At 66.4% G+C, this 55394-nt stretch carries 55 protein-coding genes and 1 pseudogene (1 of these 56 running past the window's edge); 26 read left to right on the forward strand and 30 right to left on the reverse strand.

The window, feature by feature from the left end:
* Positions 1 to 163 precede the first annotated feature (163 nt).
* Positions 164 to 439, forward strand: coding sequence for a hypothetical protein (locus NMI01S_RS31565; RefSeq protein ID WP_063002398.1), 276 nt, complete (start codon positions 164 to 166; stop codon positions 437 to 439).
* Between the two features lie 1798 nt (positions 440 to 2237).
* Here the strand turns inward: NMI01S_RS31565 and NMI01S_RS31570 are convergent.
* Positions 2238 to 2576, reverse strand: a complete 339-nt coding sequence (locus NMI01S_RS31570) for a histone-like nucleoid-structuring protein Lsr2 (RefSeq protein ID WP_063002399.1) — start codon at positions 2574 to 2576, stop codon at positions 2238 to 2240.
* A gap of 447 nt (positions 2577 to 3023) precedes the next feature.
* Here NMI01S_RS31570 and NMI01S_RS36130 point away from each other — a divergent pair.
* Positions 3024 to 3284, forward strand: a pseudogene (locus NMI01S_RS36130) (transposase); the annotation flags it as partial.
* Positions 3285 to 3577: 293 nt separating this feature from the next.
* Here the strand turns inward: NMI01S_RS36130 and NMI01S_RS31575 are convergent.
* Both NMI01S_RS31575 and NMI01S_RS31580 read right to left on the reverse strand, forming a co-directional pair.
* A complete protein-coding gene (locus tag NMI01S_RS31575) occupies positions 3578 to 5449 on the reverse strand; it encodes an ATP-dependent helicase (RefSeq protein WP_063002400.1) in 1872 nt (623 codons plus the stop codon).
* Complete coding sequence (locus tag NMI01S_RS31580) at positions 5436 to 7439, reverse strand: ATP-dependent nuclease (RefSeq protein ID WP_063002401.1); 2004 nt, start codon at positions 7437 to 7439, stop codon at positions 5436 to 5438. The genes NMI01S_RS31575 and NMI01S_RS31580 overlap by 14 nt, the downstream gene beginning before the upstream one ends.
* Positions 7440 to 8189: 750 nt before the next feature.
* On the opposite strand from NMI01S_RS31580, the gene NMI01S_RS31590 reads away from it, so the two are divergent.
* A complete protein-coding gene (locus NMI01S_RS31590) occupies positions 8190 to 8417 on the forward strand; it encodes a hypothetical protein (protein WP_063002403.1) in 228 nt (75 codons plus the stop codon).
* Between the two features lie 34 nt (positions 8418 to 8451).
* Positions 8452 to 9060: a hypothetical protein gene (locus NMI01S_RS31595; protein ID WP_157126466.1), complete on the forward strand. Its 609-nt coding sequence runs from the start codon at positions 8452 to 8454 to the stop codon at positions 9058 to 9060.
* 1838 nt (positions 9061 to 10898) lie between these two features.
* On the opposite strand, the gene NMI01S_RS31600 is transcribed toward NMI01S_RS31595, so the two are convergent.
* Positions 10899 to 11696 carry an SDR family NAD(P)-dependent oxidoreductase gene (locus NMI01S_RS31600; RefSeq protein WP_063002405.1) on the reverse strand — a complete coding sequence of 266 codons (798 nt, stop codon included), beginning with the start codon at positions 11694 to 11696 and terminating at the stop codon, positions 10899 to 10901.
* Between the two features lie 184 nt (positions 11697 to 11880).
* Here NMI01S_RS31600 and NMI01S_RS31605 point away from each other — a divergent pair, with 184 nt between their 5' ends.
* Positions 11881 to 12999, forward strand: a complete 1119-nt coding sequence (locus NMI01S_RS31605; protein WP_063002406.1) for an alpha/beta hydrolase — start codon at positions 11881 to 11883, stop codon at positions 12997 to 12999.
* Between the two features lie 37 nt (positions 13000 to 13036).
* On the opposite strand, the gene NMI01S_RS31610 is transcribed toward NMI01S_RS31605, so the two are convergent.
* Positions 13037 to 13597, reverse strand: coding sequence for a TetR/AcrR family transcriptional regulator (locus tag NMI01S_RS31610; RefSeq protein ID WP_063002407.1), 561 nt, complete (start codon positions 13595 to 13597; stop codon positions 13037 to 13039).
* A gap of 791 nt (positions 13598 to 14388) precedes the next feature.
* Between NMI01S_RS31610 and NMI01S_RS31615 the strand changes: the two genes are divergently transcribed.
* Positions 14389 to 14790 (forward strand): hypothetical protein, encoded by a 402-nt coding sequence (locus NMI01S_RS31615; RefSeq protein ID WP_063002408.1) that lies wholly within the window; start codon positions 14389 to 14391, stop codon positions 14788 to 14790.
* A 154-nt stretch (positions 14791 to 14944) separates the two neighbouring features.
* Here NMI01S_RS31615 and NMI01S_RS31620 read toward each other — a convergent pair whose 3' ends face one another.
* Positions 14945 to 15817: an MBL fold metallo-hydrolase gene (locus NMI01S_RS31620; protein WP_245717114.1), complete on the reverse strand. Its 873-nt coding sequence runs from the start codon at positions 15815 to 15817 to the stop codon at positions 14945 to 14947.
* Positions 15774 to 16292, reverse strand: coding sequence for a helix-turn-helix domain-containing protein (locus NMI01S_RS31625; RefSeq protein WP_063002410.1), 519 nt, complete (start codon positions 16290 to 16292; stop codon positions 15774 to 15776). Before NMI01S_RS31625 ends, NMI01S_RS31620 begins: the two co-directional genes overlap by 44 nt.
* Positions 16293 to 16596: 304 nt before the next feature.
* On the opposite strand from NMI01S_RS31625, the gene NMI01S_RS31630 reads away from it, so the two are divergent.
* Positions 16597 to 17331: an SDR family NAD(P)-dependent oxidoreductase gene (locus tag NMI01S_RS31630; RefSeq protein ID WP_218021177.1), complete on the forward strand. Its 735-nt coding sequence runs from the start codon at positions 16597 to 16599 to the stop codon at positions 17329 to 17331.
* 263 nt (positions 17332 to 17594) lie between these two features.
* On the opposite strand, the gene NMI01S_RS31635 is transcribed toward NMI01S_RS31630, so the two are convergent.
* A complete protein-coding gene (locus NMI01S_RS31635) occupies positions 17595 to 18371 on the reverse strand; it encodes a glycoside hydrolase family 19 protein (protein ID WP_063920927.1) in 777 nt (258 codons plus the stop codon).
* A 674-nt stretch (positions 18372 to 19045) separates the two neighbouring features.
* On the opposite strand from NMI01S_RS31635, the gene NMI01S_RS31640 reads away from it, so the two are divergent.
* Positions 19046 to 19516 carry a hypothetical protein gene (locus NMI01S_RS31640; protein WP_063002413.1) on the forward strand — a complete coding sequence of 157 codons (471 nt, stop codon included), beginning with the start codon at positions 19046 to 19048 and terminating at the stop codon, positions 19514 to 19516.
* A gap of 390 nt (positions 19517 to 19906) precedes the next feature.
* Here NMI01S_RS31640 and NMI01S_RS31645 read toward each other — a convergent pair whose 3' ends face one another.
* Positions 19907 to 20482, reverse strand: a complete 576-nt coding sequence (locus tag NMI01S_RS31645; protein WP_218021178.1) for a TetR/AcrR family transcriptional regulator — start codon at positions 20480 to 20482, stop codon at positions 19907 to 19909.
* A gap of 58 nt (positions 20483 to 20540) precedes the next feature.
* On the opposite strand from NMI01S_RS31645, the gene NMI01S_RS31650 reads away from it, so the two are divergent.
* Positions 20541 to 20891 carry a VOC family protein gene (locus NMI01S_RS31650; protein WP_063002415.1) on the forward strand — a complete coding sequence of 117 codons (351 nt, stop codon included), beginning with the start codon at positions 20541 to 20543 and terminating at the stop codon, positions 20889 to 20891.
* 148 nt (positions 20892 to 21039) lie between these two features.
* Here the strand turns inward: NMI01S_RS31650 and NMI01S_RS31655 are convergent, their stop codons facing one another.
* The 4 genes from NMI01S_RS31655 to NMI01S_RS31670 all read right to left on the reverse strand — a co-directional run bounded on the left by NMI01S_RS31655 (position 21040) and on the right by NMI01S_RS31670 (position 23568).
* Positions 21040 to 21366, reverse strand: coding sequence for a YciI family protein (locus NMI01S_RS31655; RefSeq protein WP_218021179.1), 327 nt, complete (start codon positions 21364 to 21366; stop codon positions 21040 to 21042).
* Positions 21367 to 21433: 67 nt separating this feature from the next.
* Positions 21434 to 22216: a MerR family transcriptional regulator gene (locus NMI01S_RS31660; RefSeq protein ID WP_063002417.1), complete on the reverse strand. Its 783-nt coding sequence runs from the start codon at positions 22214 to 22216 to the stop codon at positions 21434 to 21436.
* Between the two features lie 382 nt (positions 22217 to 22598).
* A complete protein-coding gene (locus tag NMI01S_RS31665; protein ID WP_063002418.1) occupies positions 22599 to 22919 on the reverse strand; it encodes a DMT family transporter in 321 nt (106 codons plus the stop codon).
* A gap of 1 nt (position 22920) precedes the next feature.
* Entirely contained in the window at positions 22921 to 23568 is a 648-nt protein-coding gene (locus NMI01S_RS31670) for an FMN-dependent NADH-azoreductase (RefSeq protein WP_063002419.1), read from the reverse strand.
* A gap of 105 nt (positions 23569 to 23673) precedes the next feature.
* Between NMI01S_RS31670 and NMI01S_RS31675 the strand changes: the two genes are divergently transcribed.
* Both NMI01S_RS31675 and NMI01S_RS31680 read left to right on the forward strand, forming a co-directional pair.
* The gene (locus NMI01S_RS31675; RefSeq protein ID WP_063002420.1) at positions 23674 to 24264 is read left to right on the forward strand and encodes a TetR/AcrR family transcriptional regulator; all 591 of its coding nucleotides are present in this window, start codon (positions 23674 to 23676) and stop codon (positions 24262 to 24264) included.
* Positions 24265 to 24448: 184 nt separating this feature from the next.
* The gene (locus tag NMI01S_RS31680; protein WP_063002421.1) at positions 24449 to 25267 is read left to right on the forward strand and encodes a hypothetical protein; all 819 of its coding nucleotides are present in this window, start codon (positions 24449 to 24451) and stop codon (positions 25265 to 25267) included.
* Positions 25268 to 25282: 15 nt separating this feature from the next.
* Here NMI01S_RS31680 and NMI01S_RS31685 read toward each other — a convergent pair whose 3' ends face one another.
* Entirely contained in the window at positions 25283 to 26554 is a 1272-nt protein-coding gene (locus NMI01S_RS31685; protein ID WP_245717115.1) for a PucR family transcriptional regulator, read from the reverse strand.
* A 594-nt stretch (positions 26555 to 27148) separates the two neighbouring features.
* On the opposite strand from NMI01S_RS31685, the gene NMI01S_RS31690 reads away from it, so the two are divergent.
* The gene (locus tag NMI01S_RS31690) at positions 27149 to 28366 is read left to right on the forward strand and encodes an esterase/lipase family protein (protein ID WP_063002422.1); all 1218 of its coding nucleotides are present in this window, start codon (positions 27149 to 27151) and stop codon (positions 28364 to 28366) included.
* 233 nt (positions 28367 to 28599) lie between these two features.
* The gene (locus tag NMI01S_RS31695; protein ID WP_157126467.1) at positions 28600 to 28938 is read left to right on the forward strand and encodes a hypothetical protein; all 339 of its coding nucleotides are present in this window, start codon (positions 28600 to 28602) and stop codon (positions 28936 to 28938) included.
* Here the strand turns inward: NMI01S_RS31695 and NMI01S_RS31700 are convergent.
* The gene (locus NMI01S_RS31700) at positions 28919 to 30298 is read right to left on the reverse strand and encodes an ABC1 kinase family protein (protein WP_063002424.1); all 1380 of its coding nucleotides are present in this window, start codon (positions 30296 to 30298) and stop codon (positions 28919 to 28921) included. The genes NMI01S_RS31695 and NMI01S_RS31700 overlap by 20 nt on opposite strands.
* Before the next feature lie 254 nt (positions 30299 to 30552).
* Between NMI01S_RS31700 and NMI01S_RS31705 the strand changes: the two genes are divergently transcribed.
* The 3 genes from NMI01S_RS31705 (at position 30553) to NMI01S_RS31715 (ending at position 32422) form a co-directional block, all read left to right on the forward strand.
* Positions 30553 to 30918: an STAS domain-containing protein gene (locus tag NMI01S_RS31705; RefSeq protein WP_063920930.1), complete on the forward strand. Its 366-nt coding sequence runs from the start codon at positions 30553 to 30555 to the stop codon at positions 30916 to 30918.
* 289 nt (positions 30919 to 31207) lie between these two features.
* Positions 31208 to 31642 carry a hypothetical protein gene (locus NMI01S_RS31710; protein ID WP_063002426.1) on the forward strand — a complete coding sequence of 145 codons (435 nt, stop codon included), beginning with the start codon at positions 31208 to 31210 and terminating at the stop codon, positions 31640 to 31642.
* 102 nt (positions 31643 to 31744) lie between these two features.
* Positions 31745 to 32422, forward strand: coding sequence for a PAS and ANTAR domain-containing protein (locus tag NMI01S_RS31715; protein WP_063002510.1), 678 nt, complete (start codon positions 31745 to 31747; stop codon positions 32420 to 32422).
* A gap of 1 nt (position 32423) precedes the next feature.
* Here the strand turns inward: NMI01S_RS31715 and NMI01S_RS31720 are convergent, their stop codons facing one another.
* From NMI01S_RS31720 to NMI01S_RS31730, 3 genes are all read right to left on the reverse strand, one after another.
* Positions 32424 to 33248: a sigma 54 modulation/S30EA ribosomal C-terminal domain-containing protein gene (locus NMI01S_RS31720; protein ID WP_063920928.1), complete on the reverse strand. Its 825-nt coding sequence runs from the start codon at positions 33246 to 33248 to the stop codon at positions 32424 to 32426.
* A gap of 147 nt (positions 33249 to 33395) precedes the next feature.
* Positions 33396 to 34007, reverse strand: a complete 612-nt coding sequence (locus NMI01S_RS31725) for a malonic semialdehyde reductase (RefSeq protein ID WP_063002427.1) — start codon at positions 34005 to 34007, stop codon at positions 33396 to 33398.
* A gap of 32 nt (positions 34008 to 34039) precedes the next feature.
* Positions 34040 to 34459 carry a nuclear transport factor 2 family protein gene (locus NMI01S_RS31730; protein ID WP_063002511.1) on the reverse strand — a complete coding sequence of 140 codons (420 nt, stop codon included), beginning with the start codon at positions 34457 to 34459 and terminating at the stop codon, positions 34040 to 34042.
* Between the two features lie 186 nt (positions 34460 to 34645).
* Between NMI01S_RS31730 and NMI01S_RS31735 the strand changes: the two genes are divergently transcribed.
* Positions 34646 to 35428: an SDR family NAD(P)-dependent oxidoreductase gene (locus tag NMI01S_RS31735; RefSeq protein WP_063002428.1), complete on the forward strand. Its 783-nt coding sequence runs from the start codon at positions 34646 to 34648 to the stop codon at positions 35426 to 35428.
* 15 nt (positions 35429 to 35443) lie between these two features.
* Positions 35444 to 35950, forward strand: a complete 507-nt coding sequence (locus NMI01S_RS31740; RefSeq protein ID WP_157126469.1) for an acetyl-CoA carboxylase biotin carboxyl carrier protein — start codon at positions 35444 to 35446, stop codon at positions 35948 to 35950.
* Here the strand turns inward: NMI01S_RS31740 and NMI01S_RS31745 are convergent, their stop codons facing one another.
* Together NMI01S_RS31745 and NMI01S_RS31750 are read right to left on the reverse strand one after the other, a co-directional pair.
* Positions 35951 to 36337, reverse strand: a complete 387-nt coding sequence (locus tag NMI01S_RS31745; protein WP_084513428.1) for a lipocalin-like domain-containing protein — start codon at positions 36335 to 36337, stop codon at positions 35951 to 35953.
* A gap of 29 nt (positions 36338 to 36366) precedes the next feature.
* A complete protein-coding gene (locus tag NMI01S_RS31750) occupies positions 36367 to 36861 on the reverse strand; it encodes a luciferase domain-containing protein (protein WP_063002430.1) in 495 nt (164 codons plus the stop codon).
* Between the two features lie 93 nt (positions 36862 to 36954).
* On the opposite strand from NMI01S_RS31750, the gene NMI01S_RS31755 reads away from it, so the two are divergent.
* Positions 36955 to 37326, forward strand: coding sequence for a winged helix-turn-helix transcriptional regulator (locus tag NMI01S_RS31755; RefSeq protein WP_062967103.1), 372 nt, complete (start codon positions 36955 to 36957; stop codon positions 37324 to 37326).
* Here the strand turns inward: NMI01S_RS31755 and NMI01S_RS31760 are convergent.
* Genes NMI01S_RS31760 through NMI01S_RS31790 form a run of 7 tightly spaced genes read right to left on the reverse strand, consistent with a single transcriptional unit; the run spans position 37305 to position 44033 of the window.
* Positions 37305 to 38066 carry an alpha/beta fold hydrolase gene (locus NMI01S_RS31760; protein ID WP_063002431.1) on the reverse strand — a complete coding sequence of 254 codons (762 nt, stop codon included), beginning with the start codon at positions 38064 to 38066 and terminating at the stop codon, positions 37305 to 37307. The genes NMI01S_RS31755 and NMI01S_RS31760 overlap by 22 nt on opposite strands.
* Positions 38067 to 38090: 24 nt before the next feature.
* Positions 38091 to 39374: an FAD-dependent oxidoreductase gene (locus NMI01S_RS31765; RefSeq protein WP_084513429.1), complete on the reverse strand. Its 1284-nt coding sequence runs from the start codon at positions 39372 to 39374 to the stop codon at positions 38091 to 38093.
* Positions 39371 to 40303: an MBL fold metallo-hydrolase gene (locus NMI01S_RS31770; RefSeq protein ID WP_063002432.1), complete on the reverse strand. Its 933-nt coding sequence runs from the start codon at positions 40301 to 40303 to the stop codon at positions 39371 to 39373. The genes NMI01S_RS31765 and NMI01S_RS31770 overlap by 4 nt, the downstream gene beginning before the upstream one ends.
* Positions 40300 to 41250 carry an aromatase/cyclase gene (locus NMI01S_RS31775; protein ID WP_063002433.1) on the reverse strand — a complete coding sequence of 317 codons (951 nt, stop codon included), beginning with the start codon at positions 41248 to 41250 and terminating at the stop codon, positions 40300 to 40302. Before NMI01S_RS31775 ends, NMI01S_RS31770 begins: the two co-directional genes overlap by 4 nt.
* Positions 41247 to 41504 carry an acyl carrier protein gene (locus tag NMI01S_RS31780; protein WP_030515841.1) on the reverse strand — a complete coding sequence of 86 codons (258 nt, stop codon included), beginning with the start codon at positions 41502 to 41504 and terminating at the stop codon, positions 41247 to 41249. The genes NMI01S_RS31775 and NMI01S_RS31780 overlap by 4 nt, the downstream gene beginning before the upstream one ends.
* Positions 41505 to 41553: 49 nt before the next feature.
* Positions 41554 to 42768 (reverse strand): ketosynthase chain-length factor, encoded by a 1215-nt coding sequence (locus NMI01S_RS31785; protein WP_063002434.1) that lies wholly within the window; start codon positions 42766 to 42768, stop codon positions 41554 to 41556.
* Positions 42765 to 44033: a beta-ketoacyl-[acyl-carrier-protein] synthase family protein gene (locus NMI01S_RS31790; protein WP_063002435.1), complete on the reverse strand. Its 1269-nt coding sequence runs from the start codon at positions 44031 to 44033 to the stop codon at positions 42765 to 42767. The genes NMI01S_RS31785 and NMI01S_RS31790 overlap by 4 nt, the downstream gene beginning before the upstream one ends.
* Positions 44034 to 44245: 212 nt before the next feature.
* Here NMI01S_RS31790 and accD point away from each other — a divergent pair, with 212 nt between their 5' ends.
* Together accD and NMI01S_RS31800 are read left to right on the forward strand one after the other, a co-directional pair.
* Entirely contained in the window at positions 44246 to 45916 is a 1671-nt protein-coding gene (accD, locus tag NMI01S_RS31795; RefSeq protein ID WP_063002514.1) for an acetyl-CoA carboxylase, carboxyltransferase subunit beta, read from the forward strand.
* Positions 45917 to 45926: 10 nt separating this feature from the next.
* On the forward strand, positions 45927 to 47285 hold the full coding sequence (locus tag NMI01S_RS31800; protein WP_063002436.1) for an acetyl-CoA carboxylase biotin carboxylase subunit: 1359 nt from the start codon (positions 45927 to 45929) through the stop codon (positions 47283 to 47285).
* Positions 47286 to 47295: 10 nt separating this feature from the next.
* Here the strand turns inward: NMI01S_RS31800 and NMI01S_RS31805 are convergent, their stop codons facing one another.
* A complete protein-coding gene (locus NMI01S_RS31805; RefSeq protein WP_084513431.1) occupies positions 47296 to 48159 on the reverse strand; it encodes an AfsR/SARP family transcriptional regulator in 864 nt (287 codons plus the stop codon).
* A gap of 974 nt (positions 48160 to 49133) precedes the next feature.
* On the opposite strand from NMI01S_RS31805, the gene NMI01S_RS31815 reads away from it, so the two are divergent.
* A complete protein-coding gene (locus NMI01S_RS31815; protein WP_063002439.1) occupies positions 49134 to 49931 on the forward strand; it encodes a DUF2382 domain-containing protein in 798 nt (265 codons plus the stop codon).
* 38 nt (positions 49932 to 49969) lie between these two features.
* Here NMI01S_RS31815 and NMI01S_RS31820 read toward each other — a convergent pair whose 3' ends face one another.
* A complete protein-coding gene (locus tag NMI01S_RS31820) occupies positions 49970 to 50995 on the reverse strand; it encodes a LacI family DNA-binding transcriptional regulator (protein WP_245717117.1) in 1026 nt (341 codons plus the stop codon).
* Positions 50996 to 51150: 155 nt separating this feature from the next.
* On the opposite strand from NMI01S_RS31820, the gene NMI01S_RS31825 reads away from it, so the two are divergent.
* Genes NMI01S_RS31825 through NMI01S_RS31840 form a run of 4 tightly spaced genes read left to right on the forward strand, consistent with a single transcriptional unit; the run spans position 51151 to position 55173 of the window.
* A complete protein-coding gene (locus tag NMI01S_RS31825; protein WP_063002516.1) occupies positions 51151 to 52482 on the forward strand; it encodes an aryl-sulfate sulfotransferase in 1332 nt (443 codons plus the stop codon).
* 53 nt (positions 52483 to 52535) lie between these two features.
* Entirely contained in the window at positions 52536 to 53387 is an 852-nt protein-coding gene (locus NMI01S_RS31830; RefSeq protein WP_063002440.1) for an ABC transporter permease, read from the forward strand.
* A gap of 1 nt (position 53388) precedes the next feature.
* Entirely contained in the window at positions 53389 to 54147 is a 759-nt protein-coding gene (locus tag NMI01S_RS31835; protein ID WP_063002441.1) for an ABC transporter ATP-binding protein, read from the forward strand.
* A 60-nt stretch (positions 54148 to 54207) separates the two neighbouring features.
* On the forward strand, positions 54208 to 55173 hold the full coding sequence (locus tag NMI01S_RS31840) for an ABC transporter substrate-binding protein (RefSeq protein WP_063002442.1): 966 nt from the start codon (positions 54208 to 54210) through the stop codon (positions 55171 to 55173).
* 14 nt (positions 55174 to 55187) lie between these two features.
* Here NMI01S_RS31840 and NMI01S_RS31845 read toward each other — a convergent pair whose 3' ends face one another.
* A protein-coding gene (locus NMI01S_RS31845) for a class I SAM-dependent methyltransferase (protein WP_063002443.1) crosses the window boundary here: on the reverse strand, positions 55188 to 55394 show its 3' end. The gene runs 489 nt beyond the window's last position; the window shows 207 of its 696 coding nt (coding positions 490–696); the start codon falls outside the window, past its right edge; its stop codon occupies positions 55188 to 55190.

The following is a 55394-nucleotide window of genomic DNA, read 5'->3' on the forward strand; positions in this document are numbered from 1 at the left end:
AAATGGAGACCGCCCACTACTCTCAACAACCAGCCCAGCAACCCGCCGGGCTGTCATACCGATAAGTCTCCGGACTCACCGGGGCGGTTCAGTGCGAGAGTATTGGTTAGCATGGCAGGCGATTTCAACGATCGAACAACGTCGCGACCGCCGCGTCCGAGCGTTGCGCGACAAGATCCGCCACCTCGAAGAGATCGCCACAACCGAAATCGCGGTACACCGAAAGAGCCAGGCTGCGGCCGTGGCGCGCATGAACGAGCAAGGTTATAGCACCGACGACATCGCCGAACTACTCGAAATCGGTCTCAAGGTCGCGCGCCAACTACTTGCCGCCGGACGGGCAGAGCCTGACCCCGGCGCGCAGACGGCACATGGTGAGGGTGAGCCGAGGCTCGACGAGCCCCAGCGGTCTGCAGAATCGGCGGAACAATCGCCGTAACTGGCATCCAGGAACAGAATGCCGAGGGGTCGCCGAACAGACGGTCCGGAAGCGAGCTCCGCCCGGTCTACGGTGGTGAAAGCCTAAGACCGTCTATCGAGGGCGGTTACGCGTCGTTGAAGTAACCCCCGGCGTTCCAGACGATCCCCTGGAAACCGCCTGGGGGAACCGGACGCCGTACCGGGACCCCGGCGGCAGGAGCGAAGGGCCAAAAACACGTGCCACATCGATGGCAGTACACCCCAGTCCGCCACACCGCATACGCCGCAGGAGCGCCGCGGCGAATCCGGGCCGACCGTCGCAGCCTCCGGAACGCGAACCACAGAATCAGCAAAGACGGAAGCGCAAGGAAAAGTGCAGGACCGAACATTCCGACCACGATCCCGGCAGGCGAGATGTCAGGATGCGGTCTGAGCAACACCACCACCGCGATGAGGAGATTCACTCCGGCGGGCACTGCTAGGACAAAGGCGAGGGCCGTGAGGCGCCCGGCACCGCGAAAGGCGGGTTCGGGCGCGAGTGATTGTGCGAGAAAGGTGGATTGGGTGCGCTCGACGAGGGATGAGCCCATGACCGGCATTAGGCCCGATGAACTGACACCGACACCGGAGTGATAGTCGGTGCCATAGACCGTCGAGGTCCCCGAAGCGCGGATTGCAGGAACGCTCTGCACGCAATCGTCGTAACCACAAGAGGGACAAGATATATCGACGCTCATTCGGTTCCGATTCCCTCCGACCGCCGCTGCGCCGGGAAGATCCCAGGTGCGCAACGACATCTCTGCTCGTAGCCGGTGTCGAGATGATTGCGTCCATCGAACACCGGCACCCGGAGCCTGTCGATAGGGAAAACACACGGTGGTGTCACGCATCGGGCAGGTACCTCCTCGTTTACGATAGAAATGTGGCGCACATCATGTGAATCCAGTAGGGACGCCTGCTCGTGACTTGCGCAAATCCGTGAAATACGCGTCGCGCCTCGGCGTGCTTGAGTGCGGCGCCGCCTACTCGGACCTGTCACGTGTGGGCGATTGGTCTACTGACGCCGTCCGGTGCACCAATGGGATGTTCACGGCGGCAATTGGGGGCATGGTTTGCCCCGGAAAATCGCGCGAGTTCTTTTGAGTTCCGCGGTGGCAGCCACAGAGGGCATGATCGCTGGACGACGCACGTGTTGACCCAGGCAGTTGAGCCGGAGCGGACCCTCGTACTGCCTGGAATCAGGTGCGGCGACTGCGGAAAGCGATGGTGCCCGGTCTGAATACCGGAGTGGCTGCGTGCAGCACCTCCTGGTGCGCGGCGGGTGGGAGCTCGACCCGTTGTGGCGGTTGATCGATGCCTCCGGGAAGGACCGCAACCCTGCAGGTCCTCACCGTCCAGTCTTTCGGGGATTCCCGATTCCGTGGATCACGCCGGTCTCTTCTGACTCCACCGGCGAGTTGCAGGCGCATTGGCGAATGGTCCATTGAGGACGACTTGCCACCGCCCAGCAGCAGTGGCTATGTCAACACTGCGGTCTGGGCGCGGACGTGAACGCCGCGGTCGTGGCCGTTTACGACAGCGGGCATTGCCCCACGCCGGCACCGCTGCCTCCCGGCTGTGCGGACGAAATCCGTCTTAGGGTGCCCACACCTCGTCCGAAATCCGGCCAGCACAGTCACGATCGCTCGTGCGCAGGTGCACCGAGAAGGTGTCCGGTCCCGGAAATCGGGCTCACCCAAGACTGGCGAATGCCGCCTGGCCTGTACTGATCAGGCTCAAGCAGGATCGACCTCCTACGCCGACATTGCTGAGGCAGCTTAGTGGGCCTTGTTGTAGGCCTCGACGATGTCCTTGTGAATCCGTCCCCGTCGCGATACTTCATATCCGTTGTCGCGAGCCCAATCCCGAATCGCCGCAGTCTGCTGCTTGTCTGCGTTGGTCCGGGTTTCGATCGTCTTGCTCTTGCCCCGCGGGATCCGACCAACCCGCCGAGCAGGCTCGGTCCACGGTTCGAACGCTGCGCGCAGCTTCCCGGCATTCTTCAGTGACAGGTCGATCTCGTACTCCGCGCCGTCGATGCCGAAGCGCACCGTCTCATCGGCTTTGGACTTCCCGTCGTAGTCGTCCACCAGTTCGACGATGACCTTCTTCGCCATGAAGCACCTTTCAACAGCCGACATGTGACGTGGCGAAATGCTAGTACGCCGTAAGTCTTGCAACAAATCAGGCACAACCAGGTCGGGGGGGTACCTCCGGGAATATGAGTACGTCGGTGATTCCTCGGTAGACCAGGGCGATACTGCCCCCGAGTTCCCGGCGACGCTGGCCGGTTCGGATTGAATCCGGATGATTAAGGCGACACGGTCGGCCGTTCTATCGAATCTGTCGGTGTAATACTCGTTTTATGGTGCGGCGTTGAGGATGTTTTGTCCGACGGAGGGGCGGGGTGGGCAGAGTATTTGACGCTGGTGCCGGCGACGATTTCCACGGTGTGGAAGCCGTCAGAGCGGGTGGAGGGGGTGCTGCTCCACTGTCTCCGGCGCCTCTTCGGGGGTTGGGCCACCCGAGACTCACTCAGAGCAGCGGCCGGCAGCCTTTTGAGGCTGAAGGCCGCTTGTCATCTTAGTCCTGCGACCGCAGGGAAAGTCCTTGAGGCCGACCGGCTGCTGGGCGAGGGCAAGGACATCGCCGAGGGGTGCCGGACATTGCAGATCACCGAGCCACCTACTACCGGTGGCGAAACCAGTTCGTGGATCGAAGGCCGACGACGCCAAGCGGTTGAAAGACCTCGAACGCGAAAACTCGACGCTGAAACGGCTTCTCGCAGAGGCGGGCTGGAGAAGGCGGCGTCGAAGGAGATCGCCTCCGTCAGAGGGGCTGCTGCATGATCGGGTGACAGTGTCACCTCTCCGTGTAGCAGTCGATCCTTGCGGAGAACTTCGGCCGGAGTGCGCCAGCTCAGAATTTTGCGGTGAAGCTTTGAGCGCGTGGGCAACACCGCCCGAGTCCGCATTGGAGCATCTGCCCATGTCGGCGTGTCGGAATGTATTGCTGCAGAAGGCAGTTGGCGTTCTGTTAGATGCTGCGCCGCCGCAGGCCGTGCGAGCTCGCGAGGAACGCCGCAGATCGAGTCGTTTGCTGCTCGATGCGGGCAGTCTCAGGTTCCGCCGGTGAGAGGAACGTGTCGGGCCATTGTTAGTACGAAGTCCGATGGCCCCTTGCTTATCCAGTATCCGTTCCTGGTGTGGTAGCCAGGGCCGGTGATGAGATGCAGCGTCGTTTCGGCGCGGGTCATGGCCACGTAGAAGGTGCGTTGCTGCTCTGCGAACTCTTTCGGCGTGGGACCGCGCCAACGCCCCTTGTCATGGATGTCGCGTGGAATTATGCCCTTGAGCAGCCCTGGCAGTATTACCGTGTCGAACTCTCGGCCTTTGGCGGCGTGGTAGGTGGTGAGAAGGATCTTGCCGACCACGTCTTCTCCCCGTGCTAGGTCCTGCAGTCTGAGGCCTTTGGACCGGCACAGGTGCGTCAGCTCGTCCAGACAGGTGGTGTTGTCCTGTTCAGGGTGTAGTGCGGCGATAGCGTCGAGGGCCAGGTTGGCGCGCAATTGCTGCAGCCAATCAAGGGCAGGCGCTTCGGCGGGGTAGGGCAGTCGAGGGTCAAGGAGGGTCTGTAGCGCTCGCGGCTGGAACAGTCGGGATGCGGGTGGCGGGAGATGGGATTCGATGCGGAGGATGGTTAGGGTGCGAGCCAGAGAGGCGAGCGTCGGTGCCGCCACTCTTCGTAGCATGTCGGGCTGTTCGGCGGGGGGAGCGGTGTGGATCTCGTAGTTGCTGATAGCGCGGCTGGCGCAACGTTGAATGAAGCGAGAGAGTGTGCCAGTGGGAAGCTCATCATCGCGTTCGTGCAGGAAGTCCAGCTGGCGGGCGGTTAACTGTTTGCAGACGGCATCGAGCAGGGGGCCCCGTGCGGGGTAGAGGATAGCGATCTGTTCAGGCTTGATTTGTCGCTGTTGTGCTTTTTGGACGAGGTCGCAGGTCAATTGTGCGTGGTCATCGAGTCCGCCCTCGACCCGCTCAAGGTTGACGCTTCCGGGATGTGCTCCGTCGCGTGCACGGCGTCCTCGCAGTGTTCCAAGGGCTGCCTCCGCGGCGGTGATGATGTCCTGACCGCTCCGGTAGTTGATGTCAAGCGTTAGGTCCCCTGTGAAGCCTTCTCGGGCAGCGAGGTCGGTCAAGTATTTGGGGTCGGCGCCACTGAAACCGTAGACAGACTGGTCGATGTCGCCAACAGCGAACACCGTGATGCCAGCCAGCTCATGCAGGGTGACGACTAGTTCGTGTAAGACTCCGCCGAGGTCCTGGTACTCATCCACGATGAGATGGGGGAAGCGGGCGTGCAGGAGGTCTCGGACGGGTTCGTGCTCGCGGACGATTCGCAAAGCTCGGGTCACCATTGCTTCGAAGTCCAGCTCGTCTCGGACTCTTAGTTGTTCCTCGTAGAGGCGGGCGGCTTGAACTTCCCGTGGGTTTAAAAGATCGAGCGGTTCGTCACAAGCGATGGCGCGGCGTATCCGTGTGTTTTCGCTTGTTCGGTACTGGGCTCGGGTACCTACGATGCCGACCTGATCGAAGCAGTCTTGTAGCAGCGCTTCGCGGGCCGTTGCGTTCAGTATCTGCCCTGCTTGCGGCGCTTGCTCGCCTGTTATAGGAGCGAAGTTGCGGAGAATTTGGTTCAAGCAGAAGGAATGCACCGTGGAGCAGGCGATCCGTCCCTCAGCGCTTACTCCGCTGTTGAGAACTCGTCGGCGGATCTCGTCGGCCGCGCTGTTGGTGTAGGTGATGCAGGCTATCCCGCGGAAGACGGAGATCTGGGTCTGTAGGAGATAAGCGATGCGGGCGACGAGGGTGCGCGTTTTGCCGCTGCCCGGCCCGGCACGCAAGACGACATTGCCTGGGTGCAGGACAGCGGCGCGCTGACTCGGGTGTAGATCGCGGTATTCCCTCAGCAGAGTGTCAGTGATTTGCATCGTCAGTCTGGTTGTTGTCGTCGGAAGGGGAAGGCGCTAAGGCGGCGGGGAACAGGGGAGTGCCGCGCAGTATGCGAGAAATGTTGTCGAGGGCGAGGAAAAGGTAGGAGGCAGCGCCCAGTCGATGTAGAGCCTGAGTATCCACCGGAGCAGCGTTGCAGACTTGGGTAGCCTCGCGGATTAGAGCGGGCAGGTTGACCTGACCGATGTGCCCAGCGAGCCGCTGCGCGAAACGCCCCTTTCCCAACTCCGAGATCCGCTCAATCATGTCCTGACGGAGTTCGAGGTCGGGAGTCTCAGTAGCTTCGTTAGCTACACCCAGACTGACCTCAGCAATAGCTGCTGCATTGCTGCTCAGCTCCTGGAATGCTTGGGTGATCTCATCGCCGAACAGAGTGCATAGGTCGATCTCCATCGTCTGAATGCCGACGTAAACGCCGACGCTCGCCAGGTCAGCGATCAAAGGGTTACGTTCAGCGTGATAGCCGACGGAGCCAGACTCAGGCAGATCTGTGATTCGTTTGAGAAGCTCCTTGACGCGCTCACCATCAGGGTGAAGGTGCACGCCTCGTTTCAGGCCTGCTTCGCGCCGGCCCCGTTTGTCTGGCGCGGCGTCGCCGTCTGTAATTACCACATGGGGCGTATCCAGGCCTGTTGGGCCGAGAAGGGTGCGGTACGGCTTGAAGTCGGTTCCATGGACGCTGGCGATGACTGCTCCATAGGCGTCGAGATCGAACCCAGCCGCGGCGGCGAGTGCTGGCAGGATATACAGCTCGGCGAGGCCCTCGACCAGGATGACGGCCGAGGCGAACAGTACCTCCGCGCGACTGACATCTATGTAGCGTTCCAGATCTGCGACTTCCTGGTTGTTGAGAGAAAGGTTGGCCGTGCTCGCCCCTGCGGTCCCATCTGCGGTGCCACGCAGCACGACGAAGGAGCGCACCGGAGCGACCGCAGCGATGTGCGGGCTGTGCGTGGTGAGGATGAGGGACTGGCCGCTGCGCAGCAAGTACCCGAATAGGTGGCGTTGGAGGCTAACGTGGAGGTGGGCTTCGGGTTCTTCCACAGCGATCAGCGTGGAAACGAACTGTTCGTCCAAACGTTGCTGGCTGAGGGCCTCTAGCAGCAAGCCAAGGTAAATGACGTTGGCGCTGCCGAGACTGGTTTCAGAGATGCCTTGTCGTCGAGCCTTGTCGAGGAAAAGGCGGACGGCGCGAATCAGCTCGTCGGGCGCTGAGGAAGCGAAGCCAAGAGTAGGTTCTACTGCCAGACGTGGGCCGAACATTGCAGACAACCTGTCCTTCAGGTGCTGTTCCAACTTGGCGATATTGCCGTCCTCGGTGAGTTTTTCGACGGCGACGCCGATGGCTGACGCAGTGGCCTTGAGAGTGTCAGGATTTAGTGGTAACCGTTCGAGAAGGTCCCGTAAAGGGCTGCGACGCCAGTTGCGCAGGTCATTCTCGGCATCTCGCAGAGCCGGCAGGACACGCACAGCCAACTCGCGGCGAATGGGCCGAACGTCGTTGAGTTCGTTGGTACCTGCGAAGGCGACGAAATCGTAGTCCTGCGCGGTCAGCGTCTTCGCGACCTGCTGCAGCCCCCCGTCCGCGCCGGTCTCGACGGTCGTGCGGGGCGCGAAGCGGTAGGTCAGCCTGGCAATGTAAGGAGTGACGGCCACAGTTGCGCCAGCGCCGGACAAGATGCTCTTGGCGTCGTCATCGGAGTCGAACCCCTGGAGTTCGACCACGATAGTCACTTCGACGCCGCCGGTCAGGCCGCCGGAATGTCCTTCCCAGATGTCTTCCGCGCACAGCATGCGGCGAGAATCAGGCAAGGAGGGATCGAGTACCAATCGGATTGCCTCGAGTAGATTCGACTTCCCGACTCCGTTCTCCCCGACAATCACCGCATGGGCTGGAAAGTTGTCGATGACCAGGTGCTGAAAGTTGCGGAAGTTGCGTACCTCAACCCGCGAGATGTGCAGACCCATTCGTCCCCTTGCCGAATTAGGTGTGAAGTTCTGTCGTGAGCCAGCATCCCAGAACCCCTGTGTACGAGCGAGTAACAAGGTCTCCTCCTCGAGACAGCAATGCCGGAGGTATTTTCGGCACTTCGGCGTCCACATGACCAGGCGGCGTTGTGGTTCTGGCCGAGCAGTGGGAACCGCTCGCGGTCCTGCGACGGCACCGGTATGCGGCCGGTCCCTGGATGAGCCGAAACCATCTTGGCTGCAAAGGCTTTCAGCGGGGCGCTGGTGTCGCAAACACCGCACGATAAGAGCAGCTACCCCACCAATCCGCGGTGTCGTCGATCTTGATGCAAACCTGGCGTGCGATCTCGATCCTGTCTGTGGTTGCCGTCTACAGCTATGTGCGGCAGCGCCTCGGGTGGCCGCCGAACGTTCCGGCCGATGTCTTGTCGTGCTTGTACCTGTATTTGATCTGGTCGCATCACCGGTTGCGGCCGTCGTGCACGGACTGCCGCGACTGGGCGATGACGGTGACATGAGCCTCCCCTGATCCCGTCGAGAATGCCACGCGTTAGTCGAAACGTTCTGCGCCGCAGCGGGTATATGCATCGAGCAGCGCAGGGGCGGTCTATCAGAAAGGACTGTTGATCATGGGTGTCCGCATTGGTGAGGTATCGGACCGGTCAGCTGGTCGATGCCGATACGTGCACCGCGAGGAACTGGCAAGGATATCGGTCAGCTGATCACCTTTTCCCCGACGATATTTGGTGAATGCTGTACGCGATCTTCCTGTTCTACAAGAACCTCGCCATCGGCATCGTTTGGGTTGTGCGGCAAGGTATCCGGTTGTGGCAGGAGCGACAAGCCGAGCGGCAAGCGGTCCGGCAATGTGCGGATGCCCAGCGTGCCGCGTATCTCGCCGGTGATCCGTCATGGATCTATGCACAGCATCCGCCGGCCAATCCAGTGAGCAGCGATAACGGCTCGCCCCGGTCCTGACTAGATTGACACGATGAGAGTTGAGGATTGAGCATTGGAAGCAGATACCGTCGTGGCCGTCGTGGCCGTCGTGAGCGCAGTGATCGCCGCCGTTAGTGCCGTCATCGCGGGGCGGCAAACGGTGATCGCGCACAGGGCGTTGGCGGCGGCAGACAAGTCGGCTGAGGCGGCGAAACAATCAGCGGACACCAGCGCGGCCCTTGCTGCCATAGAGAAGGATCGCTTTCACAGAGAGCGCCGACCACGTTGGTGGCCTATCGTCGAGAGGACTCAGAATCACAGTGTTCTCCGGCTTCGTATGAAGCTGGAGGCAGGGGATGTAGACCGGGTCGTCGTGGACTTGTTGGGCGATACCTTGCCGATGCGGTTCGCTCTTGAGCAGCCGGAACTTCCTGGTAGGAAGGTGGACTCGAATTCGCATGCCGAGTTCGGCGTTGTCCGAGAGTCCGATAGCGCGTTTTGGAAGATTGAATATCCGTCTGAGATGCAGTGGGTTAAGGAACAGATTGTTGTCACCTCGCACTTGGGTGACGACTGCTGGGATGATGTCCTCCGCCTCAATCAACAGTCGATCGGCCAGAGCTCGTTCGAGGAGGACCTCCCCGCGCGGCGGCGGCTGGGCCGGACGTCGGATCCCACATGACTTGACTGGCCTTTCTGAGGTTGTCTCATCGCCAGTGATCCGGCGACGTCCTATAGGTCCGAGCGAATCGGCGACAACGACGGGGGCCGGTAGTCAGCGGCGCTCGGCTGACGAGCTCAGGGATTACTGAAGATTCGCTATCGGCCTGAATTCGGTGGCCTTTCGGGCGTGTCGACACCCGGAATCGGCTCATGTGTGGTTGTTGCGGTGCCCATGCCTCTGCTGAGAACTGACGGGCCGTTGCAATCGCGCGCTGTTGCGGTGATCTGAGGTGCCCCACAGAAATCTCACGTTTTTGATGGGAAACGTTGGGGTTCGTCGGGGTTCAACGCGCCGCTCCGAGGCTACTGTAATAGGGATTGATCAGGCATTATGAGAACTGCTGCGAACCGGTCGGAGCGCTTGAACGTGTGTCAAGTGGTCGCAGGTTCAAATCCTGTCAGCCCGACCAAGAAAATCCCCTCCGACCAGCATCGGAGGGGATTTTTGCTTCCGGCGCCCAGTCGCTGCTGACCGCCGGTGTGCCTAGAGTGTGCCAACGCGCAGAATGCCGCCTGCTAACCCCGCAAGGGTTAACCATCCCACGACTCCCGCGCGAGAGCTCGCTGGTCGAAAGCAGCCGGGTGCTGGTCAACAGCGTGTGATGGCGAGGCTCCGTCGCTGGATGATTGCCGGAAGTGCGCTACGTGGTCTGGGGCGCGTGCCGGCGTCGATGCTGGCGACCGCGGGTCGCCCGCCCGACAACTCGGATCTGTGGGCGTTCGAGATGAAGTGGGACGGAAGCGGGTGGGTTCGCAGATTCCGGTAACGCTGAACTGAGGAACCAGTTCGGCTCTGGCACTTGAACTCCCACGGGTTCGGGGTGTTCTTACCGCAGCAGATTCCGGCCGGTAACACTTGGCACTGGCTGCGTAGCGGCTACCGAGCGGCAAGCCCAGCTGTGATGTCGTTTGCCATCGTCGAGGGATCATCATGGTGCCAGTCGTGGGACCACCGCGAGTGGACGATCAGACGGGAGAACGTGTTGCAGATTTGCGGGCGCGGGCCGGTCGCGGCGTTGGCGGCGGATGTCCGGTAATGCCGATGACCGGAAGGCACACGACCGGCTCTTCGCAGTTGAAGGTGTAGAGCTGGTGGGCGCGTCGGTGGCGGGGTAGGGGTCGAGGTCCTCCGAGGATCGGAAGTTCTCTCGCTGTCGAGCCTCGCAAGGCGGGCTGCCTGGCCGCGTGAATTACGGGCAGTATCCCGGGCTATTCGTCGGGCTCGAAGCATTGGCTGAGTAGGGGCGCCACATCGAAGTCGATCCCCCCGCATACACCCTCCGTCGGGAAGATCCCCACAACCCTGCCCGGGACGGGTTACCGGCACCGTTGAGGCCGTGTTGCCTTGTCGGCCAGTCGTTTTAGGATGCCGCCGTGAGTTCCATCATGACCGTGCACCCGGTCGATCGCGCTCCCGTCGATGCCACCATCGGTTGGACGAGGCACTGTTCGAGTCGGTCACAGAGCATTGGGATGATCCCGAGGAGGGCGGCGAGCGTATGTGGGGGTGTGGAGATGTCGCGCTCGATGCCAAGGGCGCGTTGCGTGCCGTCATCAACGGCGGCCCTACGCCGAGGACTGCGGATGGGCAGCGAAGGCCGCCGAGAAAGACGTCATGGTGTTCTGGGCAGGATCGTTCTCGACGTCAGCAAGCTCTCATCCCGCTTATCGAGCGCTCTTGCTTCTGGTCACGATCAGTAACCAGGACCTTGCTGGTCACATGGTTGATGCCGCGGAGAGATCACCTGAAGGCGCTCGGGTGAGGAGCCGACGTACGCGTGCCATCGCGAGGCGGGTTCAGCTGTTCTTGAAAGGGTTGAGGGTCTTTCCGGCCAGATAGCTCAGGTGGGTGGGGAGGGGTTTCATGGCGGCGGCGGAGATCTTGTTGAGGGTGCCGGGCACGCACACGGGCTTGCCCTTCATCACCGCGGCCCAGCCTTCGGTGACGACGGCTTCTGGCTGCTGCCAGAGGATTCGGGGCAGATGGTCGGCTTTGTCGCGAGTGCCCATGACATCGTGGAATTCGGTGTGAGTGAAGCCGGGGCACAGGGCGGTGACGTGGATGCCGTGGGGTTTGAGTTCCATGTCGAGGGCCTGTGAGGTGTTGAGCACGAACGACTTGATGCCGGTGTAGAGCAGGCTGGCCGCCGGCGGGGCGAACGCGGCGACCGAGGACAGATTGACGATACGGCCCCAGTTACGTTTCTTCATGCCGGGGGCGACCAGGTGGATGAGTTCGGTCGGGGCGGTCACCATCAGCTGGATTTCCCCGGCCAGGGCGTCCCACGGTGTGTCGGCGAACGCGGTTTTACCCGACAGGCCCGCGTTGTTGATCAGGACATCGATGTCGAGGCCCTGCTGGTCGGCGTGGTTCACAATCGCGGCGGGTGCGGCGGAGTCGGTGAGGTCGGCGGCGAGCACCTCGCAGCGCACGTCGTGCCGTTCGGTCACCTGCGCGGCGAGTTCCTGGAGGCGGTCGCCGCGGCGGGCGACCAAGAGCAGTTGGTAGCCGCGCGCGGCGAGGTGGCGGGCGAACGTCGCGCCGATGCCGGCCGAAGCGCCGGTGATCAACGCGGTGCGGGGGGATGTGGTCATGGTTCCTTCGTTCGGGTGGGCCGCGGATGTCAAGGGAGCCCGCCTCATCTTTCGCTTTCTTGAATGATCATCAAGAAGGGTAGCGGCTTCTTGACTGGCGTTCAAGAAATCCCTACCGTTGCCGCATGATCTTCTTGGATGACGTCCAAGAAGAACTGCGACGAGGCGGAAAAGGGCACACGGTATGACAAGCGGCGGGCCGGATCGGCACGAGGGAACAGCGGTACAGCGACGTGAGGTCGCCTTCGCGTCCGGGACGGACATGTGCGCAGCATGGCTGTACACCCCGCCCGACTCGCGGGGCCCGTGGCCCATGGTGATCATGGGCCACGGGTTGGGAGCGGTTCGTCAGATGCGCCTGGATGCTTATGCTGAGCGGTTCGCTGCAGCGGGCTGGTCGGTGCTGGTGTTCGACTACCGCCACCTCGGCGCGAGCGACGGATACCCACGCCAACTACTCGATATCGGCAAGCAACGCGCGGATTGGCATGCCGCCCTGGCCTTTGTGCGCACCCTGCCGGAGGTCGATGTCGACCGGATTGCGTTGTGGGGCAGCTCTTTCGGTGGCGGACATGTCGTTCAGGTCGCTTCCGAAGACAGCCGCATCGCGGCGGTCGTGGCCCAGTGCCCCTTCACCGACGGACCGGCGTCGTTGCGCTCGCGGCTACGAACCGGCCCGCTGAGCGCGATCGCGCTGACGGTGGCCGGCATCCTCGACACGGTCGGTTCCCGGTTCGGCGCGAAGCCGATCCTGATGCCGATGGCGGGGACGTCTTGGATGCCCGCGTTCGTGGCCTCACCCGACGCCCTCGCCGGTGCCTCCGCACTTCTGCCCGCGGGGACCCGGCTCTCGCGGCGCACCAGCGCGTTGTTGAAACGGCTGCCCTCGGTGCGGGCTCAGGTGTCGACGAACATCGAGCTGACCGAGATCGACGGTGGGGGAGAACCCGTGACCGTTGTCGGCCGCGACAGCATATGGGGTGTATTACGCGGTCCGGCCGGTGAATTCGATGCCGCCAACGCCCTGGCCGCACGGCTGGTGCTGCACCTTCCGCTCTATCGGCCCGGTCGCGCGCTCGCTCGCTTCAGCACTCCGACGCTGCTGTGTGTCTGCGACAACGACGCGGCCGCGCCCGCGAAGACCACGAAGCGACGCGCGCAGGGCCTGGCACACGTGCACGTCCAGAACTACCCCTGCGACCATTTCGACATCTACGTGGGCGAACACTTCGAACGCGCCGTGCGTGACCAAATCTGTTTCCTGGCAACACAATTCGGCTACACCGCACGCAACACGCAGTAGGTCGCCCAGGGCTCGTGGACGTGCGCAGACCCAGCAATCAGCCGGCGGCTGCGGCAAGACCGCGAGCGCCGTTCAACAACGTCTCGATCACCGCGCGCCGCTGCGCCTGATCCGTCGGATGCGTCAGCAAGCCCTCGACAACGAAAACGCCGATCGCCACCAGCGGATCCACTTCGTCACTGGGCACGCCGAGCTCGATCAGCTCTGCCCGGAACAATCCCTCGGCCAGCGCGTGGAACTGCTCGTGCCATTCCTGAATGGACGCGGACTCCTCGGCGCGTGTGTGGACCGTGCTCACCAACCGGCCCAGCTGTTCCAATTCCCCGACCAGCCACAACAGTCGATCAGCCAGGCCCGAGCCCAGCAGTTGGCTGTAGGAGGCCATCGAGTCGCCCAGGACCGCGTCCAGGACCGCGATCAATACCGCGTCCTTGTCCTGGAAGTACCAGTACAACGTGTTCGACACCACCCCGGCGTCGCGGGCGATCCGCGTCATCGACGCCGCGTCGTAGCCTTCGTCGACGAACAACCGCCGTGCAGCGGCCACAATTTCCGCACGCTTCTCTTCTCGATCACGTGGCCGTCTGTTCCGAGGCATCTCCAGTCCTGACTCATCATCTGGCGTTGACCCAACCCTATCTTGGACAGCCCCCAAGGCCTCGTCACACCCGATGCCTCGAAACGTCCTGTACTGCCGCATTCCGGTCCGTTCGAGCAGGTTCGGTCGACGGCGAACGACGCGAGAACCAGTTCTCCTTCCGCGCTCTCCATGGTGGTCCCACGACTGGCACCATGATGGTCCCTCGACGATGGCAAACGACAGCGGTCAGATGGGGTCTCCTGGAAACTGCTCGGGGTGGGCGGCGTGGATGTAGCGGATGGCGGTGGTTACGCCACTACCTCGCAGATGAAGCAGGAGCTGGACCGAACTCGCCGCGCATAGGCTTCGACATCGAACGGAATACGTTGCATACCAAACGATCCTGCCGACTCGGCCGCGGTGCAGCCACCGCCGGTTGGGTGCTCCACCGGCAACCAGGCTGCCGAACATTCGCGGGTCGAACCCGGCCTCGTGGCCACGGTGTTCTACCGGGAATTCACCACCACGTTGCGCCATCCCGGTTGGTCCGGATTGCGCGCAGACCGGAATGCCCGCGATGTCGGAGTGCCCGACTGATCGACTTCACCTGGTTCACCCGGCGGTGTTTGGTTGTCCTGCGGGACAGGATCAGGGGACCGCAAGGCGGACCGATCCCGTGTCAGTGACCGCATCAGGTCGCCATCAGCGTGCTGTCAGCCAGGCCGGACACAGTAGGTCCATCGAACAAGACGGCCCCGGCCAACGAATCGGCCGGGGAACTGCCACAACAGATTTCGAAGGAGACCACCATGTCCGCCACCCTCGCCCTGACCGCCCAGGACCAGCTCACCGTGCGCACCGCCGCCTACGGCGCGGTCTGTCTGCTGGCCGCCGGGTCGCACAAGCCGCACAGGGCCGCCACCGCGGGATCGACGGCACTGCTGTCGGCGACCGGCATGGTCGGACACGTCCTCGCGGCGAAGTCGAAGGACATCGAACTGGCGGGCAAGTCCGTCGCCGCACTCGCCGATCAGGTTCTGCCCGCTCTGACGGCCGCGGTCACCCTGCTCGAACAGTCCGACCCCGCCGAGGCCGACAACTTCCGCACCACCGTGCAGGTCGCGATCGAGGCCGCCACCGCCGAGGTCCACCCTGGCCCCGTCACCACCGAGATGATCCGCAAGATCACCGCCGCCTTGCACGCTGCGTAACCCGCTTACGAACGCTCGCCGACACAAACGCCGCCAGGTAGCACCTGGCGGCGTTTCGGCTTGTCCTCGCAGGACGGGATCAGAAGACCGCGGCGTCGAGGGGAAACGACAGGCTGGTAAGCAGGCGGCCTGCCGAGTGTGTGGGGCAGCTGTCCTATCCGTCGCCTCGCCATGTGAGCAGGGGGGCGCCCGCGAGCACGTCACCGTGGCCGACACAGACGACGTCGACGTCGAGTTCGGCCAGCCGGCGGGCGGCTGCGTCGACGGCGCCGCTGTCGAGGTTGAACACACCCGGCATGGTGACACCACGCACATTGGCGAGCGTGTCGCCGGTGAACAGCAGACGGTGTTGCGGCAAATGGAGCGCCAGACTGCCCTCGGTATGGCCGGGAACTGCCAGAACCTCTGCGCCGCCGCCGAAATCGAGCACTTCGCCGTCGCGTAGCTCGCGGTGTACCGGAGCCGGGCGCGGGGGTGCGCCCAGTTCGAGAGCCTCGGCGATCGGGCGTTCCCAGTCGCGCAGGACCGGAGTCGGCTGTGGACGTTCGCCCCGCACGATGTCGGCGTCCGCATGGTGCACCCAGATTTCGGCTCCCCACTCCGCGAGGTCGGCCGCCGAACCGATGTGGTCGTCGTGGGCATGGGTGAGAATTACCCGCCGCACCTGGTCGCGGGTGAATCCCCAAGCGTGAAGGGCCTTTTCGATCTCACTGGCTGCCCCTGGCAGACCAGTGTCGATCAGTGTCACGCCTTCGGGATCGCTCCACACGTAAACATTCAGGTCGTTGGGCGGGGAGAACCGCAACGCCGTCAGCTGCGGTAGCACGGAAACGATCTCCATGCACGGCACCCTATCGAGAGCCGGCGGCCCGTTCCCGCCTGATCTGCTCTGAGCAGAGATACCGAATATCTCGAGGGCCGTGCCGCAATGGCGCGCCATAATGGCGCTTTCGATGGAGCGCACACCGCCGCGCCGGCGCCTCTCATCGTGGATATCGGACGAGCAGTAAGGCTTCGACATCTTCATCGAGCGCTTGATACACATGCGGGACATCGGCGGCCCAACTCCCGTGCGCGCCAGGGCCGATCGAGATCGGGGACGCGAGGGTGCCTACCCGCGCGGTGCCGGCGAAGATGATGATGTGTTCGGTCGTGCCCGGTGGGTGTGCCGGCGATTCCTGCCGCTGTCGGGCACGGATCCGGATCCGATAGGTCTCGGTGACCGACAGGGGCGCCTCGAATCGTTCGGTGAGGATCGCGTCCACCGCCTTTCCGGAGATCCTCGCCCCCGCCCCGATGGATTGGAAGGCTGTGCTGAGCGGCACCTCGAGCGCGGTGGTGAGAGCGTAAAGCGTCTCCAGGGTCGGATTGCGCTGCCCACTCTCCAATTCCGACAACGTTCCCTTGCCGACCTTGGATATGCGGGCCAGTTCGGATAACGAGATACCCCGTGCCTCGCGCAAGTGCCGCACTCGCTCGCCGACGCTCGCCGCCAGATCCATGATGTTCCCCTCGACTGTCGACGCGGATCGATGACATCTTCATTGTTCTGCATACAGAACGATTCGGCATGCAGTCGACCCGCGAGGAGGGTGCACGCAGTGTCCGGGCCCACCTTTCCTGTCCTGGTGGTAACCGGGTTGAGCCGGGGCCGGCGCGGCAGTACTGTTCCGTTCAGGGCGTTCTGTTTACAGAACAACAGAGCGGGATTCGTATCCGAGGGAAGCGATCATGATCCGGAAACTCACTTCACCGCAGGCTGTCGCCGGACCGGCAGTCGCACCGTGGGCTGATTTGACTGGGCAGGTGGCGCTGGTCACTGGCGGCTCGTCCGGACTAGGGCGTGCCATCGCAACGGGGCTGGCAGCCGCCGGCTCGACGGTGATCGTCGCCGGGCGGCGACGCGAGGCAAGCGAACGAGCCGCAACCGAGATATCTACTCGCACCGGCCAAATCGCCGAGGGCGCGTCCTGTGACGTGACCAGCGAGGATTCCGTGCACCACGTCGTTCGGACCATACTCGACAGTCACGGGCGCCTGGACGTGCTTGTCACCAGCGCGGGTATCCAGGCCCGCGGCGGTCTCGACACGCTCGACGCCGGTACATTGCGCGACTGTCTCGACGTCAATGTCGTCGGCACATTTCTGGCCTGCCAGGCGGTCGTGCCGACGATGCAACAAGCTGGATACGGTCGCATAGTCACTCTCGCCAGCGCCTTGGGGCTGGTCGGAGCCGCGGGCCGTGCGGGCTACGCAGCGAGCAAGGGTGCGGTGGTCCAGCTCACCCGTAGCCTCGCCGCTGAACTGGCGGGTACCGGAATCTGCGTCAATGCGCTGGCACCGGGCCCGTTCCGCACAGCGTTGAACGACAACATCGACGGCGATCCCTACGTCCGGGAATTTCTCGACCACCGAGTTCCGATGCGCAGGTGGGCTGACCCGGAGGAACTCGTCGGCGCGGCGGTCTTGCTCGCCAGTCCGGCAGCTTCCTACCTCACCGGCGCTGTACTACCGGTCGACGGTGGATGGACCGCGCACTGAGCACGCCACCCACCGATGAAGCCGCACAGCGCAGACCGCGAGACCGTTCGCGGGCAGGCCGGCAGGCCACCGTATGGCCCGGCGCGGAACTGCTCATCTGCGACCGGTCCGATCACCGCGCAATGCGGCAGCTCAATACGTCGACAGTCGTCGGCCCGAGACCAACCCGGTCGCCCTCGTTCGACTCCCGGCGCATATCCGCCAGGTCGGACCGGTTGATCGATTTCAACCTCCGCAGGAGCCCAGCCCCGAGCCTGCGCGGCTTACGGGCATTTCAGAATTTGGCATGCCTGGATGAAGTGGTCACGCCGGACGTCTCTCCCGTTGGAACCGCCGTTGATGATCTGCGAGACGGGATCGATGCTCGCGGGGTCCTGGGGGTGCGCGTTGTCGGCGGCGGCGTTGAGATTGTGGGTGTTCCAGTACCACGCGGCCGTGGCGAACGCGTACTTCGGATCCGCCACAAGCTCAGGGTGATTGACGAAGTCGACACCGAGCGCCTGGCTTGCGCGTTCGTAGTTGTGGCGTCCGGTGAGTTGGAGGCCACCGCGCCCTTTGTACCTGGGGCCGTCGCCCGGTTGGGTGTTGCCGAGATCTGCCCGTCCGTTGTAGTCATCGCCGTCGCTGTACTCGGTCAACGTGGCGAAACCGGCGGTCTCCTGTCCGACCTGGGCGAGGAAAGCGGCGGCACGCTGTGGTGTGTCGATACCGGCCGATCGCATCGCGCTGTTGATCTCCGGTAGCCAGGCGGTGACATGCGCCTGATCGGCGCCGGGCAGCGCCGCCGGGGCCGCGACGGGCTGAGGAGCCGGGGCTGCGACGGGCTGAGGAGCCGGGCCGGGTGCCTGAGCCGCTCCGGGCGCGCCGGTCGCGGCGACGGTAGCCGAGAGCGCCTTCATATCGATCGCCGGTGGTGTGGACGACGCGCCACCGCCGGCCGTGGCGATGATGGTCGCTGCCGCGGTGGCGGCCAGCGACACGGTACCGGCGGTGCGGACGATCGAGGTCATCGATCTGCGACGTGCGGATGTTGCGGACATGCGATCTGATTCCTGTTCTCGACTGTTCGGGCACACAGCGAGCAGCGGGCAGCCGGGCGGGATCGAATGAACTCGCCTCTGCACGGAGTGCTGTGGGGGATGACCTGACCCCGGAACGGCCGAACCGTCGCGATGCTTCGGGCGCTGTGCTGTGCCGCGCCTCGACCGGAGTCGGGCGCGCGTCCTACCGCGATCAGTCCGCCGACCGGTTTCTCACGCCGAAGGCGCGGCCGATTTCGGCGACGGTTTCAATTGGGAGACGCGAATTACGATTCGCAAGGCACATTCGGACCAGGTAGCCGAACATATCTCCATACGATAACGCTCCGGCATCACGGCGGCAACGACGAGACGGCCGAGGCGGAGCTGCGCGACGGTTGTTGCCGCCCTTTCATGCGCCGGACCAGCAGATTTCTTCTAAACTATGTTGCCGCTCACAATTGGTGGTTTTGTATTCCAGATCACGTTCGCATCACGAAGGCCGTTACGTGTTCGAGCTTCAAGGGGCCGGGTGGGAGCGAATTCCGCCGGCCTGACCGGCCGTCCGGTGAACGCGCCGGCGAGGAATACGCCGACAGCGACCGCCTCAGTGTTCGTCGTATGTGTGCCGGACCAGCTGTACTTGTCGTGGACCGCGCACGGTCGGTGCGCGCGGCAAGGAAAGGGAGTGGGTTGTGAAAGACCCGCATGGCCAACCGGAGTTGCCGAAGCCCGATCTGCGGGCCACCGCGGTCGCCGCAGCCTTCATCGCGCTGATGGTCGGTCTGCTGACCGGACTGGCCGGAATCGCATGGACCCTCTATGTGGTGGTCGGCATCGAAGAGCAGGTGACCGGCCTCGAAGAACATGCCCGCGATTCGTCAGTCGAGATCGGCCACACCAATCTGAGCATTGGGGTCGTGGTCGCGGCCATCGGCCTGCTCTGGTTCGTGGGCGCATTCTTGCTGCTGGTGGAAAAGGCTGCGGGCCGAGTCCTGTTGATCCTTGCGTCCGGGGTGGGGCTGATTGCGAGCGCCGCGCAACTGTTCACCAGCGGTTGCGCCTACTTGGTCATCCCGATCATGGTGAGCCTGCTGATTCTCGTCTTGTGCGTGGTCCCGGCAACACCCGAATCACCACCGAGGCCAGGTGGGGGCCGGTCATAGAGCGCGCATTTGTTCCGGATGGGAAGGGTTGTGGCGCAGGTGCCTCCGTAAGTCCGGCGTCGTCGTTGTTGATGCCGGTGTGTGACAGTATGACGTGTGGAATGTGGAATTCACTGCCGCGCAACGAGATTGCCGCCGAGGCGGTCGAGCCGTGTCGCTCATTTCGACCCGTGGTGGAGACGGCACTCGTCGCTCGCGGCGTCCTCGCCGCGATGCGGTCCACGCGGGCTGCCGGTGACCTAGCGGCGAACGCGGCCGAACTTCAGCCCGCTGGTCAGGTTTGACGAGAAACGGGTGGCGGTCGAGCCGACGTCTCGTCGCTTCATGGCGGTCTCGAATTGTGGATGGGGTGCCGTGCTGAAGCCGGGCGGTCGATGGTCGCGGGCTGGATTACGTTGTGGCGCTTCGAAGGATCGCGTCCAGTTCTCCGCGTATGGAAGTCGGTGTGTTCGGCTGCACTTGCTGTTGTACGACGGTGCCCAGCAGCCAGGACAGCACCGTGCGGGCGGTCGCGGCGGAATCCTCGACGGGGAGTTCGGCGAGGACCTCGCTCAGCAGTGTGCGCATATCGGCGAGGGTCGCGCCGACGGCTCCGGAGGAGTGCCGACGGCCGGTGTCGATCCAGTACTCGAACCACAAGAACGCCGCATTGGGCTGCTCGGCGAACATCCGCAGGTACGTGTCGACCACTGCCCAGACCTTCTCGGCCGCATCGGTTTCGGCGTCGGCGGCCCGGCGCAGCGCCGCTACCATCGCGGCCACGTGTTCACGCATGGCTTGATCGACGAGTTGGTGGATGTCGTCGAAGTAGTAGTGCACCGCGCTCTTGCTCAGCGGGCTCGCCTCCGCGACCGAACGCGCTGTACACGCGGCCAAACCGTCACGTGCGAGAACCTGTTTGGCCGCGTCCACGATCTGCTCGCGCTTGCCACGCCGGTTGGCCTCGATGACCGGTCTCGTCGTCACGGCCCCAATCTACCTGCCCGTTGCCAAACTTGGGACATGCGACCTAAAATCAGGACGCATGTCCCAAGTTTTCGCTTTCCATGACGTCCGGACCACTGACCTCGATGCGTCGCGGCGCTTCTACTCCGAGCTGTTCGGATGGCCGATCACCGAATCGCCCGCGGGCCCGATGTTCGGCACGAGCGACGGTCTGTGGGGTGGATTCACCCCGCTCGCGGCCGGCGACTCGCGTCGCCCGCAGTGGATTCCGTACGTGCCGGTGCCCGATGTGGATACCGCAGCCGAGCAGGCTGTCGCGCTCGGCGCGCGAATCATCAAGCCCCGCGTCGACTTGCCGCCGGGTTCGGTAGTGGTGATCGACGAGCCCGGCGGTGCGACGTTGGCGCTGTGGCAGGCCGCGAAGCGGTAGCAGTCCTGCGGTTCACCCGACCGCGTATCGCACGGCGATGCCTGGCGCGGACGGGTTCGCCCCCTGCTCAGCTGTTGAGATCGCGGAGATGGCGGTACGGAGCCGCTCGACTGAAAGCGGCCGGGTTCCGCCGCGGCGAACCGGTCATTCAGCCGGGAAGGGTGTCCCCGGGGAACCCGTGGCACGGGTGTACCTCGTAGTGCATCATCCGGGCTTGCACGCATGGGTCCCCGGCGAGGATCGCGGTGGCCTCTTCGGCGGGGACGGTCATGATCGCGACGCCCGCGATGGTGTCGGAGGCGACCGGGCACAGGACCGCGATCACGCCATCGGATCGCAATGAGACCATGCGGCGCTGGTGCTCGAGTTCAATTGCATTCGCGCCGTCCATGTCTCGATCCGGGCCCCAGTGCAGCACGGCCAGGCTGAAGGGTTTCGCTGTCGCGGCCAGCGCTTGAATCTGTTCGTCGGTCACTGTCGTGCTCAAAGTTGTCGCCTCCGGTTCTGCTTACTCGCTCTCCGCGACGATAACCGCTTCGGGGTCATCGGCCAGCGGATCGGGTGCCGCGGCGGCAGTTGGCCAGGATCGCGTCGTGGATGTACTGCGACAGCCCCGGGGCCATATCGTCATAGTTGAGGCCGAGTCGGCGGTTGGCGCGGTATTCCTCGGCCAGGCGTCGATGGGTGTCGAAGTCGCAGTCGTGGAACCAGTGTTCGAGATGACGACGGTGCCGTTCGGCGATCTCCATGATCGCTGGATCGTCGGCCGGGGTGCCCGCACGCATCGCATCGGCGAGGGCTTGGTGGATTTCTCGTTGTTCGGCGCGCAGTTCGAGCCACTGCTGCTTGGTGTATCGGCTGGTCCGTTCTCGCAGCTGAGTGAACTCCGGCTGATCGCGCCAGCGCCGCTCGGCCTCGTCGGCCAACTCGACGAGACGGTCGCCGCCGAACACCTCGAACCGCTCGGCGGGCGTGAGGCTGATGCCCGCCTTGCGGGCGGCCACCTCCCGATCGATCAGCGCGATCATCGCCTGATGTCGGGAGATCCGCTCGCTCAGAAGTTCGTGCTGGCGACGCAGGTGGTCCTCGTCGGAGAGGCCGGAACCGTTCAGCACGCCCGAGATGTCCTCGAGGCCGAAACCCAGTTCGCGGTAGAACAGAATCCGCTGCAGCGTCGCAACATCGTCCTCACTGTAGAGCCGGTATCCCGACGAGGTGCGGCCGCTGGGCCGAAGCAGGCCAACCTCGTCGTAGTGGTGCAGGGTCCGAACCGATATACCGGTCGACTGCGCAACCGCGCCGACGGTGTGTTCGATGGCTTCCATAGCTGCCACTGTGCCGCCTCACGCCACGAGAGGGTCAAGCATCGGTGCACAGGACGGCGGGACGTCGGCGGTATGTGCGCACGCCCGCTGAGAGCGCGGACGGTGGCGATTCGATCAGGCGAGGTCGTCATCGACGCTGAGCACTCGTAGGCCCTCAGGAGAATCGATGACGGTTTCCCATTCGTCCCAGCGCCGCGGTGGTCTCGTTGGTGTCGACTGTGAGAGTGGCTGGGCCGTAGGCGATTCCGGTCAAGACGGTGACGAAGCCGGGGCCGGTCCAGATCAGGGTTCCTTCTGCGGTGACCTCGGTGGTGTCGGTGCCGCCGCCGGCGAGCAGGAATTGATGGTCGCTGACCTGGACGGTCCCGGTCCCGGCTGGTCCTCACTCCGGATTGGTGACCCGAGCCAGGATGATGCCGCCGATGATCATGGACAGCGCCAGCATCCGGCCCGCGCTCACCGGATCCTTCTGCACGACGATGCCGAGGGTGATCGCGCCCGCCGCGCCGATGCCGGTGAAGATGGCGTACGCGGTGCCCACCGGCAGTGACTGCATGGCGTGAGACAGCAGGTACACCGCGAGCGCCGCGAGCGCGAAGCACAGCAGGGTGGGCAGCGGCTTGGTGAAACTCTGGGTCGGCTTGATGGACTGGGACCACGCGATCTCCACCACACCGGCCAGACTCAGGACGAGCCAGTTCATTTCAGTACTCCTTGCCCAGGGTGCGGGCGGTGGCGAGCGCGGCGGCGTAGGAGGCGTCGTGCTCGTCGCGTAAGTGGGCAAGGGCCGGGTCCTGGCGCGAGTTCACCAGCTCGGAATTGACGAAAACTGTGTCCTCGACGGCGAAATGGCCTGCGAAGAAGTCGCGGAGATAGCGCTCCTGATAGTCGTAGATCGCCTTCGGCGTGCCCGGCGAGTACGCGCCGCCGCGCGCGGTGACGACCACGAATCGGGTGGGGGCCAGTGACATTCGCGGGAAGGTGATCTGATCCAGCCACGCTTTGAGGCTGGCCGGGATCGAGTAGTTGTACATCGGCGTGCCGATCAGTACGACATCGGCCGCGCGCAGCTCGGCCAGCAGCGGCTCGACGATCTCCCAGGCCCGCTGCTGGGCAGGGGAATCCACCAGCTCGCCCAGCCGGTCGAGGTCGGTGGCGCCCTGAGTCAGCACGCGGTCGCACAGTTCGGTCCAGCCCTCGCCGATGAACGGGATCGGATCGGCGGCCAGGTCGCGGTGGGTGTAGGTGGCGTCGGGATGTTCGGCACGCCAGGCCGCGGCGAAGGCGGCGCTCAGTTCGCGGCTGATCGAGGTGCGGCGGGCGCTGGCGTCGAGGTGCAACAGGGTGGTCATTGTCGAGTCTCCAATCAACTGGACAGTTTGTCCGCTTACCGGTCCGATGCTAGAACCTAACCGGACAGATTGTCCAGTTGAATCTGCAGGGCTACAGTGAGCTGCATGGACAGCTCCGGCCTCCCACTGCTCAACGACCCGTCCGCCCCCACCGAGCGCGCCGACGCCGCTCGTAATCGGGCCAAGGTGCTGGCCGCCGCAGCCGCGCTGTTCGCCGGGCGCGACCCGCGCACGATCACCATGGACGACATCGCCAAGGCTGCCGGGGTCGGGCGGGGGACGCTGTACCGGCGCTATCCGGACGTGAGATCCATTGCCGTCGCCCTGCTCGACGAGCATGAGCGGGCACTGCAGGAGCAGTTGCTGCGTGGCGAACCGCCGCTCGGGCCGGGCGCCCCGCCCGGTGATCGGCTGGCCGCGTTCTACGCTGCGATGGTCGAATTGCTCGACACCCATGCCCATCTGGTCCTCGGCGCGGAAACCGGGGGCGCGCGGTTCCGCACCGGGGCTTATCAATTCTGGGTGATGCACGTACGCGCGCTGCTCACCGAAGCCGATGTGGCCGAGCCCGATTCACTCGTGGACGCGCTGCTCGCACCGCTCGCCGCCGAGGTGTACCGGCATCAGCGTGAGCGGGGGCTCGGCTCCGAGCAGATCGCCGAGGGCCTGGCGAAACTCGCACACGGCATCCTGTAGGTGCGGCATTGACGACCGGGCGGCCGACGTGTGTTGCGGGACTTCGGAAGTCGTCACGAACGGTACCGTTCGGCCTTGTGACGAACCGTAGTTGCTTCATCGAAAGGCGTTGCCTGCCATAGTATTTACTGCATCGGGCGGCGATGGCGCGTCCGTCGTGTCTGCACTGTTGGAGGGTCGCCCCGTGAGCGCCGCCATTGATGCCGCCGGTTCCCGCGCCTCGGAAAACCCGCCCCCGTTCGCACTACGTGAACTGTCCATCCTCGCCGGCGGCCTGTTCGTGCTGTCGACCGCGCGGTTGGGGCGGTATCCGTTGTGGGGGGACGAGTTGTACATGGTGCCGGCGGGGCGGCGGTTGTCGTGGAGTTATGCGGATCAGGGGCCGTTGGTGCCGTTGCAGGCTCATCTGTCGGACCTCTTCTTCGCCACGGCCGCGGTTCATCTCGTCGGAGACGGGCCACAGGGCCGGGCCGGCAAGGCGCTCGCGGCCTACTGCGCCGCCGGCACCGTGGCCGTGGTGGCGGCGGTGTGCGTGCTTCCGCTGCCGCAGTCCAGGCTGCACGGGCCCGCGATCCGCAACGGCGACATGGCGATTCGCGCGCAATTCTTCGGATTACGGGGATGGCCGCAACTCGTCGGCGCCGTACCGGAGGAGGAGCGGGCCCGCCTGGTGATCATGACCCAGAACTACTGGCAGGCCAGTGCTCTGGCCGTGCTCGGGTCCGCGGATCTTCCGCCGGTGTACAGCGCGAGCCGGGGCTACGGTTACTTCGGGCCGCCTCCGGATTCCGCGACCCGGGTGCTGTACGTCGGCGGTGCCGATCTGCAGCGGGAGTTGTCGTCGCGCTTCGCGACCGTCGTCCCGGTGGCTCGTCTCGACGACCCGAGCGGTTTCCAAGGGGTGAACTACGGCATCCGGGTGTCGTTGTGCGCCGGTCCGATTCGTCCCTGGTCGCAGATCTGGCCCGAACTGATGACGCTTCGCATCGACCACGGCGCCTGAGCCGCGCGTCGCGGCTCAGGCGGAGCGACGTGACTGTCCCGCCCGATCCGGGAACGGGGACGGGGCCGTCGACGAGGTGGCGCCGCGAGCGATGAGCGCGGAGCGCAGATACCACAGACCTTGGCTTCGGGAAGGGTCGAAGCCGGTCAATTGCCCGATGCGCCGAAGCCGGTAATCGATGGTATTCGGATGGATATTCAATTGCCGTGCGGTACGCCGGCGATTCATATCGGTGTGGAAGAAGATATGCAGAGTTCGCAGAAGTTCGGGGTGATCGTCGAGCGGAGCGATACGCGTTTCCAATATTCGGCGCCCGATTCCCGGGCGGGTCAATTGATATTGCAGTGCGAGGTCGTCGAATTTGTGCAGTCCTGGGCCGATTCCGATCGATTCGGTGGTGTCGAGAAGTTCGTGAGTACGTCGGGCGGCCGCGGGGACGGCGTCGGTGGCGCATCGGGTCATGACCGCGGTGACCGGCGCCGCGGCGTAGTCGGCCACCACCTCGACGGCGCGGTCTAGTTCGGACTCGCCGCAGACGTCGCAGGGCAGCAGGATCGTTCCGCCGTCGACCGACAGCATCGCCAGTGCGCGGTCCTGGAATTGGCGGGTCAGCGCCGATTGGATGCGGCGCAACTTGCGGCCGGCGACCACATGCCGATCGAGACCGGGTCGGTTCTCGTCCGGATGTGCGGCCACGTGGACGGCGAGCACGTAGTACTCGTCGGCGATCGGAATGCCGCATTCCCGTGCCACTTTCGAGCTCGCCTGCCCGGCGAGCAGCGCCGAGGTGAGGGTGTGGACGGCGGTGTGGTGGTCGCCGGAGGTGGCTTTCAACTCCCGCACGTACGCCCTGCTGATGGCCCCGGTGCACAGGTCCGACAGCTCTACCGCGGCGCTCGTCCACGCGATGAGGCGGTCGCAACTCGGCTCGCCCGAGCGCGCGACGACGACCTCGAGGGCTTCGCCGAATCCGACGTGCATCGCGTGCAGCACCTTCTCGATGGGCAGGTCGGCGCGAGCCCATCGAGCGGCGGCGCCCCGCAGGAACGCCGCGGGATCGGCGGTGGCGGCCGCGGTGCCGCGCTCGCTCGCCCACCGCATGCACACGCGGATCATGGCTTTCACGTCGCCGTCGAGCAGTGGGCGCGGCAGTGCGGTGAAGGGGTGGATTTTCGTGCGCAGATGCGACAGGAGGAGCTCGGCCAGGCGGTCGGCGTCGCCGGCGGCCAGGGGGCCGGTGCTCGGGGCGTGCGCGATCGGGGCGTGCGGCGCTGATCGGGTCGTCACAGGTGACCTCCTCGTCACGGCTGCGGGGTGGTGTCCGGCCGCCGGCATGCTGCCGCCGTCCAGGAATCGAAGATAATGCGAGTTCTCGCTCACCTTCTACTCGGATTCGCAGACTGCTCTGCTGGTATCTACTACTGCTCTGAACTGGGTGAACAAGCGCAACGGGCGCTGAATCCAGAGCGCTGAACACGTATAACTGTCCTAGTGCTCACTTTTGTGGGCGATGCGATGAACACTCGCGAGCGGTGTCCGGGCGACGCGGTTACTCAGGGCCTGGTGTCGACCGTGCGCCGCGCCGGGATCAGCCGCCCGGGCGTGATCGAACCCCGTGCCCGATTTCGGATCGACAGGCGGAAGAATCGCATCGCCCCCGTAAGTGATGAATTGTCTGCCTGGCATCGCGCGATATCCGCGCCAGCGAAAGAACCGACTGTGCGGAGTCATGGCGCTCCCCGAATCGTTTCGTGAACCCGTGAAGACATCGCCGCAACGGTCGCCGCGTGCTCGATTGTCTCCGTAGCGTTTGCTCGCGAATTCCGGAAACGTCGATCGACGACTTTCCGGGCAGCGAATTCGACGATGTCAGGGAACACCATGAAAAAAAGTCTTCGCCGCAGTTGTACGAGTGCGGCCATTGTCGCGGCGGCCGCCGCACTCACGGTAGGGCTCACGGGCGTCGGCGCCGGCGCCGATCCCGTCGGCGATCAGCAGCAGGAGCAGCAGCTCGCGGAGATGATCACGCACGGGCTGAAGAATCCCTCCGCGCACGCGATCGCCGACAGCGGGAGCTCCGGCACCGGTTCGGCCTGCACCTCCGGCAGTGGTGCGGGCTCCGGCAACGGGTCCGGTGACTGCTACGGCGGTTCCGGGTCGAGTTCGGGTTCCTCGGGTGGAACCTCCAGCGACACAGTCGGTTACGGCCCGGCGCAGAGCTCGTTCCTGGCCGCTTTCGGGTACGGCCTGCTGAACCCGGATGTCGCGCCTCCGGGAACCAACGACTGGAATTGCAAACCCACTGCGGCGCATCCGGAGCCGGTGGTGCTGGTGCACGGCACCTGGGAGAACGCCTACGACAACTTCTCCTACGTCAGCCAGCCCATCCACGACGCCGGCTACTGCGTGTTCACCTTCAACTACGGCAAATCGAATCTGATTCAGGGCGGCGGCCTGGGATCGGTGCTGCCGGGTACCAACGGCACCGGGTACATCCAGGACTCGTCGAAACAGTTGGCGCAGTTCGTCGATCGTGTGCTGGCGGCGACCGGGTCGCAGAAGGTGAATCTGGTCGGCCATTCCCAGGGTGGCGCGATGTCGCGGTGGTATCTGAAGTTCGACGGTGGTGCGGCGAAGGTGCATCACATGATGACCTTCGGCGCCACCAACCACGGCACCTCACTGGACGGTATCGGCGCGCTGGGACGGATGATCAACAATCTTGGCATCGACGTGCTGGGGTTGGTGGAGATCTTCGTCGGCCACGCGGGCATTCAGCAGACGATCGGCTCGGATTTCGTGAATCAGCTCAACGCCGGTGGTGACACGATGCCGGGCGTGGACTACACGGTGGTCGGCAGCCGCTACGACGAGATCACCAACCCCTACGATCTGACGTTCCTGAAGCCCGGCCCGGGTGCGACGGTCGACAACATCACCCTGCAGGACGGCTGTGAGCAGGACGTGTCGGATCACCTGACGATGATGTATTCGCCGCGGGTGCTCTCGATCATCCTGCATGCTCTCGACCCGGCGCAGACTCCGGCGCTGACCTGCAGCTTCAACCCGTGGCTGGTGGGCGGCGGCGGCAAGCTCTGACCCATTGATGCTTGCTCGCCGGTGCGCGGGAGGAGTCGTGGACCTCCCGGTGCACCGGCGGGCATCCTCCGCCGCGGGATCGCGGTGGGTGTTACCGACACTCCCCACCGCAGCCGTCCCATCGCGGCGGCCGTGCCCACCGGGTGGATCGACCACCACCCGGTGGGCATCTCGGCTCTCGATGCCCGGCACCGCGCGCGCGTGCAGTGTCGACGACGAATCCGGAGGTGCCCATGCGCGACTTGCATTGCTACGCCATCGATCCCACGGTCGGCCGGTTGTTCGGCCGCCACTTCTACGGCGTCCGGCTGCAACCGCTCGAGGACGGATACGGCTGGGTCGTCTACGGGCATCCTCCGGCCAGGAGGATCGTCGCCGCACTCGTATGCGCGGCGCGCCAACGCGGTTCGTTCGCGGAGTTGCGCGACTGCTGCACCTATATGGATCTGTGTGACGGGATGGAACGCTGGTGGGTGACCGACCTGTCGGCCGACAGCGACGGTTTCCTGTGCTGGTATGCGCGTGACCGCGGCTATCCCGGCGCGGTGCCGATCACGACGATCGTGCCGTGAGCCGCCAGCGTGCGATGTCGGCGCCGATATCGGTGGCCGGGGGTTCGTGGTAGAGCCATTCGCGGGCGAGGCGGTGCCAGTTGTTGGTGGTGTGCAGTTGTCCGAGGACGGCGTAGGTGAACAGATCGGCGCGGCGGGAGAACACGTGCTCGGGTGGCAGTCGCTGGTGGCGCATACCGCTGAATTCGGCGGCGCGGGGGTCGACGGCGAGTACCACTGCGCTGGTGGCCAATTCGGGTGTGACGGTGATGTCCTCGTCGATCAGATGCCAGCCGGTCGCGGCCCAGATGTAACCGAGGCATTCGTCGGGTGTTACCTCGGCGTCGGGATCGACGATGCCCTGTGCCACCCAGGAGTGGTAGATGTCCTCGGCGCGGTATTCGGCGGCGGCGCAGATGATGTCGCGTTCGAGTTCGACGTCGGCGGGACTCATCGCGGTGTAGAGCCCGAAGTCGACGAAGGCGAGTCGCCCGTCGGAGGCGAGCATGATGTTGCCAGGATGTGGGTCGCCGCAGAACTCGTGGTCGGTGAACAGGGAGGTGATGTAGAAGCGGTAGATCAGCTCCCCGATGCGGGTGCGGTCGGCGTCGGGAAGGGTTCGCAGGTGCCCGAACGGCTCGCCGTCGACCAATTCGGTGACCAGAACATTGGGGCCGCAGCAGGATTCGATGCTGTCGGGCACGCTGATATGGGGGTGGCCGCGATAGCGGGTCGCCACATGGTGCTGGGTACGGGCCTCGCGCGGATAGTCGAGTTCGCTGCCGATGTTGCGGGCGACCTCGGCGAGCACCTCTTCGTCGGCGGCGCTGGGCAGGATCGCCTTCCAGAGGCGGCTGATCATCATCAGATTGCGCATATCGGCTTCGACCGCGCGGTCGACGCCGGGATATTTGACCTTGACCGCGACCGCTCGACCGTCGCGCAGCCGGGCGCGATAGACCTGTCCGATGGAGGCGGCGGCGATCGGGGTCTCGTCGAAGTCGGCGAAGATGCGTGCCAGCGGGCCGAGATCGTTCTCGATCACCGTGCGCATGGCGGCGAACGGGAACGCCGGCGCCTGGTCACGCAGTTGCGCGAGTTTGGTGCGGAACATCTCGCGTTGTTCTTCCGGCAGCAGGTCGAGGTCGAGTACCGACAGCATCTGCCCGAGCTTCATCGCGGCGCCCTTCATGCCGCCGAGCACGGTGACCAGTTGCTGGGCGGCCTGCATCGCGGAGCGTTCACTCAGGCGCCGGCGCGCCTCTTCGGTGCGGCCCACCATCGACAGCCGGGTGCCGACCCCGCGCAGCGCCTGTCCCGCGGCGAGCCGGCCCATCTTGCTGCCGCGCGAGATGCGGCCGTGGGGGACACGGTTGCTCACTGCTAAACCTCCATCGGTTCGGACCTGGCGCGTGCCGCTTCACCGCGCCGGACCGAGTGGGGGCGAGGCGAGGCCAAGCTACCGGCCCGTGCGCGAGTGTTCGGCCGTCCGGCTCCACTCGCGTGAATATCACGAAAATGCGCCGCCGAAGTCGGAACAGCACACAGACAGCGGACGAGTGCTACGAAAAAAAGAGGTTTGGGCCCGCGCGACGGGGGTTGTATACGAGTGTGATGTACGGCGGTGACGAGGAGATGAGTGTCTTGGTGGAGGACAGCGGCTTGAGCGTCGAGGTCGACCGGACCGGCGGCGCGCTCGTCATATCGGCGCACGGCGATGTCGACGCGATGACGGCCGACCAGCTGCAGAGTGTGCTGGACCGGATGAGCGAGGCATTCGAGGACGCCGATCAGGCCGCGCCGGTGATCGATCTGTCCGGTGTGGGTTTCCTGGGATCGGCGGGGTTGAGCGTGCTGCACGCGGCGGCCACCACGGTGACTCCCCGCCGGTTGCGCGTGGTCGCATCGGGGGCGGCCAAACGCGTCATCCAGGTCACCGGCCTGGATCGGATGGTCTCGGTGTACGACGATCTGCCCAGCGCCGGTGTGGTTGCTCGGTGAGTCGACACCGATCCTGACAGCAGAACGCCGCCGGGTGGTGTTCCCGGCGGCGTCCGTATCAGGTCGACGTCCCACAAGCGCCTCTCGGCGAGTGGTCGCTCGTAGCGACTGAAGGGTGCGGCCCGGGGCTGTTCGGACGCCGACAGCGGTTTCAACCGCGACACCCGGCGCACTATTTCCGTCCTGACCTGTGACGTAACCCACGGATCAGCACCACGCACTATGCCTGCGTGGCGACCTTGTACCGGCAACGTTGCGCGGGTATGCGGGGAGGACGATTCTGGATGCCATGCGCGCCCGTGACGTGGAGATCGGGCATACGTATGTAGTGCTGGTCCCGCATCGATTGCCGGTCGCCCGCTATCCCGATCGCGAGCGGCTGGGTACCTCGATGTGGGTGGCGAGCCTGCTGATGGGGGCGCGTTTCCGGCTCACGGCGTCCAAGGTCGACTACGACACCGATCCGGTGACGGTCGAGGGACTACGGCTCATCGAACGCTCGCACACCGAGGTCACGCTCACCGACGACCAGGCCACCGCGCTGGGCTTGGCCCCGAAACAGGGATATCGCGTCGTGGGCTCGCTCGTGGACCGCACCGGCCGCGTGGCGTGCCTGCCGGCGATCGAACCGATCCGGGTGCCGGTGCGGTGGTTGCGTCCCGCCGACGACCCCCGCTTGGCGCGGTGCAGTCACCGCGACGCGGACCTGTGGCCCTTCATGTGAGCCGCACCCGCGCGACGACGCGCGGTTTTCGGCACTGCCGTCCCCGACTTCGCGACCCGCACCGCCTCCACCGGCCATAATCGTGTCGTGCGGCGCAACGGCATGGACAACGAACACGGTCACACGGCAGCAGAAGCCGCATCGGCTGACCCGAGCAGTGTGCCGCGGGTCGGATCCTTCCGGTTCTGGTTCGCGACGCGGCGCTGGGAGTGGTCGGAAGAGGTGTACCGGATGCACGGCTACAGCCCCGGCAGTGTGGTGCCGACCACCGAGCTGCTGCTGTCGCACAAACATCCCGACGACCGCGACGATGTGGCCGCGCGCATCGCCCGTGCGGTCGACCTGGGTGAATCGTTCTCCAGCCGGCATCGGTTCATCGACACCGCGGGCGATGTGCACAACGTGATGGTGGTCGCCGACCGTCTCCACGACGAGGCCGGAGCCGTCACGGGCACCGCCGGTTTCTACATCGACCTGACCGAGACCCTCGCGGAGAGCGAACGCGAGACGCTGTCTGCGGCCCTGCCCGACGTGATCGAGCATCGCGCGGTGATCGAACAGGCCAAGGGGGTGCTGATGCGGATGTATCGGGTCAATGCCGAGCAGGCGTTCAAGATCCTGTCCTGGCGCTCCCAGGAGACCAACACCAAACTTCGCGACCTGGCCGCTCAGCTGATCGCCGAGCTGCCGACCCTTCCGAACGCGGAGCCGCAGACGCTCACCGCCTTCGACCATCTGCTGCTCACCGTCCACACCCGCATACCGGGCCGTCCCCGCTGAATCAGGCGCGGGCGCGCTCGCGGGCCGGTGATCGGTCGCGGTGTTCCTCGGCGGAAGTCGGGTATGCCGGCGCCGGGCATCCGACCTCGGCGCACGGTGTGACGAGGGTGAGGTCCGCGTCGTAGCGGCGATACAGCAGATGTCCGCGCCCGGTGAAGGCGTCGAGGTAGAACAGGAACGGCAGGCCGTGCTCGCACAGCCGCTCCACCGCGGCGGATTCGGTGAGGGTGGGCGTCGGGCGCGAATGCACTGTGAAGACCCGGCCCCCGGTATCGGACGGCGGATGCATCCGCGACCGGCGCGCCAGCCGCAGCCCCGATGGGCCGGCCCGGTAGACGACGGCATCCTCACCGGTTTCGGCGTCGACGAACAGATGGACGTCGTAGTCGAGCGCGTCCATCACCGCCACGGCCGACTTCGGGCGGAGGGTGTCGAGCGCGAATACCTTGCGGCGCACGATCTTTCCGGCTCCGGGGTCGGCCAGTGCCGGTCGTGCCGGATCCGGCCACTCCCGGACGGTTCCGCCGGTGAGTTGCCGTTCCAGCCGGACCACCACCGACAGCACCTCGTTGGGCCCGCGGGTGCGCACCTGCATCCGGACCGGGCGATCGGATCGGGCGAGATTCACTTGCACCAGAAGAGGTTCGGTATCGCCGGGAGCGGCGGTGATCCGCACCCGGGCACCGCCGGTGACGAAGTGGCGCGCCAGCAGCCGGCCCACCGCCCCGGCCACACGGTCGGCCTCGAGTGCGGGTACCGGCCCGCGGGCGAAGAGGACGATGTCCGGGAACGCTGTCGACGACCATCTCTGAGATTCCCGCACCACCCGATCGACCTCTCTCGCTCACCCGGCCCGTTTCGACGCACGACAACTGTGCCGACCCGCAGGGCGGTGCCCAAGAGGCGAAAGTCCCTTCGATCAAGCACGAAATGCCCGATCGGACATTCCGATCGGGCTTCGGGCGGGCGCAGGTCAGACGGTCGTGACGACCTCGTCGTATTCCAGCCGCGGTGAGCGCGGGTACCAGGCGTCGGGGCCCGGCTTGCCGATGTTGACCACCACCAGCGCGCTGTGTGTGCCCTCGGGGAAGAACTCCTTGTCGACACCGGCGGCGTCGAACCCGTTCATCGGGCCGGCGGCCAGGCCCGCGGCGCGGATGCCGAGGATGAAGTAGCCGATCTGGATCAGAGCGTTGAACCGCGCCGATTCGGCCCGGTAGTCGTCGTCGGCGAAGTAGTCCTTGGCGTCGGGGAGGTGCGGGAAGATCTTCGGCAGGTGATCGTGGAAATTGAGGTCGGCGGCCAGAATCGCGGTCAGTGGCGCCTTCTCGGTCTTGGGCTTGTTGTTGTCGAGCATATGCTCGACGAGTGCGGCGCGGGCCTCGGCGCCGCGCACCAGCACGATCCGCAGCGGCTGCTGATTCATCGAGGTCGGCGCGTATTTGACCAGCTCGTAGATGTCGCGGATCTGCTCGTCGCTCACCGGTTCGTCGGTGAAGGTGTTGGCGGTGCGGGCCGTGCGGAACAGCAGGTCCTGGGCTTCGGCCGCGAGGGTCAGGCGCGTGCCGGTTTGAGCGGTGCTCACTGTGTAACTCCTTGTCGGGGTTGTGGTTTCGGTCAGTCGTGGGTGACTCGGCGGGAGTGGGTGCGCAGTTCACCGTCGATGCGGACGAGCACGTCGTGGACCACACAGCTCGGCGCGATCTCCGGCGCCGCGCCGGGCCGGATCTTGACCACCAGGCAGTACATCGTGGCGCCGATGCTGCCGTCGTCGCGCGGGGAGAGGTTGATCATGTTGAACCAGTGCCGGCGCTGCATAGGATCGCTGTCGAACCGCTTGTGGAACTCCACCAGATCCGACACGATTCCGGCGCGGGTGCGCGCGGGCGGGCGGCCCGGCGTGTGCTCGAATTCCGCATCCTCGGTGAAGGTTTCGGCGTAACCGGTGATGTCGCGGTTGTCCAGGCGTTGCATCTGATCGGCGTAGAACTGCTGGACCTCGGCGTACAGCTCGGCACGGCTGGCGACAGTGGTCATGGACGGCTCCTCGGAAGACGGTGTGGCCGCCGGGGTTTCGGGCGGACCTCGATCGCGCTCCACGGTCGCCGACGGCGCTCGAGATTCGGTCGAGCCCGCACCGGTTTGACCGGTCTTATAGGGCCTTTCGCGACGCTGGTGGCCGGACGGGCCGGCGTAACCGGATCCAGCACCGATGGAGGAGATATGGCGGACAGTCAGCGCGTGGCGCTGGTCAGCGGAGCGACCAGCGGAATGGGCTTGCAGATCACGAAAAACCTGGCGGCACAGGGTGTTGCGGTGTTCATCTGTGCCCGTGACGAGCAGCGGGTGGCCGATACGGCCAAGCAGTTGCAGGACGACGGGTTCGCGGTGGACGGGGTGGGCTGCGATGTCCGCGACGCCGCCCAGGTCCGGGAGTACGTCGATGCCGGGGTGCGGCGGTTCGGCCCGGTCGACATCCTGGTCAACAATGCCGGTCGCAGCGGCGGCGGCGTGACCGCGCAGATCGAGGACCAGCTGTGGCTCGACGTCGTCGAGACGAACCTGCACAGCGTCTTCTACGCCACCAAGGCCGCGCTCACCGCCGGCGGCATGCTCGAGCGGGGGAACGGCCGGATCGTCAACATCGCGTCGACCGGCGGTAAGCAGGGTGTACTCCACGGCGCGCCGTATTCGGCCTCCAAGCACGGGGTCGTCGGCTTCACCAAGGCGCTGGGGCTGGAGCTGGCCAAGACCGGGATCACGGTCAACGCGGTATGCCCCGGATTCGTGGAAACGCCCATGGCCGAACGGGTTCGGGAGGTGTATTCGGGTCTGTGGGGTGTCGATACCGACGAGGTGCACGCGCGCGTGAGCGCCCGGGTGCCGATCGGCCGTTACGTCCAGGTCGACGAGGTGGCCGCGATGGTCGACTACCTGATCTCCCCGGCCGCCGCCGCCGTGACCGCACAGGCATTGAATGTCTGTGGCGGCCTCGGCAACTACTGACCGCGGAGCACCGTCATGACGACTATGGACGAAAACGCCACGCCCACACCGGAACTCGATGCCTCCCAGCACGACTACCTGCAGATACTCGACGCCATCCAGTCGGGTGCGCTGCGGCTGCTGGCAGGCTTTCCCGCACAGCCCAGCGGCCTGCGGATCCAGGTCGGTGAGGTGACCGTGGAGGCGCAGTGGCCGCAGGGCCCGGGGGCGGCGGCGGTGAGTGCCGGCGCCGCACCGGCACCGGCACTCGCAACCGATACCGCGACCGAGGTGCCGGTGACCGATCCGGTGATCCGCGCACCCAGTGTGGGTGTGTTCTATCGGAGCCCGCAGCCCGGTGCCGAGCCGTTCGTGGCGGTCGGCGATCGGGTGTCGCCGGGGCGTCAGGTCGGCATCGTCGAGGCGATGAAGCTGATGATCCCGGTGACGGCCGCGGCGGGCGGGGTCGTCACCGCGATCCTCAAACAGGACGGTGAATCCGTGCAATTCGACGAACCTCTGTTCTCGTACTCGCCGGAGTGATCATGGACGGGCGGACCTGCGCCAGGTGAGAATGCGGCGCTGGGTCCGCCCGTCCACCTGTGCGGCGCCGATCAGCGTCAGCACGTCGCCGTCGAGGGACATCTGGCGTACCTGCTCGGTGCCGGCCCAGGCCGGATTCGAGCACACGCTGATCGCGTGCACCACCGCCATTCCCGCCGTGCGCCAGGTTCCGGCGTAGCCCATGAACGGGGGCGCCGCGGTGGTGTCGCCGGTGCGCATCATGCTCACCGAGACCGAGCCCTGTGCGGTGTAGATCAGCAGACCGCGCGGCGCCGGGCCGAGCGGCCCTTCGCTGCGCACGTCCGCGTCGTCGATGTCGTAGTAGGACAACAGTTCCCAGGTGCCGACGAGATCAGTCGCAGTCATGGCCCCCACGATGCGTGCCGACGCTCGAATCATGCTCGAGCGTTCCCGCGGGCGTAGTCGTAGGCGGCGCGCACCAGCTGCCAGACCTGTTCCAGTTCGTCGGCGTCGCGGGGGCCGTAGACCATCAGCAGCGTCGCCGGCAGGACGCCGGCGCGGGCCATCGGATGCTGTTCGGCCCAGCCGGCCGAAACAGCTTCGGCGGCAGCGGATTCCGGAAGGCGCAGATGCAGGCTGCCGTCGGCGTGCCCGTGCAGATGCGCGAATTCGGTGCCGGCCAGGAAGGCGTCCTCGGGTCCGTGCGCGAACTCGGGGCGCAGATGCAGGGCGCGGGTGTCGGGCAGCGAGACCGCGCTGCGGGCGGCCACCACGCCGTCGAGTGCGGCCATGCGCGTCCACAGCGCTTCCTGGAGCCGGACGTCCGGATTCTGGGTGAGCTGCTGATGCGGATTGTGTGGCCGGGTGCGCGGGCGTTCGCCCCGCCGCCGGGGCAGGCGCAGATCTCCGTGGGGTGCGGTCGCAGTCATCACTGTGCTCCTCTCGCGCCGGTGAAGGCTTCTGGTCACACAGTAGTTTCCAAAGTATAGTAGTTACCAAATGGAAAGTGCCCAGGAGTGATCATGACGCCCGTCACGCCGCCCCCCGTCGCGGATCCGTGCCCGATCTCACCGGTGGTCGACCTGTTCTTCGGCCGCTGGTCCACCCAGGTGCTGTGGGTGCTGATCCACGACGGCCGGATGCGTTTCAACGAAGTGCAGCAACGTATTCCGGGCGTCACACCCAAGGTGCTGACCCAGCGGCTGCGTCAGCTCGAACGCGACGGTCTGGTGCAGCGCACCTACCACCCCGAGGTCCCCCCTCGCGTCGAGTACGCGGCCACCGCGCTGGCCGGCACCCTGACTCCGTTGTTCGACGGTCTCGCGCGGTGGTCGAACGAGCACCTGGCGCAGGTACTGGCGGCCCGGGCCGCCTACGACGCGGGCGAACGCTGAGCCGCTGACTCCAGGAGCAGCTCGGCGAATTCACGCGGCATGGTGATCATGCAGTCGTGCCCGGTCGGCAGGACCTTGAGCCGTTCGGCAGGCAGGTCCGCGGGAGGAAGAGTCCGCGGCATCGCCGCGCGCATCGCCTTGAACGCCTCGCCGCCCTCGCTGCAGTGGATGTGGGTGACGGGAACGAGCGCCAGTTCGTCCGGATTGCGCAGAATCAGCGGCTGGTGAAAAGTCTTCAGCGACTGGGCCGTCAGCATCGAGGCCACCCAGCTCAGGTCGGGTTCCTCGGTGACGCCGTTGATGCCGCTGTCGCCCATCGGCTCGGTGGGCGGGGGCACCCGCCAGCCGTCCCCGACGGCCGCGGCCGCGGTGGTGAACGCCTCGACCATCTCCGGCATGATGTCGGCGACGGCTTCGCCGTCTCGTGGCACGAAGGTATCCACGTAGATCAGCTCGGCGACGCGGTCCGGGAACCGGTCCGCGAGCGCGGTGACGACGATTCCGGCGTAGCTGTGGCCCACCAGGATCAGCTCCCGCAGATCCTCGGCGACGATCAGCTCGGCGAGATCGTCGACGTGGGTGTCGAGTCCCACGTCGGGGGTGAGTTCGCCGGCGCGTTCGCCCATGCCGGCGAGGGAGGGCGCGAAGACACGGTGGCCGGCCGCGGTGAGCAGCGGGGTCACCCGCTGCCAGGCCCAGCCGCCGTGAAACGCGCCGTGAACGAGGAGATAGGTCGACACGATCGGTCCTCTCGGGTACGGAAATCAGGTACTGGAAACGATGAGATGGCCGCCGTGTGCCGGCGGGACGTGCTCGGGCCGGATCCCGAGACCGATGACCCGTGCCACCACGTGCGAGAGTCCGGGGAAGCGGCGCAGCAGCCGGGCCAGCAACGGCTTGTCGGTGTTGGGTCGCCCCGCATTCGGATACAGGTCGGCGAGCAGTCGCAACTGCGCGAATTGCACTATCCGCATGGGGAATTCGCGGCGGCGCTGCACCGCGCGCAACTGCGCCGGGCTCGGCACGCCGCCGGCGGCCAGGGTCGGCGCCAGCAGCCGCGCGGCGGCGACCGCGTCCTGGACGGCCAGGTTGATACCCACGCCGCCCGCCGGCGACATCGCGTGCGCGGCATCGCCGATCGCCAGCAGGCCCGGCCGGTACCAGTGCCGCAGCCGGTCCACCCGCACGTCGAGCGGTTTCACATCGTCCCAATCGCGGATCGCGGTCTCGAGCCCCGGCGCCAGTGCCGGATAGATCGCCGCGAGCTGCGCCCGGAACTCGGGCAGGCCGGCGGCGCGGATCGTCTCGAAACCACCCTTGGGGATCATGTAGGCGACCTGCAGGTAGTCGCCGCGATCGATGCAGACGATGAAGAAACCTTTGCCGCTGCGCACGGTCGGCAGGCTCTCGCCGTCGGGTTTGCCCACCCGGAACCACAACACGTCCATCGGCGCCCGGCTCGCCGCCACCGTGAGCGCACCGCTGCTGCGCACCAGGGAATTCCGTCCGTCGGCGGCGATCACGAGACGGGCCCGCACCTCCACCGGACCGTCCGGGGTGCCAGCGCGCACGCCGCCGACGACGCCGCCGGACCCGAGCAGTTCGGTGACCTCCGCTCGCTGCAGCAGACGGAAGCCCGGATACCGGCGACCGGTTTCGGCGAGGAAGTTCAGCACGTCCCACTGCGGCATGAACGCCACGAACGGGAACCGGCCGGGCAGCCGGCCGAAGTCGGCGAACACGACCGGCCCCAGCGCGGTCGCCATCGGCAGCCGCGGCGCCCGCACATGCGGCAGCCGGAGAAATTCCTCGGCGAGCCCGAGTTCGTCCATCACCGTCAGCGTCGACGGGTGGACCGTGTCGCCGCGGAAGTCGCGCAGGAAGTCCGGATGTTTCTCCAGCACGAGAACTTTCGCCCCGGACCGGGCCAGCAGTACACCGGCGACCAGCCCTGCCGGTCCGCCGCCGACCACACACACATCGACGGTCTCGGCTGCGCCCGTTTCTCGCTCGCTGCGCTCGGCTGTGCCCGTTTCTCGCTCGCTCATGCCAGGCACGTCGGTACCCGGCCGTCGTTGTATCCGACCATCTCGTCGAAGATGGTGAGCACATCCAGCGGGGCGCCCGGTGCCGCGCCGTCCGCTTCGGCATAGGCGCGATGGAGATTGCCGACCACCCGCTCGGAATCCACCAGATCCGCGAACTCGCCGGGATCGGCCTCGAGCGCGATGCCGAGCGGCGTCAGGCCCAACGCCCGGCCGTCGAGCGCCAACCTGCCGATCCACTCCAGATAGCGGGTGGTGTGATCGAAGATCTCCGGGCCGGTGACTGGACCGTGGCCCGCTACAACGGTTTCCGCGCCCAGCTCGGACAGTGTCCGGATCGCGGCGAGGGTTCCCGCGACCGAACCGAACAAGCAGAACGGCGCCGCGCCCGACATCACCAGATCGCCGGCGAACAGCACCTTCTCCGCGGGCAGCCACGCCACCACGTCGTTGGTGGTGTGTGCTGCCGGACCCAGATGGATCAGCTCCACGCGCCGCTCGCCGACGTGGAGGGTCAGCCGGTCCGAGAAGGTGACGGTGGGCGGCGTGACTCGCACGTCGCCCCACCGGACCTGCGGCCACAGCTGTGTCAGCGCCAGCCCGGTCTCGATCATCTCGGCGCGGATCCGATCGTGTCCGACGAGTACCGCGGCCGGCCCGAACAGATGGTTGCCGAAATTGTGGTCGCCGTGGTGATGGGTATTGACCACGGTGCGCGCCGGCCCACCCGCGACCCGATCGACGTGCTCGATCAGGCCGCGGGTGCGGTCTTCGGTGGCGAGCGTATCGATCACCAGCGCACCGTCGGGCCCGGCGACGACGCCGGCGTTGCTGACGCACCAGCCGCCGTGGCCGTGGGTGTAGGCGAAGACCCCGTCGGCGACTTCCCGCACCACCGGCTCGGCCAGTCGCGGACTTCCGGTCGCGGTCATGACGGTGATTTCGCGGTTTCGGCGCGGCGGGCCGCGATGTACTGCGCCGCGCACAGCAAAGTGTTGCGGCTGTTGGTGCCCAGGGCCTCACCGAGATAGGCGCGGGCCTCGGCGAGTCCGGTGCCGGGGCCGAGGATTTCGCGCGCCGCGGCGGGGTTGATCGCCACCGTGTGCCGGGCGATGACCACCACCCCGGCGGGATCGTCGGCGAATTCCCATGCGCCACTGTGCCCGAACAGCATCGCGGGCGGCAGCTGCTGTTTGTAGTCGATGCGTTCGGCCGGGACACAGACCCGGATCGACCGGGTGGTGTGCGGGATACCGCCCTCGGTGACGGTGTCCATCTCCATCAGCTGCACCCCGTCCGCATCCTCGGTGAGATCCACCCGGCCGACGTGCGGAACGTGGTCGGGCCAGCGGTCGCTGTGGTAGATGAAGTCGTAGAGTTCGGCTGCCGTCGCATCCAGCGTCACGTTGTCCTCGAACGTGACGATGATGTCGTCGACCGGATGTCCCAGCTCGGCGATCCGTGCCAGCGCCGCCAGCTCGGTGACGCTGTTGCGGTCGACCGCGCCGGTGACCACTTCCGGATCCACACCGTCGGCCACGGTGAAGTGGTGATCGAGTGTGACAGTCGTTGTGCGCGGACCGGTTTCGTCGAAACTCCACTGTCCGCCCATGGAGGCGATCGGCGCCCGGCTGCGTTCCTGCTCGAAGGTGATGCGCCGGCCGGCCGGGTCCAGGGTCCGGCGCGAGGTCCAGTCGGTGACCTGACCGTTCACCGTCGCCCACAGCCGGAACCGCTCCTCGTCGGCGCCGCGGTGCAGATGCCGCACCAGCACGGACGGTTCGAAGATCACCGGCCAGCGGCCGACGTCGGCGACCAGCCCGTAGACCTCGTCCGCGGGCGCCTCGACGACCCGGGTGTGCGTCGTGCGGATCGTCATGCCACACCCGCCAGCTGCTGGTTGACGATGTCGATCAGCTCCTGCGGGGTCTTGACGTCGATGAGCTGTTCCTCGGGGACCGTCACCCCGAACTCGCGCTGGATGCGCGAGGCGGTTTCGATCAGGGCCAGCGAGTCGTAGCCGAGTTCCTCGAACTCGACCTCGGCGATGTCACCGGCGAGTTCGGGGGCGTCCTCGTCGCCGCCGGCGCAGGCCACGAGAATTCGGCGCAGGGTGTCGATGGTGATGGTCATGATGTGCTCCTGAGTGCGTTCGGAGGGATACTGCGATTGCTGTGCGGGGTCAGCGCGGGTGCGCGCGGACGACCACCGCGGAGTTGAAACCCCATCGGCCGCGCGCGAGCACCAGCCCGGCGCCGAGGTCGGCCGAGCGTGGTTCGCCGCGGACCAGGTCGATCCGGCATCCTTCGGCGAGTTCGGTGGTGGCCACGGTCGGCGGGATCACCGCGTCGCGCATGGCCAGCAGGCAGGTGACGATGTCGAGCGGGCCCGCACCGGAGAACAGCCGCCCGGTGAGCGGTTTGGTGGCGGTCACCGGGACCCCGCCGGGACCGAAGACGGCGTCGAGGGCGGCCGCCTCGGCACGGTCGGCCTCGGGCACGCCCGCGGCGTCGGCGAACACGACGTCGATGTCGTCGCTGCGCAGCCCGGCATCGGCGAGTGCCAGTTCGATGGCCCGTCGCAGTCCCGGCGGGCGCGGCGAACCCGGCGGCGGATCGAAAGTCTGCGCGTATCCGGCGATTTCGCCGTAACAGTCGGGTACGCCCCGGGCCTGTGCCGCCGCCGCGTCCTCGAGCACCAGCATGGCCCCGCCCTCGCCGGGCACGTTACCCGCCGCGTGCGCGTCGAACGGCAGATACGCGCGGGCGGGATCGGTTGCGGTACTGACGGTTCCGGCCGCGATATGGGAGACCCAGCCCCACGGGTCCAGCGCCGAATCGACGCCACCGGTGACCACCAGCGGAGTGCCGCGCCGCACGGTGCGCCGGGCGTGCCCGACCGCGTCGAGGCCACCGGCCTGATCGGCGACCAGGGCGCTGCTCGGTCCGCGCATGCCGTGGCGGATCGAGATCTGGCCGGTGTTCACCGCGTAGAACCACGCGAACGATTCGTACACGCTGACGTGCTCGGAGCCGCGCGACCACAGTTTGTTGAATTCGCGGTGGGTGAATTCGAAACCGCCGGAAGCGTTTCCGGTGACCACGCCCATGCCGTAGTCGGTGAGCGCGGTGGTGTCGACCTTCGCGTCGTCGAGGGCCCACTGCGCGGCCACCAGTGCCATCCGGGTGGAGACGTCGGTCTGCGGCAGCAGCCGGCTCGGCAGATGCTCACCGGCGTCGAATTCGGCCACCTGGCCGGCCAGCGTCGCGCCGAACCCGGTGGTGTCGAATCGGGTCAGCGGTGCGATCGCCCCGCGCCCCGCCAGCACCGCATCCCAGAAGCGCTCCAGGCCCAGCCCGTTGGGCGCCACCACGCCCATTCCCGTCACGACGCTCATGCCGACACCCCCTGCGGCCGGCGCAACACCATGGCGCTCTGGAAACCGCCGAATCCGCTGCCGACGCTCAGTACGGTGTCGATGCGGTGGTCGCGAGCGGTGAGCGGGACGTAGTCGAGATCGCATTCCGGATCCGGCTCGTGCAGATTCGCCGTCGGCGGCACCACCTGGTGCTGCAGGGCGAGCAGACAGGCCGCGATCTCCACCGAACCGATGGCGCCCAGTGAATGACCCACCATCGATTTGATCGAGCTCATGGGCGTGCGGTAGGCGTGCTCGCCGAGACTGCGCTTCACCGCGGCGGTTTCGTGGCGGTCGTTCTGACGGGTACCCGACCCGTGCGCGTTGACGTAGTCGACGGCGGTGGGATCGACCCGCGATTCGTCGAGGGCAACCCGGATAGCCTCGGCCATCTCGCGTCCGTCGGCCTTGAGGCCGGTCATGTGGTAGGCGTTGCAGCGGGTCGCGTAGCCGGTGATCTCGGCGTAGATGTGCGCGCCACGGCGGCGTGCGCTCTCGTACTCCTCGAGCACGAACATCGCCGCGCCTTCGGCGAGGACGAAACCGTTGCGCGAGTTGTCGAACGGCCGCGAGGCGTGCTCGGCGTCGTCGTTGCGCGGCGTGGTCGCCTTGATCGCGTCGAAGCAGGCCACCACGATCGGCGTGATCGGGGTGTCGGCGGCGCCGGCCAGCACCACGTCGGCGGAGCCCTCGCGGATCAACTGCACCGCGTGCCCGACCGAGTCCAGTCCCGATGTGCACCCGTTGGACACCATGGCCACCGGCCCCTCGGCGCCCACACTCCATGCCACCTCGGCCGGCATCACACTCGGCACCATGTAGTCGAACATGTAGGGCGAGAGGTGTTTCTCGTCGACCACCCAGTTGCGGCCGGAGTCCGACAGCACCAGATATTCCTGTTCCAGGCTCGTCGCCGCGGCCACGGCACTGCCGAGACTGACGCCGATACGCTGCGGATCGAGCGTGTCGACGCCGAGTCCGCTGTCGGCCACCGCTTCGCGGGCACACACCACCGCGAACTGGGCGGCACGGTCCATGCGGCGAATCTCCCTGGGCGACAACCCTTCCCGTACCGCGTCGAAATCGGCCTCGCCCGCCACCTGGGACCGGTAGGGGGAGGCGTCGAAGAAGCTGATCCGGCGGGTGGCGGTGCGCCCGTCCGACAGCAACTTCCAGAATTCGTCCTTGCCGTTGCCGCCGGGCGCACGCACCCCGAGCCCGGTCACGACGACGCGACGGTTCATAACGAACCTCCGAATGCATTGGCGTACACAGCTGTTGTCCCTTCTCGCCGAAGAGTCCCGAAAGTCCCCGAGATCACGATCAGGGTGAAGCGGGCCGCTCTAGCCCCGCTCGAGCACCGCGATCGAGCTGTCCTCGAGGACACGGCGCGAACCTGAGCACACCGGACGCTGCGGTCCGGCTGACCGTGGCCGATCGAGCACAGGAGAAACCCGTGAAGACGCCGCCAAGCTCCCCCACCGCGGACTGGGTACTGTGCCCGGGCTGCCGGATTCCGCTGTATCGCAAGCGTTTCGACCGCGACCTGGGCGTCTGCGGCGAATGTGGCCGGCACACCACCCTGTCCGCCGAGCAGCGATTGCGCCAGCTGGCCGACGAGGGCCGGTTCGAGCCGCTGTCGACCGCCGGGACCGAGGACGACCCGCTGAACTTCCACGATGTCGTGCCGTATGCCGACCGGCTCGCCGGTGCGCGGGCGCGCACCGGACTACACGACGCGGTCGTGTGCGCGACCGCTCGCATCGAGGGCGCCGCGGTCGTCATCGTCGCCATGGACTTCCGCTTCCTCGGCGGCAGCCTGGGCACCACGGTCGGCGAGATGATCACCGTGGCTGCGGAATACGCTCTGGCCGAGCGAATTCCGCTGCTTCTGGTCACCGCGTCCGGCGGCGCCCGCATGCAGGAGGGGCCGCTGTCGCTGATGCAGATGGCCAAGACCAGTGCGGCGCTCGAGCAGCTCGACCGCGCGGGCATCCTGACCGTCAGCCTGATCACCGATCCGACCTACGGTGGTGTCGCCGCGTCGTTCGCGACGCTGACCGACGTGCTGATCGCCGAACCCGGCGCCCGGCTCGGCTTCGCCGGGCGCCGGGTCATCGAGCAGACGATCCGCCAGGAACTGCCTCCGCGGTTCCAGACCGCGGAATTCCTGCTCGAACACGGCCTCATCGATATGATCGTGCCCCGCTCTGGCCTGCGCGCGACGCTGGGTTCGCTGCTGCGCATCGCCGGGCCGGTCGACCCCACCGGCGAGCCGGGTGCGGCGGCCGAGATCGTCACCGATCCGCATTCGCTGCCGGAGACCGAGGCGTGGGAGCAGGTCCGCCGGGCGCGAGAGATCAGCCGGCCCACCGCCTTGGACTATGTGGCTCTCGCGTTCGACGGATTCCTCGAACTGCGCGGCGACCGCATCGGCGCCGACTGTCCCGCCGTCGTCGGCGGTCCGGCCTGGCTCGGCGACCAGCCGGTGATGGTGATCGGCCAGCAGAAGGGGCACGATCCCAAGGAGCTCATGGCCCGCAACTTCGGCATGCCCACCCCGCCGGGATATCGCAAGGCCGCGCGGCTCATGCGCCTGGCCGAAAAGCTCGGGCTGCCCGTCGTCACGCTCATCGACACGCCTGGTGCCTATCCGGGAGCGACCGCCGAGGAGCAGGGGCAGGCCGTGGCCATCGCCGAGAACATCCGCCTGATGTCGGCCTTGCGCGTTCCGGTGATCAGTGTGGTGATCGGCGAGGGCGGCAGCGGCGGAGCGCTGGCGCTCGCGGTCGCCAACCGCGTGTTGATGCTGGCGGACTCGGTCTACTCGGTGATCAGTCCCGAAGGATGTGCGGCCATCGTGTGGAACGATCCGAGCGCCTCGGCCGAAGCCGCTGCGGCACTGCACATCACCGCTCGCCAGCTGCTGCGGCTGGGCATCGTCGACGGTGTCCTGCCCGGCCACGACGGCGCCGCGGCGCCGCGCGTGGCGGCCGAGCGGCTGCACCGCGCCCTCGCCGAGACGCTGCGGGCCTTGATCGGGCGCAGCGGCGAGGAGTTGGCGGCCGAGCGGCGAGCCCGGTTCCGTCGCTTCGGGGTCCCGGTGGCTGCCCGCACGGCGGCGTGAGGGAGACGCGATGTTCGACAAGATTCTGATCGCCAACCGGGGTGAGATCGCGCTGCGGGTGGCCCGCACCTGCCGCGAGCTGGGTGTGCCCACGGTAGCGGTCTATTCGGCGGCCGACCACGATTCGGCGGTCGTGGAGTTCGCCGACGAGGCCGTGCGGATCGGTCCGGCCGCGGCCAAACGCAGCTATCTCGATGCGGCCGCCATCTTGACGGCCGCGGAGATCACCGGCGCCGACGCCATCCACCCCGGCTACGGATTCCTTTCGGAGTCACCGGATTTCGCCGACGCCTGCCGGGCCGCCGGGGTCACGCTGATCGGACCGCCCGCGGATGTCATGGCCGAGCTGGGTGACAAGCAGTCCGCCCGCACGCTGATGGCCAAAGCCGGACTGCCGCTGCTTCCGGGCAGTCTCGACGCGCTCGACTTCGACGAGGCGCAGGCTCTCGCGGACCGGATCGGGTACCCGGTGATCATCAAGGCCGCCGCCGGCGGCGGCGGGCGCGGGATGGCGGTGGTGCACGACAGCGCCGATTTCGCCCGGGCCTACCGGGATACCCGGGCCACGGCCCGCATGCTCTTCGGCGACAGCCGGGTCTATGTCGAGAGGTATCTCGACCGCGCCCGGCATGTGGAGGTGCAGGTGCTGTGCGACACCTTCGGCGCGGGTGTCCATCTCGGAGAACGGGATTGCTCGGTGCAGCGCAGGCACCAGAAGCTGGTGGAGGAGTCACCGGCACCGCGGCTACCGGACGGGCTGGCCGCGCGGATCGGCCGATCAGCGGTCGACGGAGTGCTCGCCGCCGGATACACCGGAGCCGGCACCGTCGAGTTCCTGCTCGACTCGGACGGCAACTACTACTTCATGGAAGTGAATTGCCGAATTCAGGTCGAGCATCCGGTCACCGAAATGGTCACCGGTATCGATCTGGTCGCCGAGCAGATCAGGATCGCCGCCGGCGAACCGTTGGCATGGACGCAGGATCGCATTCAGCCGAAGGGTGCCGCGATCGAATGCCGGATCAATGCCGAGAATCCGGCGGCCGGATTCGCGCCGACGCCCGGCAAGATTTCCGAATTCACCGCGCCCGGTGGTCCGTTCACGCGAGTCGACACGCATATCCGCGCGGGTTATTCGGTGCCGCCGAACTATGATTCGTTACTCGCGAAGGTTATCGTGTGGGCGCCCGATCGCGAGGCCGCGATCGCGCGTATGAACCGGGCGCTGGCCGAATTCCGGGTCGGGAGCGAAAGATTGTGCACCACCCGCGAATTCCTGCTGGACGTCCTCGATCAACCGAAATTCCGGGCCGGTACCCATACGACCGCTCTGGTGGAGGAAATGTTCGAGGGTACCGCCCCGGAATGAGAGTGCCGGATCAGGCGGGCGTGGCCGAGCGTTCCGCGCCCGCCTGCCAGCCGATCAGATACCCGGCGTGCCGGCGTTCGAGCATCAGGGTCACCGATTCGTCGGAGGCGTTGAGGATGTCGCTGTGTAATCGCCGCAATTTGACGCAGGGATCCAGGCCGAGCTCCCGCTGCAGGGAACGGGCGAATTCATGGTAGGACTCGAGGGCGCGATGGCGACGGCCGGAACGGCACAGCGCGTACATGTAGTACGCCTGCAGTCGTTCGTGCAGGGGCTGTTCCGCGGTCAGTCGCGCCAGGTCGGGGCAGACCTCCCGATGGCGGCCCAGCCGCAGCTGGGCTTCGATGCGCAGCTCGAGGTCGGTCAGTCGCACCTGTTCCAGATGCGACAACTCGGCCGACAAGGGCAGGCCGCACTCGACGTCCAGCAGTGCCGGACCGGTCCACAGCGCTTCGGCCGCGGTGAACAGATCCACCGCGCGCAGATCGTCACCGGCGTTCAACGCGCAGCGAGCGGCATCGGTCATCGTGCGGTAGTCACGCACATCCAGTACACAATCCTGGGCGTCGAACATATAACCCTTGCTCCAGGTGCGGAGATATCTGTCCGCGATTTCTCCCTGATCGACCTCCAGATAGTGCGCCATCTTCTTTCGGATGCCCAGGACATAGGTCTGCACGACCGTTATCGCGCTGCGAGGCGGATCGTCGTTCCACAGCTCTTCGATGAGTGTCGTGACCGGAACCACCGTCGAATGCCGAATCAACAACAATGCCAGCAATTGCCGTTGTTTCTGGGCGGTCGGTGTCGCATTGCGATTGTCGAGGGCGAGGGTCAAAGGGCCCAGAACGCGGGCATACACAGGATTCGACACGTAGCGTCCCCTTGTAGCATGAATTGCTGTGCGGTGAGCGTGAAATCATACGTCGCTGTAGACCGTTTCAGAGTACCGAGGGCATTGTGGCGAGACCGTAAACCTACTGTGATCATACAGTTAACGCCGTACGGCCGTCTTGTTCTCGCATATGTTTTCGCAGGTGAGGAATAATCTGGACGCTCGACTGGGTGGCGGCGCGGCGCATCGTCGGAACCGGTTGGCGCCGAGTGGAATCCGCTTCGGGCCGCACCGGCTCGCCGGTTCCGGTCGGGTTCCGGGGAGAGGTTCGGCGGCGGCCACGGCGGCATCGGCCGGATAGTCGGTGGTGCGGTCGAAGTAGTCGCCGGACCAGCGGACGGCAAGTTGCTGGAGTGCTGCCACGTTCTCCGGTTGCGGTGTGCCGCAGAACAATTCGCCCAGCGTATCGGTCGAGGCGCCTTCGGCGTCGGTGCGGCGGCACCGGGCGGAAACCGCTGGCGGCCAAGGGGTTCGCGGCGTAACCGCGATAGATGTGGGGTGCGGGAATGCCTTGTCGCGAACTCGCCGAGGAGCCCGACTCCTGCTCGGGAGTCGCACGGGGGAGCGATATCGTCACCCTCCGGCCCGCCGGTAGCTGGGCGATCACCGACGTGGGGACATGTGGCACGGTCCTTCCGGCGGCTACCCGCCTGCGCCCGGCGCTCGCCCCCGGACGCCGACCCTGTGATCGGCGGCTGGTCGACCGGATCCGACGGTGCCACAAGCCGGATTCGGTCGCGAGGGCCGTATGTGGCCAGGACGTCACCGGTCCGCGCACCGCCCCGTGAGCTCGATCGAATCGCATTTCGTGCCCGTCCCCAGTGTTTCGCTGGATGATTGCCGGGTACCTGCCGACATGTAGCCGAAAATGCTGGGCTGCCAGGGGGCGACAGCCGGCCACGCCGGTGCACTCCCCGTTGAATCCCTCCCATCCGACCGAGAGGAGAGCAACCATGACCGGACAGCTCGACACTCTGATGGACAGCACCGTGTACGACTCGCACGACGACAAGATCGGCAAGGTCAAGAACATCTACGTCAACAACGAAACCGGTTCGCCGACCTGGGCATCGGTGTCGACGGGGCTGTTCCGCCACGATTCGCTGGTCCCGCTGGTCGGGGCGCAGCACAATCCGCAGTCCGACGCGCTGCGGGTGAATGTGGACAAGGAAATGGTCAAATCCGCGCCCGCCGTCGAACAGGACGGGCACATCAGCCGGGAGGGCGAGGAAGAGCTGTTCCGCCACTATCACCTCGACCCGAACCACTCCGGCTGGGACGCCTACGGCCGAGCGGTGCGCGACGGGCAGGGGACCGCGCGCCCCGATAACGGGCGTCGCGCGACCGATCCCACCGGCGACCAGGGCCTGGTCCGTTCCGAGGAACGCTTGAACGTCGACACCCAGCGCGAGGCGGTCGGTACCGCGCGCCTGCGCAAATACGTCGTCACCGAGGATCAGACCGTGACGGTGCCCACCAGCCACGAAGAGGTCCGGGTGGAACGCGAACCGGTCACCGACGCCGGCGCGTACGGCCAGACCTCTCTCGGCGACGAGGAGCAGGAGGTCACCCTGCACCGTGACCGGGTGACCGTGGACAAGGAGACGGTGCCGGTCGAGCGGGTGCGCCTGGCCGTCGACGACGTCGAGGAACAGCAGACCGTCGGCGACACCGTGCGCAAGGAGCGCATCGAAACCGAGGGCACCGATCCGGGACGCTACGAGGATCGGCGTTACTCGGACGAACGCTGACCACGATGGTGTGAGCCGGGCCCGAATCGGGCCCGGCCCTATCGGGTTGAACAGCCGCAGGTTTCGCCGAGCGCCAGGTGGGTCACGATCGGTTTCGGCGGGCACGGTTGGGTCCCGTCCGAATCCAGGACTCGCGACAGAGCCAGGCGTGCGATGACGTCGATCGGCTGCCGCACGGCGGTGAGTGTGACCGCCGCGTAGGCGTCGGCGGTATCGGTGTCGTAGCCCACCACGGAGATGTCTCGGGGGACGGCCAGCCCCGCGTCGGCCAGCGCGCGCAGGGTCGCGGCGGCCTGGGCGTAGGTGCCGACGACGAGGCCGTCGGGGGCAGGATTGCCGGCCAGGTACCGACCGACGGCGTGATAGGCGCCGGCGGGGGTGAGATCGGTGGCGATTCGCCGGGCCCGATCGGCGCCGACGACGGACCGATATCCCTCGAAGCGTTGCGCGACCGTCTCGCGGTCGCCGTGTGCCACTTCGTCGGCGGTGAAGCCGCCGACGAACACGAGGTCGCGTCGGCGATGGGTGTCGGTCAGATGCCGGGTCGCCAGCGCCCCCGCCAGAACGTGATCGGCGCCGACGACATCGGGCTCGACCTGGCCGCGGTTGTTGTGTACCCACACGATCGGAATGCGCGCCTGGCGGCACAGGTCGGCGGTGGCACGGCCGTTGGCGCCGCCCACCACGATGAGCCCCTCGATACCGGAATCGGTGAAGGCGGAGGCGAATTCGATCTCCCGCTCCGGATCGTAGCCGGTGTTGCCGATCAGGGTCAGATGGTCGCGCCGCCGCGCCTCGGCCTCGATGTGCCCGACCAGAGTGGCGAACAGCGGCATCCGCACATCCGGCACGAGCAGACCGAGATGCCGCCACCGTCGTGGCCGGCGCAATGCCCGCGCGGCCCGGTCCGGCCGATAGTTGAGCGCGTCCAACGCGGCGACCACCCGGGCGCGCGTCGACTCGGCGACCGGGCGCGGACCGTCGTTGAGCACGTAACTGACCACGGCCGTGGAGGTCCCGGCCCGCCGGGCCACATCGGCGAGAGTCGCGCGTTTGACAGTCACATTCGCTCCATTCTCAGCGGTTCGCCCTCGCTCGGCCAGACTTGAAATCATCCGGATCATTACAGTCTGCGGACGGCTGATCTGCGGCGCAAATCGATTAGATTCGTAACATCGGCGACACGCTCGCTCAACCTGTGACTGATGGAGTGAACTGCATGGCCTTCGTACGACTCACCGGCGTCACCTATTACGACCCGGAACCTGCGCACGACAGTTACATCCTCTTCACAGGGGCCGACGGTGTCACCCGGCTGATCGATCTCCACGGCGACGTGCATCGGGAATGGCCGTTCGCCGGGGTGCCGCCGCGCATCCTCGACCCCGCGCTGAACGACGGCCGGATCGGCGATGTCGGAGTGCAGCTCGAGCCCGGCGACGATCCGCGCGGCGGCATCTACGCCAATCGCACTGTGGGACAACTGAGCTGGTCGGGGGAGCGGGTGTGGGAATGGGGACGGGAGGCGCCCGGCGGCGCCGCCCGGCAGAACCACGATTGGGAGTTGCTGCCGAACGGCAACCGGCTGCTGCTGGTCACCATCCCCCGGGTGGTGCCCGGTCTGGGCCCTCACCCGGTCGGCGATCAAGGACTCTACGAGGTCGACCCGGCCGGGACGATCGTGTGGGAATGGCGTGCCGGTGACCATCTGCACGAACTGGGCTTCTCCGAGGCCGGCTGGGATGCGCTGCGCGCCACGGTGCTTCGCGATCCGGACGATCCGTGGGGCTACCTGGAGATCAACAGCGCGAAATCGCTGGGCTCCAATCACTGGCACCGCGCGGACCCGCACACGGTCTTCCATCCGGACAACATCCTCATCAGCTGCCGCAAGGCCAATGTCGTCGCCCTGATCGACAAGACCACGAAAGCCGTTGTGTGGCGGCTGGGCCCGTATTTCGACGCCGAGGCCGGGGCGCAACATCAGCGGATCAACGCGCACAAGGTGCCGCGGCCGCTGGATCAGATCTCCGGGCAGCACAATCCGCACCTGATCGCCGACGGCCTGCCGGGCGCCGGGAACATCCTGATCTTCGACAACCAGGGCGGGGCCGGCTATCCGCCGGCACCGCTGGGCATCTACGCGGGATCCCGTGTGCTGGAGGTGGATCCGTCGACGCGCCAGATCGTCTGGCAGTACACCGCCGAGGATTCCGGCCTGCCGTCGTGGACCTTTTTCAGTTCGTTCGTCAGCAACGCGCAGCGGCTGCCCAACGGCAACACCCTGATCACCGAGGGAATGCAGGGGCGCATTTTCCAGGTGACGCCGCAGGGCCAGGTGGTCTGGGAGTACGTCTCGCCCTACGAGGGGCTCGGCGTCGCGGGCGAACCGGAGGTCCCCGAGCCCCGCGTGGCCGGCGTGGACCGCCTCAGCGCGACGCCGATGGTGTATCGGGCGCAGGCGGTTCCGTTCGACTGGGTGCCGATCGGCGCCCCGCGATCCACCCCGGTCGCCGTCGACCTGCGCGGCACTGTTTCTCCGGGCGCCTAGCCCCGTTCTCATCGGCCGGGCCGCCGGTCATCCACTCGAGGAAGTTTCGACCCATGACATCGAGTCTGCGAACCACACCGGACATCGCCGGGCCACCCGCCCCGGCATCGCCGCGCCGCGACCGCATCCGTGTCACACGGTGGCCGCGGCACTGGCGTACCGTCGGCGGCACTCTGGCCGGGCTGGTGCTGGCCGCACTCGTGTGGTCGCTGGTGGCCGCATCGGGAAGCTTTCCGCGCCAGTTGTTTCCGACCGTGCCGCAGATCGCACGCGCCGGGCAGGCGCTGTGGAGCGATGGTCTGCTGCTCCCCGATATCGCCGCGAGTCTGCAGCGCGCGCTGCTCGGTCTCGTGGCCGGCGTGGTCGCGGGCGTGCTCGCCGCGATCGCCACCTCGACCACCCGGGTGGGCCGTGCGGTGCTGCAGCCCGTGCTGCGGCTGCTCTCACCGATCCCGACGATCGGCCTGGTTCCGCTGGCCATCCTGTGGTTCGGGCTCGGCGAGAACAGCAAGGTGCTGGTCATCGCGTTGGGCGTGTTCGTCCCGGTATGGATCAACAGCCACTCCGGATTCGCCGGCACGCCGGAGCACTATCTGCAGGCCGCGCGCTGTCTCGGTGCGAGCCGATGGCACACGCTCACTCGGATCGTGCTGCCGGAGGCGACGCCCGACGTGGTCGGCGGGATCCGGGTCGGCGCCGCCATGGCGTTCGTGCTGATCGTCGTCGCCGAAATGACCGGAACCACAGCGGGAATCGGCTATCGGATCTATCAGGCGCAGCTGTTCTCCCAGGCCGACCGGCTGATCTTCTGCCTGATCGTGCTCGGCGTGCTCGGCGCTGCCTGTGATCTCGCGATCGCGGCGCTCACCGCACCCGTGGTGCGCTGGGCCAAGGAGGTGAACTGAGATGGCCATCGCCACACACGATCTGGTGGTGCGCTTTCCGAATGCGGAGCAGCCCACGCTGCGCGGTATCGATCTGACGGTGCCCGACGGCTCGTTCACCGTCCTCGTCGGCGCCTCCGGCAGCGGCAAATCCACTCTGCTGCATTGTCTCGCGGGCCTGCTGCCCCCCACGTCCGGCACCGTCACCGACGCGGGGGAGCGTGTGACCGGTCCCGATCCGCGCCGGGGTGTGGCGTTCCAGCGGGATGTGTTGTTCCCCTGGATGAGCGTCGCGGCGAATATCGAATTCGCCTTGCGCGCACACCGAGTCGCGGCACGGGAGCGGCGGGACCACATCGCGGAACTGCTCGACCTCGTCGGCCTGCCCGGTGATGTCGGCGGACTGCGGCCGAGTCAATTGTCGGGCGGTATGCGCCAGCGCGTGGGCATCGCCCGCATGCTCGCCGGTGAGCCCGACATCATGCTGATGGACGAACCGTTCGCCGCCCTCGACGCACTCACCCGGCTCAACATGCAGGACCTGCTGATCGATGTGTGGACCCGGCTGCAACGCACCGTCGTCTTCGTCACCCATGACGTGGACGAGGCCATCCGGCTGGCCGACACCATCGGTGTGCTGCGCGACGGGCAGATCATCGACCTGATCACGAATCCGCTGGCCCGCCCGCGACCCGCCGATACGCTCGCCGACCAGACCGGGTACAGCGGTCTGCGCCGCACCCTGCACCACGAACTCGGAATCGTGCGCACGGTTCCCTGACGCGTTGTCGAACTCCCTGTACCGCAACGACTTCCACCCTCCGCAGATGAAGAGAAGCCCGTGAAATCACTGATGTCCCGCGTCCTTATCGCCATCCTCGCGTTCGTCGCGCTGATCGTCCCGCTGGCCGCATGCACCGACGCCGACGACTCGGACCCGCACACCCTCACCGTCGGTTTCGTCGTCGATCCCTCCTGGGCGCAGGTACCGGTGGCGCAGCAGGGCGGATATTTCGACCGGCACGGGGTGAAGGTGAAGGTCGTCAACTTCTCCACCGGGGTCGAGGCGCTGCAGGCGCTCGCCGCCGGCCAACTCGATATCGCCACCGCCGCGGATGTCCCGGCCGCGGCGGCGCTGACCCGTTCGCCCGCACTGCGCATCGTCGGCGACGGATCGCGATGGGAGGGTTCGCGCATCGTCGCGCGGCGCAGTGCGGGAATCGCCTCGCTGTCGGATCTCGGCGGCCGATCCGTGGGGACGCCGCTGGGTACGAGTGCGGCGTACTTCGCGTCGAACGCCTTGTCGCACAGCAATATCGGCGCCAAACTGGTGCAGGTGGCGCCGCAGGCGATGGTGACCGCGGCCGGACAGCGCAATGTGGACGCGGTCGCGATCTTCCAGCCGTACCAGGCCCAGGTGATCGACGCGCTCGGCGGAGACGCGGTCGAACTCGCCGGCGGCACCTACAGTCAGCACAGCTTGTACCTGGCCACCGACAACGCCGTCACCCGCAAGCCCGAGGCGCTGACCGCCTTCTTCGCGGCCCTCGGCGAGGCGGGAACCCAGCTGACCTCCGGCGCCGAGCCGGCGATCGCGGCGGTTGCCGCATCGACTCAGCTGCCGGCGGACCTCATCGGAAAGATCCTGCCCGAATTCGACTTCCGTCTCCAGTTGCGGCCCGAGCTCGCCGACACCCTGACGACCCTGGCCGACTGGGCGAAATCCCAGGGTTCCCTCGACAAAGCGACCCAGCTGCCGGACTACCGGGCCCTCGCCGAACCGAAGTTCGTGCCGCAGGGCGGGTAGCCCGGTGATGCCGGTCAGGCCAGAGCCAGGTGGGCTTGCAGCAACCAGGCGGGCACCGAGGTGCGGCCGCCGGGCTCGTCGCGCACGTTCTCGAAGTGGACCGGTGATCGTTCGTCGCGGGGGAGATCGTTGCCGTGGATGCGAGCCGGACGGATATCGTCGATCACCCAGTACTTCGAAACGAATTCGCGCAGTTCGTCTTCGGTCACCGGATTGGGCCC

The sequence above is a fragment of the Nocardia mikamii NBRC 108933 genome (assembly GCF_001613505.1).
GTDB classification, from domain to species: domain Bacteria; phylum Actinomycetota; class Actinomycetes; order Mycobacteriales; family Mycobacteriaceae; genus Nocardia; species Nocardia mikamii.

What these genes read in the sequence shown, in the direction of transcription:
- NMI01S_RS31625 (WP_063002410.1), bottom strand. Translation starts at nt 16,292, where the DNA reads ATGGATCTGGCGGCGAGCGTCGGCGAGCGAGTGCGGCACTTGCGCGAG.
- NMI01S_RS31690 (WP_063002422.1), top strand. Translation starts at nt 27,149, where the DNA reads ATGAAAAAAAGTCTTCGCCGCAGTTGTACGAGTGCGGCCATTGTCGCG.
- NMI01S_RS31665 (WP_063002418.1), bottom strand. Translation starts at nt 22,919, where the DNA reads ATGAACTGGCTCGTCCTGAGTCTGGCCGGTGTGGTGGAGATCGCGTGG.
- NMI01S_RS31600 (WP_063002405.1), bottom strand. Translation starts at nt 11,696, where the DNA reads ATGACCACATCCCCCCGCACCGCGTTGATCACCGGCGCTTCGGCCGGC.
- NMI01S_RS31575 (WP_063002400.1), bottom strand. Translation starts at nt 5,449, where the DNA reads ATGCAAATCACTGACACTCTGCTGAGGGAATACCGCGATCTACACCCG.
- NMI01S_RS31780 (WP_030515841.1), bottom strand. Translation starts at nt 41,504, where the DNA reads ATGACCATCACCATCGACACCCTGCGCCGAATTCTCGTGGCCTGCGCC.
- NMI01S_RS31775 (WP_063002433.1), bottom strand. Translation starts at nt 41,250, where the DNA reads ATGACGATCCGCACGACGCACACCCGGGTCGTCGAGGCGCCCGCGGAC.
- NMI01S_RS31710 (WP_063002426.1), top strand. Translation starts at nt 31,208, where the DNA reads ATGCGCGCCCGTGACGTGGAGATCGGGCATACGTATGTAGTGCTGGTC.
- NMI01S_RS31570 (WP_063002399.1), bottom strand. Translation starts at nt 2,576, where the DNA reads ATGGCGAAGAAGGTCATCGTCGAACTGGTGGACGACTACGACGGGAAG.
- NMI01S_RS31695 (WP_157126467.1), top strand. Translation starts at nt 28,600, where the DNA reads ATGCGCGACTTGCATTGCTACGCCATCGATCCCACGGTCGGCCGGTTG.
- NMI01S_RS31605 (WP_063002406.1), top strand. Translation starts at nt 11,881, where the DNA reads ATGACAAGCGGCGGGCCGGATCGGCACGAGGGAACAGCGGTACAGCGA.
- NMI01S_RS31610 (WP_063002407.1), bottom strand. Translation starts at nt 13,597, where the DNA reads ATGCCTCGGAACAGACGGCCACGTGATCGAGAAGAGAAGCGTGCGGAA.
- NMI01S_RS31835 (WP_063002441.1), top strand. Translation starts at nt 53,389, where the DNA reads ATGGCCATCGCCACACACGATCTGGTGGTGCGCTTTCCGAATGCGGAG.
- NMI01S_RS31635 (WP_063920927.1), bottom strand. Translation starts at nt 18,371, where the DNA reads ATGTCCGCAACATCCGCACGTCGCAGATCGATGACCTCGATCGTCCGC.
- NMI01S_RS31815 (WP_063002439.1), top strand. Translation starts at nt 49,134, where the DNA reads ATGACCGGACAGCTCGACACTCTGATGGACAGCACCGTGTACGACTCG.
- NMI01S_RS31785 (WP_063002434.1), bottom strand. Translation starts at nt 42,768, where the DNA reads ATGAGCGTCGTGACGGGAATGGGCGTGGTGGCGCCCAACGGGCTGGGC.
- NMI01S_RS31745 (WP_084513428.1), bottom strand. Translation starts at nt 36,337, where the DNA reads ATGACTGCGACTGATCTCGTCGGCACCTGGGAACTGTTGTCCTACTAC.
- NMI01S_RS31790 (WP_063002435.1), bottom strand. Translation starts at nt 44,033, where the DNA reads ATGAACCGTCGCGTCGTCGTGACCGGGCTCGGGGTGCGTGCGCCCGGC.
- NMI01S_RS31705 (WP_063920930.1), top strand. Translation starts at nt 30,553, where the DNA reads ATGAGTGTCTTGGTGGAGGACAGCGGCTTGAGCGTCGAGGTCGACCGG.
- NMI01S_RS31830 (WP_063002440.1), top strand. Translation starts at nt 52,536, where the DNA reads ATGACATCGAGTCTGCGAACCACACCGGACATCGCCGGGCCACCCGCC.
- NMI01S_RS31825 (WP_063002516.1), top strand. Translation starts at nt 51,151, where the DNA reads ATGGCCTTCGTACGACTCACCGGCGTCACCTATTACGACCCGGAACCT.
- NMI01S_RS31615 (WP_063002408.1), top strand. Translation starts at nt 14,389, where the DNA reads ATGTCCGCCACCCTCGCCCTGACCGCCCAGGACCAGCTCACCGTGCGC.
- NMI01S_RS31620 (WP_245717114.1), bottom strand. Translation starts at nt 15,817, where the DNA reads ATGAAGATGTCGAAGCCTTACTGCTCGTCCGATATCCACGATGAGAGG.
- NMI01S_RS31590 (WP_063002403.1), top strand. Translation starts at nt 8,190, where the DNA reads ATGCTGTACGCGATCTTCCTGTTCTACAAGAACCTCGCCATCGGCATC.
- NMI01S_RS31580 (WP_063002401.1), bottom strand. Translation starts at nt 7,439, where the DNA reads ATGGGTCTGCACATCTCGCGGGTTGAGGTACGCAACTTCCGCAACTTT.
- NMI01S_RS31660 (WP_063002417.1), bottom strand. Translation starts at nt 22,216, where the DNA reads ATGGAAGCCATCGAACACACCGTCGGCGCGGTTGCGCAGTCGACCGGT.
- NMI01S_RS31670 (WP_063002419.1), bottom strand. Translation starts at nt 23,568, where the DNA reads ATGACCACCCTGTTGCACCTCGACGCCAGCGCCCGCCGCACCTCGATC.
- NMI01S_RS31650 (WP_063002415.1), top strand. Translation starts at nt 20,541, where the DNA reads ATGTCCCAAGTTTTCGCTTTCCATGACGTCCGGACCACTGACCTCGAT.
- NMI01S_RS31715 (WP_063002510.1), top strand. Translation starts at nt 31,745, where the DNA reads ATGGACAACGAACACGGTCACACGGCAGCAGAAGCCGCATCGGCTGAC.
- NMI01S_RS31765 (WP_084513429.1), bottom strand. Translation starts at nt 39,374, where the DNA reads ATGAGCGAGCGAGAAACGGGCACAGCCGAGCGCAGCGAGCGAGAAACG.
- NMI01S_RS31730 (WP_063002511.1), bottom strand. Translation starts at nt 34,459, where the DNA reads ATGACCACTGTCGCCAGCCGTGCCGAGCTGTACGCCGAGGTCCAGCAG.
- NMI01S_RS31735 (WP_063002428.1), top strand. Translation starts at nt 34,646, where the DNA reads ATGGCGGACAGTCAGCGCGTGGCGCTGGTCAGCGGAGCGACCAGCGGA.
- NMI01S_RS31750 (WP_063002430.1), bottom strand. Translation starts at nt 36,861, where the DNA reads ATGACTGCGACCGCACCCCACGGAGATCTGCGCCTGCCCCGGCGGCGG.
- NMI01S_RS31800 (WP_063002436.1), top strand. Translation starts at nt 45,927, where the DNA reads ATGTTCGACAAGATTCTGATCGCCAACCGGGGTGAGATCGCGCTGCGG.
- NMI01S_RS31740 (WP_157126469.1), top strand. Translation starts at nt 35,444, where the DNA reads ATGACGACTATGGACGAAAACGCCACGCCCACACCGGAACTCGATGCC.
- NMI01S_RS31755 (WP_062967103.1), top strand. Translation starts at nt 36,955, where the DNA reads ATGACGCCCGTCACGCCGCCCCCCGTCGCGGATCCGTGCCCGATCTCA.
- NMI01S_RS31675 (WP_063002420.1), top strand. Translation starts at nt 23,674, where the DNA reads ATGGACAGCTCCGGCCTCCCACTGCTCAACGACCCGTCCGCCCCCACC.
- NMI01S_RS31770 (WP_063002432.1), bottom strand. Translation starts at nt 40,303, where the DNA reads ATGACCGCGACCGGAAGTCCGCGACTGGCCGAGCCGGTGGTGCGGGAA.